Source organism: Kitasatospora sp. NPDC101155 (assembly GCF_044768305.1).
Classification (GTDB): Bacteria; Actinomycetota; Actinomycetes; order Streptomycetales; family Streptomycetaceae; genus Kitasatospora.
The window spans coordinates 1-55,468 of the sequence record NZ_JBIWPN010000038.1 but is presented as its reverse complement, the minus strand read 5'-3'; the positions used below and the strand labels follow the sequence as shown (position 1 = coordinate 55,468).

General features: G+C 72.7%; 50 protein-coding genes and 2 tRNA genes. 24 read left to right on the top strand and 28 right to left on the bottom strand.

Annotated features, from left to right (window positions below; translation table 11 throughout):
* Positions 1-193: 193 nt before the first annotated feature.
* Positions 194-604 (bottom strand): VOC family protein, encoded by a 411-nt coding sequence (locus ACIRYZ_RS35595; protein ID WP_402952348.1) that lies wholly within the window; start codon positions 602-604, stop codon positions 194-196.
* A gap of 317 nt (positions 605-921) precedes the next feature.
* Here ACIRYZ_RS35595 and ACIRYZ_RS35590 point away from each other — a divergent pair, with 317 nt between their 5' ends.
* The gene (locus ACIRYZ_RS35590) at positions 922-1,416 is read left to right on the top strand and encodes an N-acetyltransferase (RefSeq protein ID WP_402952347.1); all 495 of its coding nucleotides are present in this window, start codon (positions 922-924) and stop codon (positions 1,414-1,416) included.
* 452 nt (positions 1,417-1,868) lie between these two features.
* A complete protein-coding gene (locus ACIRYZ_RS35585; RefSeq protein WP_402952345.1) occupies positions 1,869-2,423 on the top strand; it encodes a GNAT family N-acetyltransferase in 555 nt (184 codons plus the stop codon).
* Positions 2,424-2,482: 59 nt separating this feature from the next.
* Here ACIRYZ_RS35585 and ACIRYZ_RS35580 read toward each other — a convergent pair whose 3' ends face one another.
* On the bottom strand, positions 2,483-3,319 hold the full coding sequence (locus tag ACIRYZ_RS35580; protein ID WP_402952344.1) for an NmrA family NAD(P)-binding protein: 837 nt from the start codon (positions 3,317-3,319) through the stop codon (positions 2,483-2,485).
* Between the two features lie 190 nt (positions 3,320-3,509).
* Between ACIRYZ_RS35580 and ACIRYZ_RS35575 the strand changes: the two genes are divergently transcribed.
* Positions 3,510-4,259: an MBL fold metallo-hydrolase gene (locus ACIRYZ_RS35575; RefSeq protein WP_402952342.1), complete on the top strand. Its 750-nt coding sequence runs from the start codon at positions 3,510-3,512 to the stop codon at positions 4,257-4,259.
* 60 nt (positions 4,260-4,319) lie between these two features.
* Here the strand turns inward: ACIRYZ_RS35575 and ACIRYZ_RS35570 are convergent, their stop codons facing one another.
* A complete protein-coding gene (locus ACIRYZ_RS35570) occupies positions 4,320-5,309 on the bottom strand; it encodes a zinc-binding alcohol dehydrogenase family protein (protein ID WP_402952340.1) in 990 nt (329 codons plus the stop codon).
* Between the two features lie 110 nt (positions 5,310-5,419).
* Here ACIRYZ_RS35570 and ACIRYZ_RS35565 point away from each other — a divergent pair, with 110 nt between their 5' ends.
* A complete protein-coding gene (locus tag ACIRYZ_RS35565; protein ID WP_402952339.1) occupies positions 5,420-5,767 on the top strand; it encodes an ArsR/SmtB family transcription factor in 348 nt (115 codons plus the stop codon).
* Here the strand turns inward: ACIRYZ_RS35565 and ACIRYZ_RS35560 are convergent.
* The gene (locus ACIRYZ_RS35560; RefSeq protein ID WP_402952338.1) at positions 5,764-6,291 is read right to left on the bottom strand and encodes a hypothetical protein; all 528 of its coding nucleotides are present in this window, start codon (positions 6,289-6,291) and stop codon (positions 5,764-5,766) included. The genes ACIRYZ_RS35565 and ACIRYZ_RS35560 overlap by 4 nt on opposite strands.
* A gap of 202 nt (positions 6,292-6,493) precedes the next feature.
* Entirely contained in the window at positions 6,494-7,261 is a 768-nt protein-coding gene (locus tag ACIRYZ_RS35555) for a CDP-alcohol phosphatidyltransferase family protein (RefSeq protein ID WP_402952337.1), read from the bottom strand.
* Between the two features lie 304 nt (positions 7,262-7,565).
* On the opposite strand from ACIRYZ_RS35555, the gene ACIRYZ_RS35550 reads away from it, so the two are divergent.
* Positions 7,566-8,132 carry an NUDIX hydrolase gene (locus ACIRYZ_RS35550; protein WP_402952336.1) on the top strand — a complete coding sequence of 189 codons (567 nt, stop codon included), beginning with the start codon at positions 7,566-7,568 and terminating at the stop codon, positions 8,130-8,132.
* 81 nt (positions 8,133-8,213) lie between these two features.
* A complete protein-coding gene (locus tag ACIRYZ_RS35545) occupies positions 8,214-8,903 on the top strand; it encodes an HAD family hydrolase (RefSeq protein ID WP_402952335.1) in 690 nt (229 codons plus the stop codon).
* A 43-nt stretch (positions 8,904-8,946) separates the two neighbouring features.
* Here the strand turns inward: ACIRYZ_RS35545 and ACIRYZ_RS35540 are convergent, their stop codons facing one another.
* Entirely contained in the window at positions 8,947-9,639 is a 693-nt protein-coding gene (locus tag ACIRYZ_RS35540; protein WP_402952334.1) for a YidC/Oxa1 family membrane protein insertase, read from the bottom strand.
* 114 nt (positions 9,640-9,753) lie between these two features.
* Complete coding sequence (locus ACIRYZ_RS35535) at positions 9,754-10,047, bottom strand: DUF6412 domain-containing protein (protein ID WP_393037073.1); 294 nt, start codon at positions 10,045-10,047, stop codon at positions 9,754-9,756.
* A 125-nt stretch (positions 10,048-10,172) separates the two neighbouring features.
* Here ACIRYZ_RS35535 and ACIRYZ_RS35530 point away from each other — a divergent pair, with 125 nt between their 5' ends.
* Both ACIRYZ_RS35530 and ACIRYZ_RS35525 read left to right on the top strand, forming a co-directional pair.
* Complete coding sequence (locus tag ACIRYZ_RS35530; RefSeq protein WP_402952333.1) at positions 10,173-10,457, top strand: type II toxin-antitoxin system Phd/YefM family antitoxin; 285 nt, start codon at positions 10,173-10,175, stop codon at positions 10,455-10,457.
* Positions 10,450-10,872, top strand: a complete 423-nt coding sequence (locus ACIRYZ_RS35525; RefSeq protein ID WP_402952332.1) for a type II toxin-antitoxin system VapC family toxin — start codon at positions 10,450-10,452, stop codon at positions 10,870-10,872. Before ACIRYZ_RS35530 ends, ACIRYZ_RS35525 begins: the two co-directional genes overlap by 8 nt.
* Positions 10,873-10,941: 69 nt before the next feature.
* Here the strand turns inward: ACIRYZ_RS35525 and ACIRYZ_RS35520 are convergent, their stop codons facing one another.
* Positions 10,942-12,033: a Gfo/Idh/MocA family oxidoreductase gene (locus ACIRYZ_RS35520; RefSeq protein ID WP_402952330.1), complete on the bottom strand. Its 1,092-nt coding sequence runs from the start codon at positions 12,031-12,033 to the stop codon at positions 10,942-10,944.
* 162 nt (positions 12,034-12,195) lie between these two features.
* Between ACIRYZ_RS35520 and ACIRYZ_RS35515 the strand changes: the two genes are divergently transcribed.
* The 4 genes from ACIRYZ_RS35515 to ACIRYZ_RS35500 all read left to right on the top strand — a co-directional run bounded on the left by ACIRYZ_RS35515 (position 12,196) and on the right by ACIRYZ_RS35500 (position 16,340).
* Positions 12,196-12,975 (top strand): HAD-IIA family hydrolase, encoded by a 780-nt coding sequence (locus ACIRYZ_RS35515; protein ID WP_402952329.1) that lies wholly within the window; start codon positions 12,196-12,198, stop codon positions 12,973-12,975.
* Between the two features lie 159 nt (positions 12,976-13,134).
* Positions 13,135-14,283, top strand: a complete 1,149-nt coding sequence (locus tag ACIRYZ_RS35510) for a low temperature requirement protein A (RefSeq protein WP_402952327.1) — start codon at positions 13,135-13,137, stop codon at positions 14,281-14,283.
* Between the two features lie 78 nt (positions 14,284-14,361).
* Positions 14,362-15,090, top strand: coding sequence for a uracil-DNA glycosylase (locus ACIRYZ_RS35505; RefSeq protein WP_402952325.1), 729 nt, complete (start codon positions 14,362-14,364; stop codon positions 15,088-15,090).
* Positions 15,091-15,281: 191 nt separating this feature from the next.
* The gene (locus ACIRYZ_RS35500; RefSeq protein ID WP_402952323.1) at positions 15,282-16,340 is read left to right on the top strand and encodes a glycoside hydrolase family 6 protein; all 1,059 of its coding nucleotides are present in this window, start codon (positions 15,282-15,284) and stop codon (positions 16,338-16,340) included.
* 44 nt (positions 16,341-16,384) lie between these two features.
* Here the strand turns inward: ACIRYZ_RS35500 and ACIRYZ_RS35495 are convergent, their stop codons facing one another.
* The 4 genes from ACIRYZ_RS35495 to ACIRYZ_RS35480 all read right to left on the bottom strand — a co-directional run bounded on the left by ACIRYZ_RS35495 (position 16,385) and on the right by ACIRYZ_RS35480 (position 23,166).
* On the bottom strand, positions 16,385-18,316 hold the full coding sequence (locus tag ACIRYZ_RS35495; protein WP_402952320.1) for a galactose oxidase-like domain-containing protein: 1,932 nt from the start codon (positions 18,314-18,316) through the stop codon (positions 16,385-16,387).
* 34 nt (positions 18,317-18,350) lie between these two features.
* Positions 18,351-20,537 (bottom strand): glycosyltransferase family 2 protein, encoded by a 2,187-nt coding sequence (locus ACIRYZ_RS35490; RefSeq protein WP_402952318.1) that lies wholly within the window; start codon positions 20,535-20,537, stop codon positions 18,351-18,353.
* A gap of 506 nt (positions 20,538-21,043) precedes the next feature.
* Complete coding sequence (locus tag ACIRYZ_RS35485) at positions 21,044-22,324, bottom strand: hypothetical protein (RefSeq protein WP_402952316.1); 1,281 nt, start codon at positions 22,322-22,324, stop codon at positions 21,044-21,046.
* A 254-nt stretch (positions 22,325-22,578) separates the two neighbouring features.
* Positions 22,579-23,166, bottom strand: a complete 588-nt coding sequence (locus ACIRYZ_RS35480; protein WP_393037159.1) for a DedA family protein — start codon at positions 23,164-23,166, stop codon at positions 22,579-22,581.
* Between the two features lie 670 nt (positions 23,167-23,836).
* On the opposite strand from ACIRYZ_RS35480, the gene ACIRYZ_RS35475 reads away from it, so the two are divergent.
* Positions 23,837-24,928 (top strand): LLM class flavin-dependent oxidoreductase, encoded by a 1,092-nt coding sequence (locus tag ACIRYZ_RS35475; protein WP_402952315.1) that lies wholly within the window; start codon positions 23,837-23,839, stop codon positions 24,926-24,928.
* A 129-nt stretch (positions 24,929-25,057) separates the two neighbouring features.
* Here ACIRYZ_RS35475 and ACIRYZ_RS35470 read toward each other — a convergent pair whose 3' ends face one another.
* Entirely contained in the window at positions 25,058-27,070 is a 2,013-nt protein-coding gene (locus ACIRYZ_RS35470) for a putative bifunctional diguanylate cyclase/phosphodiesterase (RefSeq protein WP_402952313.1), read from the bottom strand.
* Positions 27,071-27,487: 417 nt separating this feature from the next.
* Positions 27,488-27,913, bottom strand: a complete 426-nt coding sequence (locus ACIRYZ_RS35465; RefSeq protein WP_393037105.1) for an OsmC family protein — start codon at positions 27,911-27,913, stop codon at positions 27,488-27,490.
* Between the two features lie 291 nt (positions 27,914-28,204).
* Between ACIRYZ_RS35465 and ACIRYZ_RS35460 the strand changes: the two genes are divergently transcribed.
* Together ACIRYZ_RS35460 and lepB are read left to right on the top strand one after the other, a co-directional pair.
* Complete coding sequence (locus ACIRYZ_RS35460; protein ID WP_380612786.1) at positions 28,205-28,540, top strand: chorismate mutase; 336 nt, start codon at positions 28,205-28,207, stop codon at positions 28,538-28,540.
* 216 nt (positions 28,541-28,756) lie between these two features.
* Positions 28,757-29,596, top strand: coding sequence for a signal peptidase I (gene lepB, locus ACIRYZ_RS35455; RefSeq protein ID WP_402952311.1), 840 nt, complete (start codon positions 28,757-28,759; stop codon positions 29,594-29,596).
* Here lepB and ACIRYZ_RS35450 read toward each other — a convergent pair.
* The 3 genes from ACIRYZ_RS35450 to ACIRYZ_RS35440 all read right to left on the bottom strand — a co-directional run bounded on the left by ACIRYZ_RS35450 (position 29,559) and on the right by ACIRYZ_RS35440 (position 33,625).
* The gene (locus tag ACIRYZ_RS35450; protein WP_402952309.1) at positions 29,559-30,710 is read right to left on the bottom strand and encodes an EamA family transporter; all 1,152 of its coding nucleotides are present in this window, start codon (positions 30,708-30,710) and stop codon (positions 29,559-29,561) included. The two genes, lepB and ACIRYZ_RS35450, sit on opposite strands and share 38 nt — an antisense overlap.
* Positions 30,711-30,852: 142 nt before the next feature.
* Entirely contained in the window at positions 30,853-33,330 is a 2,478-nt protein-coding gene (locus ACIRYZ_RS35445; protein ID WP_402952307.1) for a transglycosylase domain-containing protein, read from the bottom strand.
* Between the two features lie 221 nt (positions 33,331-33,551).
* Positions 33,552-33,625 (bottom strand) — tRNA-Lys (locus tag ACIRYZ_RS35440).
* 125 nt (positions 33,626-33,750) lie between these two features.
* Between ACIRYZ_RS35440 and ACIRYZ_RS35435 the strand changes: the two genes are divergently transcribed.
* Entirely contained in the window at positions 33,751-34,635 is an 885-nt protein-coding gene (locus tag ACIRYZ_RS35435) for an alpha/beta fold hydrolase (RefSeq protein WP_402952306.1), read from the top strand.
* A 148-nt stretch (positions 34,636-34,783) separates the two neighbouring features.
* Here the strand turns inward: ACIRYZ_RS35435 and ACIRYZ_RS35430 are convergent.
* The 4 genes from ACIRYZ_RS35430 to ACIRYZ_RS35415 form a co-directional block, all read right to left on the bottom strand.
* Positions 34,784-34,857 (bottom strand) — tRNA-Lys (locus ACIRYZ_RS35430).
* A gap of 85 nt (positions 34,858-34,942) precedes the next feature.
* Complete coding sequence (locus tag ACIRYZ_RS35425) at positions 34,943-37,009, bottom strand: dipeptide ABC transporter ATP-binding protein (protein ID WP_402952304.1); 2,067 nt, start codon at positions 37,007-37,009, stop codon at positions 34,943-34,945.
* A complete protein-coding gene (locus ACIRYZ_RS35420; protein ID WP_402952303.1) occupies positions 37,006-38,034 on the bottom strand; it encodes an ABC transporter permease in 1,029 nt (342 codons plus the stop codon). Before ACIRYZ_RS35420 ends, ACIRYZ_RS35425 begins: the two co-directional genes overlap by 4 nt.
* A gap of 18 nt (positions 38,035-38,052) precedes the next feature.
* Positions 38,053-39,033, bottom strand: coding sequence for an ABC transporter permease (locus ACIRYZ_RS35415; RefSeq protein WP_402952301.1), 981 nt, complete (start codon positions 39,031-39,033; stop codon positions 38,053-38,055).
* 347 nt (positions 39,034-39,380) lie between these two features.
* On the opposite strand from ACIRYZ_RS35415, the gene ACIRYZ_RS35410 reads away from it, so the two are divergent.
* Both ACIRYZ_RS35410 and ACIRYZ_RS35405 read left to right on the top strand, forming a co-directional pair.
* Positions 39,381-41,084, top strand: coding sequence for an ABC transporter family substrate-binding protein (locus tag ACIRYZ_RS35410; protein ID WP_402952299.1), 1,704 nt, complete (start codon positions 39,381-39,383; stop codon positions 41,082-41,084).
* 523 nt (positions 41,085-41,607) lie between these two features.
* Complete coding sequence (locus ACIRYZ_RS35405) at positions 41,608-41,916, top strand: hypothetical protein (protein WP_402952298.1); 309 nt, start codon at positions 41,608-41,610, stop codon at positions 41,914-41,916.
* On the opposite strand, the gene ACIRYZ_RS35400 is transcribed toward ACIRYZ_RS35405, so the two are convergent.
* Positions 41,913-42,887, bottom strand: a complete 975-nt coding sequence (locus ACIRYZ_RS35400; protein WP_402952296.1) for a LysR family transcriptional regulator — start codon at positions 42,885-42,887, stop codon at positions 41,913-41,915. The two genes, ACIRYZ_RS35405 and ACIRYZ_RS35400, sit on opposite strands and share 4 nt — an antisense overlap.
* Positions 42,888-43,152: 265 nt before the next feature.
* On the opposite strand from ACIRYZ_RS35400, the gene ACIRYZ_RS35395 reads away from it, so the two are divergent.
* The 4 genes from ACIRYZ_RS35395 (at position 43,153) to ACIRYZ_RS35380 (ending at position 47,758) form a co-directional block, all read left to right on the top strand.
* Positions 43,153-43,779, top strand: coding sequence for a snapalysin family zinc-dependent metalloprotease (locus ACIRYZ_RS35395; protein WP_402952294.1), 627 nt, complete (start codon positions 43,153-43,155; stop codon positions 43,777-43,779).
* A gap of 314 nt (positions 43,780-44,093) precedes the next feature.
* Positions 44,094-44,717, top strand: coding sequence for a snapalysin (snpA, locus tag ACIRYZ_RS35390; RefSeq protein ID WP_402952292.1), 624 nt, complete (start codon positions 44,094-44,096; stop codon positions 44,715-44,717).
* Between the two features lie 119 nt (positions 44,718-44,836).
* Positions 44,837-45,496 carry a pentapeptide repeat-containing protein gene (locus ACIRYZ_RS35385; RefSeq protein WP_402952290.1) on the top strand — a complete coding sequence of 220 codons (660 nt, stop codon included), beginning with the start codon at positions 44,837-44,839 and terminating at the stop codon, positions 45,494-45,496.
* A gap of 192 nt (positions 45,497-45,688) precedes the next feature.
* Positions 45,689-47,758 (top strand): phosphocholine-specific phospholipase C, encoded by a 2,070-nt coding sequence (locus ACIRYZ_RS35380; RefSeq protein WP_402952376.1) that lies wholly within the window; start codon positions 45,689-45,691, stop codon positions 47,756-47,758.
* 65 nt (positions 47,759-47,823) lie between these two features.
* On the opposite strand, the gene ACIRYZ_RS35375 is transcribed toward ACIRYZ_RS35380, so the two are convergent.
* Positions 47,824-48,027, bottom strand: a complete 204-nt coding sequence (locus tag ACIRYZ_RS35375; RefSeq protein WP_402952288.1) for a DUF397 domain-containing protein — start codon at positions 48,025-48,027, stop codon at positions 47,824-47,826.
* A complete protein-coding gene (locus ACIRYZ_RS35370) occupies positions 48,020-48,811 on the bottom strand; it encodes a Scr1 family TA system antitoxin-like transcriptional regulator (protein WP_402952286.1) in 792 nt (263 codons plus the stop codon). The genes ACIRYZ_RS35375 and ACIRYZ_RS35370 overlap by 8 nt, the downstream gene beginning before the upstream one ends.
* Between ACIRYZ_RS35370 and ACIRYZ_RS35365 the strand changes: the two genes are divergently transcribed.
* Entirely contained in the window at positions 48,801-49,016 is a 216-nt protein-coding gene (locus ACIRYZ_RS35365) for a zinc ribbon domain-containing protein (RefSeq protein ID WP_402952284.1), read from the top strand. The genes ACIRYZ_RS35370 and ACIRYZ_RS35365 overlap by 11 nt on opposite strands.
* Before the next feature lie 108 nt (positions 49,017-49,124).
* Here the strand turns inward: ACIRYZ_RS35365 and ACIRYZ_RS35360 are convergent, their stop codons facing one another.
* Complete coding sequence (locus tag ACIRYZ_RS35360) at positions 49,125-49,916, bottom strand: phosphoribosyl-dephospho-CoA transferase MdcG domain-containing protein (RefSeq protein ID WP_402952282.1); 792 nt, start codon at positions 49,914-49,916, stop codon at positions 49,125-49,127.
* Between the two features lie 147 nt (positions 49,917-50,063).
* Here ACIRYZ_RS35360 and ACIRYZ_RS35355 point away from each other — a divergent pair, with 147 nt between their 5' ends.
* Positions 50,064-50,273 carry a hypothetical protein gene (locus ACIRYZ_RS35355; RefSeq protein ID WP_402952280.1) on the top strand — a complete coding sequence of 70 codons (210 nt, stop codon included), beginning with the start codon at positions 50,064-50,066 and terminating at the stop codon, positions 50,271-50,273.
* Positions 50,274-50,313: 40 nt separating this feature from the next.
* Here ACIRYZ_RS35355 and ACIRYZ_RS35350 read toward each other — a convergent pair whose 3' ends face one another.
* The 3 genes from ACIRYZ_RS35350 to ACIRYZ_RS35340 form a co-directional block, all read right to left on the bottom strand.
* Positions 50,314-53,553, bottom strand: coding sequence for a S41 family peptidase (locus ACIRYZ_RS35350; RefSeq protein ID WP_402952279.1), 3,240 nt, complete (start codon positions 53,551-53,553; stop codon positions 50,314-50,316).
* A 122-nt stretch (positions 53,554-53,675) separates the two neighbouring features.
* Positions 53,676-54,311: a DJ-1/PfpI family protein gene (locus ACIRYZ_RS35345; RefSeq protein WP_402952278.1), complete on the bottom strand. Its 636-nt coding sequence runs from the start codon at positions 54,309-54,311 to the stop codon at positions 53,676-53,678.
* Positions 54,311-55,282: a GlxA family transcriptional regulator gene (locus ACIRYZ_RS35340; protein WP_402952276.1), complete on the bottom strand. Its 972-nt coding sequence runs from the start codon at positions 55,280-55,282 to the stop codon at positions 54,311-54,313. Before ACIRYZ_RS35340 ends, ACIRYZ_RS35345 begins: the two co-directional genes overlap by 1 nt.
* Positions 55,283-55,468 lie beyond the last annotated feature (186 nt).

The window sequence follows — 55,468 nt, the reverse complement described above, 5'->3', positions numbered from 1 at the left end:
AAAATCTCAAAGATTCGCCTCCGCATCGGACATGGGAATCGTCGGAGTGCGAACGTCCCGGCACTACCCCTGCCATCGGCGGCGGAAAACCGCCTTCCGCAAGATTCGTTCGGAGGCGATGGGATCAGGCCATGTTCTGGATTTACGGAATTCGTATCGTCGGATCGACAGCTCCGCCGCGCCCGGAGAGGGCCTACACGGTGGACCAGGAGCGGGTGGACAGCACCAGCAGATAGCCGTCCGGGTCCTGAACGGTCACGCCCCAGGTGTCCCAGTAGGGGTTGTGGGCCGGCACCCGCTTCCCGCCGTGCTGCTCCAGCCGCTCGACCAGCGCGTCCGGCACCGGCTCGCCCAGGTAGACGACCAGCAGGTCCTCGGCGGTCGGCCGCGGCTCCAGCGGGGCGGCGGGGTCGTGGACCAGCTCCAGGTGCCAGGCGGCATCGGGCCAACCGGCCATGAGGAGCGAGTGCTCGCCGGGGGTGCCGTCCGTCTCGTGCCGGTACAGGACGTCGAGCCCGAGCCCCGAGACCCAGAAGTCCTCGGCCGCGCGGAGGTCACGCGAGGGGCGGGCGATGCGGATGTGAGCGGTGGCGTCAGCCGGCATGGTCGTACTTTCTGGGACGGGGACGGGGACGGGGACGGGGGCGGGGGCGGGGGCGGGGGCGGGGGCGCGGGTCTGGGATCGGCGATCGCAGCGAGCCTATGGATCACCCGGCCCGGTGCCATCGGGCGCTGGTCCTAGTCCTCCGAGTCGAGGGCCCGGGCCGCCGCCACGCATGCCAGTTCTTCGACGGATGAACCCGGGGAACTCGACCAGCTCCCTCGTCCCCCGCCGGTCCCGCGGATCGCCGGGGCGCCCGGCTGCCAGGACCGAGAAAATGCTGAGTGCCCGCGGCACCGTTGTTGGTTAGCCTCGGCGCCATGACCTGGCTGCCCGATGACTTCGTCCACCCCGTCCACGTCCCCCTGCTCGGCGACGAGTACCACCTGCGGCCGATCGCGGAGGCCGACGCCGTCCTCGACTATCCGGCCGTGATGGGCTCGCGCGAGCGCCTGTGGGGCATCTTCGGCCCGGTCTGGGGCTGGCCCGCCGAGACGATGACCTTCGAGGGGAACCGGATCGACCTGGCGCGGCACGAGCGGGAGATAGCCGCCCACCAGTCCTTCAACTACGTCCTGCTCGACCGCGCCGAGACGGCGATCCTCGGCTGCGTCTACATCGACCCGCCGGAGCGGACCGGCGCCGACGGCGAGGTCTCCTGGTGGGTGGTGGACGAGCTGGTCGACGGCGAGGTGGAGCAGGCGCTGGACGCCCTGGTGCCACAGTGGATCGCCGCCGACTGGCCGTTCCGGAAGCCGCGCTACCTGGGCCGCGACATCTCCTGGCAGGACTGGAAGGCCCTGCCGGCCGCCTGATCCTCCGACACCGGTGCCGGAGGGTGTCGCGGTGCCCTCCGGCGGCGGCCGGCCCGATCGGGGCGGAGGCGGCTCGGCGGGAGGTGGCAGCGAAGCGGGTGAGCGGAAACGCGGACGGGGTCCGGCGCCTGTGAAGGCACCGGACCCCGTCCGACAGTGGAGCGCCAGGCCCGGGTTGCACGGACTCTTCCTACTGAAAGTAGGACGTGCTCTGGTAGCACCGCTGACGCCTGACGAGGAATCATCTCCCTCGCGACGAGATAAATACTAGCAGCTCAGAGCCAGTGCGCCGAACCGGGGAGAGCCGCCCCCGGCGGGGGCCTGCGGTCCTCGCCGGGGGCGGCCCGCCGCCGGGCGACCGGTCGCGCCCGCTGCCGTGTCAGGGGAGGGGCACATGTCGGCGGCCGCAAAAGGGGGTTGCCAGGGCCGTCGGCACTGGTGATCATCGTGCGATGAGCGCCATCATCAGACGCGTACGGACCGAGGAGTGGGAGCGGGTCAAGGAGATCCGACTGGACGCCCTGCGGGATCCGGTCGCGAACGTCGCCTTCCTCGACACCTACGAGAACGCCGCCGCCCAGCCGGACGAGTTCTGGCAGGGCCGCACCCGGGGCGCGGCCGAGGGCGACTCCGTGCGGCAGATCGTCGCGGAGGCCGAGGACGGCCGCTGGCTGGGCAGCATCACCGTGCTGGTCGAGCAGCCCGGCGGGGCGGGGGCCCTCGGCGGCGACGTCATCGAGGTCCCCCAGACCCACCTGGTCGGCTTCTACGTGCGCCCCGAGGCGCGCGGCACCGGCCTGGCGCATGAGCTCATCCGGGCCGGCCAGGAGTGGTCCTGGTCGCTCACCGAGCCCCGGATCGAGCGGGTGCGGCTGTTCGTCCACGAGGACAACGCCCGTGCCCAGGCGATGTACCTGCGGGCCGGCTTCAAGCACTCCGGCGTGTCGGTGCCGGTGCCGGGCGACGGGACGCGCCGGGAGATCGAGCTGGCGGTCCACCGGGGCTGACCACCGCGGCGTGAGGGGCCCGGCCGGAGTGGACGTGACGGGCCGGCCGGGGCGGGCGGCTAGCGGAAGTCCTCCACGTGGTCCCGCACCCACGAGCGGAAGCTGCGTGCCGGGCGCCCGAGCACCTGCTGCACGGTGTCCGTCACCCGCTCCGGCTCGCGCGTGAACGCCTCCCACGCCCGCAGCCGGGAGTCCACGAACGCCGCGTTCCCCCAAACCGCCGTCAGCTGCTCACGGGCCGTCTCGGGCGCGAGTTCCTCCCACCGCACCCCGGTGCCGGTCTCCTCGCCGATGATCCGCGCCAGCTCGGCGTGGGAGATCGACTCGGGCCCGGTGACCACGTACTTGCCGCCGTCGTGCCCGTCCTCGGTGAGCGCCGCCACCGCCACGTCCGCGATGTCCCGCTCGTGGATCAGCGAGCGGCGCGCCTCGCCGTACGGCCAGCGGACGATGCCCTGCCGCACCTGGTCGGCCCAGCCGAGCATGTTGCCCGCGAAGTCGATCGCCCGCACGAAGGTCCAGCCGAGGCCGGATCGGCGGATCAGCCGCTCGATCTCCTGGTGAAAGATCACCGCCGGCTCGTCGTCCGCGAGGTCGGCCACATCCGTCGACAGGTACACGACCCGCTCGGCGTGCCGGGCGATCAGCTCCACCACCCGCGGCTGCACCGGAATCCCGGGCCACATCAGGTAGACGCTCTCCACTCCGCCGCTCAGAGCGCCCACCAGGCTCTCCGGCGCCGCCAGATCACCCTGCACGGCCTCCACCCCCGCGGGCAGCGCGGCCTTGGCGGCGTCCCGCACCAACGCCCGCACCTCGTGCCCGCCTTCCGCCAGCGCGGCCACAACATGCGTGCCCACACTGCCGTTTGCGCCGATCACCAGAATCTTGGTCATGCCGGCTCCGAACGCCGGGCGGGCCCGGACTATGCCCCGGACGATCCGGACGCCGTCCTGAAGGGACGCCGTCCGACGGGCCCGCGCCTTCGCCGACTCGCCGTGGACACCGCCGATCCCGCCGCCTGCCGCCGCCGGCGCTCCTTCGACGGGCTCGTCGCCGAGGCCGCCCGACGGCTAGGCTCGCCCGATGTCCGACGACCGACTCCGGCTCACCGTGCTGGGAAGCGCCACGCCCTACCCGAGCGCCGACAATCCCTGCTCCGGCTACCTGGTCTCCGGCGGGGCCACCCGGGTGTGGGTGGACGCCGGCACCGGCACCCTCGGGCCGCTCCAGCGGTACGTGAGGCTGGACGAGCTGGATGCGATCTGGATCTCGCACCTGCACGCCGACCACTGCGCCGACCTGCTCACCGCCTACTACGGCGCCCTGTACGCCGACATCCGGCTCGCCGCGCCGATCCCGCTCTGCGGCCCGCCCGGCACCGCCGACCGGCTGGCGGACTTCCTGACCAACTCGGCGCAGCGCAGTCCGGTCGAATCCGCCTTCGCCGTCACGGAGTTGTCCGACGGGCACCGGGTGGCGGTCGGCTCGATGGCGCTGACCAGCCGGGCGGTGGAGCACGGCATGCCGGCCTTCGCGCTCCGGGTGGAGGCCGGCGGCCGCTCGCTGGTCTACTCCGGCGACACCGCGCCGTGCGCCGCGCTCACCGAACTGGCTGCGGACTGCGACCTGTTGCTCTGCGAGGCGGAGGGCGACGACCCGGCGCACCACACCCCCGAGCAGGCCGGCGCGACCGCCACCGCGGCCGCCGCGCGCCGCCTGGTCGTCACCCACGTCGGCCGGGCCGTGACCCCCGAGCGGGCGGTCACCCGCGCCGCGGCCCACTTCGCGGGGCCGGTCGCGTACGCCGACCCGGGGGCGACCTTCACCGTCTGAGCCCACCGACCGCCCCGTACGGGAAGTTGATCCGGCCGACTGCCGGTGCGGGCGGCCCGCTCAACCCGCCACGCGCACCACGTACTTGCCGGTCGCCCGTCCCTCCTGCATCGCGTCGTGCGCGGCCGGGACGGCCTCCAGGCCGGGCAGTTCGGTGAGCGGGATGGTCAGGCCGTTGTTCGCCTGCAGGTCGAGGGTGGTGCGGATGGCGCGGGCGAGGTGCTCGGGGGCGGTGGCGGCGAAGGCGCGGTGGCTGAAGCCGGTGATGGAGAGGTTGCCGCCCATCAGGCGCCCGAGCGGGGGCAGGTCGCTGACGGTGCCGCCGCCGGCGTTGCCGAACAGGACGATCCGGCCGCCGGGTGCGGTGACGTCCAGGTCGAGCTCCAGCGCGGCGGTGCCCAGCGGGTCGAGCACCAGGTCGACGCCCCGGCCGTCGGTCGCGGCGCGGACGGCGTCGGCGAGCTTCTCGTCGCGGGCGAAGGCGTGGTCGTAGCCCAGCTCGACCGCGGCCGCGGCCTTCTCCGGACGGCCGACCGTGCCGATCAGCGTGCCGCCGCCGCCGAGCAGCGGGACCAGCTGGGCGATCGCGCTGCCGATGCCGCCGCCGGCCGAGTGGACCAGGACGTTGTCCCCGGCGGTCAGCCGGCCCGCGTCGGTCAGCAGCAGGACGGCGGTGGCGAGGCCCAGCGGGGCGGCCGCGGCGGCGCTGAGCGCCAGTCCGTCCGGGACCGGGACGGTCAGGACGGCCTCCGCGACGACGACCTCGGCCAGCCCGCCGCCGACCGGCGCGGCCACCACCCGGTCGCCCACGGCCAGTCCGGTGACGCCCTCGCCGAGTTCCCGGACCGTACCGGCCACCTCCTTGCCCGGCAGGTGCGGCCACTCGGCGGTGTAGCCGCCGTCGCCGCGGCGGGCCATCACGTCCACGAAGTTCAGTCCGGCCCAGGCGACGTCGATCGCCACCTGGCCGGGGCCGGGGTGCGGTGCCTCCAACTCCTGGACCTCGGAGTTCTCGGCTCCACCGGGTGCGGTCATCACCAGTGCGCGCATGGTCGTGTCCCCCTCGACTACGATGTTCGACGAACGACGAAATTGCCGTGAGTCATTGCTACCACGCTGTTTTGATGGTTGTCGAACATCGCAGATCAGGGAGGTCGTCCATGCCCCGCAGCACCCGCCGCCGACCGGCGCTCGCGCACCCCGCGACCGAGGAGATCGACCTGTACGACATCCTGCACGCGCTCTCCGACCCCACCCGGATGACCATCGTCCGCGTGCTGCGCACCGAACCGGAACGGGCCTGCGGCACCTTCCCGGTGGACGTCGCGCCGTCCACCCTCAGCCACCACTTCAAGGTGCTGCGGGAGTCCGGTGTGATCACCCAGCGCGAGGAGGCCAACCGCCGGTTCTCCGCCCTGCGCACGGTCGACCTGGAGCGGCGCTTCCCCGGCCTGCTCGACACCGTCCTCGCCGCGCTCGCCCGCAACGAGGCGGCCGAAGTGGTCTAGGACCCGGCGTCGGCCGTGCGGTGCCGGCGGTGGTACGAGACGGTGACAGCCGCCAGCAGCGGCCCCCAGACGACCGCCGGCAGGTAGAGGAAGCCGACCAGCAGGTGCCCGCGCGGGGTCATGTTCGGGTGCGGCGTCGCCCACCAGGCGAGGAAGGGCGTCCAGAGCAGCACCAGCCCGGCGGCGCCCAGCGAGGCCGCGATGACGACGGCGCGCGGGTTGACCGGGCGCCCGCCGAGGAACGGGATCCAGCGCGGCGGCACCGTGCCCCACGGCCGGACCAGGCCGAGGGTGAGCAGGGCCAGCGCCTCGGTGAGCACGCTCAGGGTGACCGGCCACACCGCGTCCCAGCCGGTGAAGCCCACCGCGTGGTAGCCCGCGTCGGTGTATCCGCCGTGCCAGCCCGCGACCAGCCCCAGTCGCCACAGCCCGGCCGGCAGGGCGGTGGCCGCGGCGACGTGCGCGGCGTGGACGGCCCAGCGGGGCGGGGCGGGGGCGGCGGTGGTGGGCGGGGGCGTTGTCATGCGTCCACCCTCCCGCCGGGACCGTCCCCGCCGCGTCCGCCCGCCGACGGGCTTGGGTCGACGCCCTCCCCCAGGTGGGGGAGGGGCGCCTCAACCCGTGGGCGGGGCGGGGACCGGCGGTCGTGCGGGGGCCGGAGCCCGTACGGGGGCCAGAGGTCGTGCGGGGACCGGTGGTTGTACGAGGGGCAGCCGCCGTACGGGGTCAGCGCAGCCGCGAGGAGGACAGGATCGACGCCAGGTGCGCCACCACCATCCCCCAGGTGATCACCGTGATCCCGGCGAGCGTCGCCCGGGTCGCGTCCAGGTGGCCGAGCCCGGCGTCCACCGCCGCCGCCGCCAGCAGCACCAGGGAGGCCTCGATGCCGTTCGTCACCCGGTGGATCTTGAAGATCGAGGCGAACCGACGGGCCGTCGCGATGCCCTGGGAGCGCGGCTGGGTGGACTCCTCGTCCGCCGGCGGCTGACCGCTGCGGGCGCGGGCCACGTCCACCAGGTCCGTCGAGGCCTTCAGCAGCACCACGCCCAGCGCGGCCGCCAGGCCCGCCGACACCCACAGCTCCGAGCCGCCGCGCGCCGCCCGGACACCGGCGCCGATCATCAGCGCGGCGTCCGCCAGGTAGGCGCCGAGCCGGTCCACGTACACCCCGGCCATGCTGAACTGGCGCTTCCAACGCGCCACTTCACCGTCCACGCAGTCGAACAGCAGGAACAGCTGGAACAGCACCGCCGCCAGCACCGCGCCGGTCAGGCCCGGGATCAGCAGGGCCGCGCCGCCGCCGACCCCGCACACCACCATCACCCAGGTCAGGGTGTTCGGCGAGACCGAGGTCCGCACCAGCTGCCGGGTGGTGCGCAGCGAGATGGCCCGCATGTACAGCCGGCCCGCCCAGTGCTCACCGTTGCGGCTCTGCAGCTTGGCCTGCGGCTGGCACACCTCGCGCAACTCGGCGAGCGCCGGAGCAGCCACCATGACGACATCCCTCCACCTGTCCCGAAACGATCACCACAGGCTACGGCCTCCGGAGCACTGCTGTGACCAGCCCGTTCGGCGGTGAACGGGAGAGCGGAGAGGGCGGTGCAGAGGAGGTGGAAGGGCAGTGGAGCGGGCGGTGACGAGCCGGTGAGCGGCAGAAAAACGGTGGGCCGGCCGAAGAGCCCCGGGCTAGGCTTCGCGGGTTCACCGGAACCGGAGCACCCGGGCCCGATCGCCCGCTCCCGCAAGCCGGTTGACGCGGTTCGACGCGGCGCCGGGGCGGAACGAGGAGAGCAGAATCATGGTGACCACGGGCGCCGCGCCGCACAGCCCCGACCTGGCCCGACTCCTGGACGACCACCGGCCACAGGGCCCGGTGGAGACCGCCGACCTCGCCCGGGCCCGCGCCCGGGTCGGCGCTCCCGACGCGTGGGACCGCGGCACCCCGCTGCACTTCACCGCCTCCGCGCTGATCGTCCACCCGCCGACCCGCCGGGTCCTGCTGCGCTGGCACGTCCGCCAGCAGGCCTGGTTGCAGGTCGGCGGCCACGGCGACCCGGGGGAGAGCCTGCCGCTGGACATCGCGCTGCGCGAGGGCCTGGAGGAGACCGGCCTGACCGACCTCACCCCCTGGCCGGACGCCGCCCTCGTCCACCTCGCCGTGGTGCCCGTCCCGGCCTCGCCGGTCGAGCCCGCCCACGAGCACGCCGACCTGCGCTTCCTGCTCGCCACCGATACCCCGGACGAGGCCCGGCCGGAGAACCCGGCCTCCCCGCTGGAGTGGTTGGGCATCGAGGAGGCCAAGCGGCGGACCACCGAGGAGAACTTCCGCGAGACCCTCGACCGGGCCGCCCGCCTGCTCGCCTGAACCTCCTTCTCCTGAACCCCCTTCTCCCGTGAACCCCGTCCTTCTCCTGCGAACTCCGTCCCGCCTGTCCGAAGGAATCCGATGCACACCGACCAGACCCTCATCTTCGACGCCGACGACACCCTCTGGGAGAACAACGTCCTCTTCGAGCGAGTCATCGACGGCTTCCTGGACTGGGTCTGCGCCCCGGCCGAGCGGGAGGCCACCCGGGCCCTGCTCGACCGGATCGAGGCCGCCAACGCCGCCGCCCTCGGCTACGGCGCCGCCGTCTTCCGGCAGAGCCTCGCCGACTGCCTGCAGCACCTCAACGCCGACCGCACCCCCACCGCCACCGAGCTGGCCCGGATCGACGAGCTGCTCACCCCGCTCACCGACCGCGGCGCGATCGAGCTGATCCCGGGCGTCGCCGACACCCTGACCGCCCTCGCCGGGCGGCACCACCTGCTGCTCCTCACCAAGGGTGACCAGGACGAACAGCGGGCCAAGGTGGCGGCCTCCACCATCGACCACCACTTCCGCGGCATCCACATCGTGGCCGAGAAGTCGGTGGACACCTACCGGCAGCTCACCGCCGAGCTCGGCCTCGACCCCGAGCGGACCTGGATGATCGGCAACTCGCCCAAGTCCGACATCGCCCCCGCCTGCCGGGCCGGGCTGCGCACCGTGTTCATCCCGCACGAGCACACCTGGGTGCTGGAGCACGAGGAGCTCGGCCCGGACGAGGCGACGCTGCAGCTCACGGCCTTCCCGGAGCTGCTGTGCCACTTCTGAGCCTCTGGGCCTCCGGACTCCCGGGCCCGCGGGCTAGACCGGGCTAGACCGCGAGCGCGGTCGCCGGGACCGGCGCCCCGCCCCGGTACAGCCAGGCCCGCTCGGAGGCCGACCACACGCTCGTGGTCAGCAGGTAGAGCGCGGCCGCCACCGGCACCAGCATCGCGAACAGCACCGAGACGAAGGACAGGTACGGCAGCACCGACGCCCCCGGCTGCGGGGTGGTCTGCGCGGCCGCCGCACGCCGGGCCCGGCGGTAGTTGACGTACCCGACCGCCGCCAGCCCGGCGTACAGCAGCCCGAACACCGCGAACTGCCCGGCGCCGTGCGCGCTCCCGACGTGCAGGCCCAGCGGCACCCCGAACAGGGTGTGGTCCAGCAGGTCGTTCGGGGTGGTGAAGAGCCGGTACATCACCGAGAAGAACGGGATCTGGATCAGCATCGGCAGACAGCCCGCGAACGGCGAGACCTGCTCCTTCCGGTACAGCTCCGCGAGCGCCTCGCGCGCCTTCTCCGGGTTGTTCCTGTGCTTCTTGTTCAGCTCGGCGACCTTCGGCGCGAGCTTCGAACGGGCCTTCTCCCCGCGCGCCGCCGCCCGCGCCAACGGGTGCAGGCAGAGCCGTACGGCGAGGACGAACAGGACGATCGCCAGCGCGGTCGGCAGGACGTGGGCGATGGCGGAGACCACGGCGTGGGCGACGGTGACGGCCGGGTCGAGAACAGACAGAGCGGACATGGTGAAGCGAGCCCTCCGGGGTCTCAGGACATGAGTGATCGGCGGAGGACGGCCGCGAAAAACGTACGAGCCGTACGCAAAACGTACGGGGAGCCGTACGGAGGAACTGCGGATCTACGCGGCCGCCAGGGCCGCCCCCGGCGCCCTGGGGCGTCGCCTGCCCCGGGCGTCCGGATCACGCTGCGGAAGGAACGCCGTACGGAACGCCCGACGTCGCAGCACCCCGCTGCGCACCGCCGCCGGCGCCCGCGCCCCCAACAGCCGCGTCCCGGCCAACGCCCCCGTGACCGCTCCGGCCACCAGGACCATGGCCGCCACGGCGGCGACGGACGCCAGTGCGCCACCGTCGGTCGCCAACTGTCCGGTCAGCACCCGGAGCAGGCCCAGCAGCATCGCGACGACACCCACGGCGTGCCCCCCTTCGGTGTGTTCCCGGCTCCTGACGTTCAGCAGGACGATCCTACGACCTGTCGGGTTCCCGCAGTGCCGTGCGAGGTGTAGCCGCCGGTGCTACGCGGGGCTACCGTGGATGGATGAGGACGATTACCCAGCGGGAGTTCCGGAACAACTCCGCCGCGGTGATGGACGCGGTGGAGGCGGGGGAGACCTTCCACATCACCAGGAACGGGGTCGAGGTCGCGGAGCTGCGGCCGGTGTCCGGACGGCGACGGCTCACGGCGGAGGAGCTGGTGGCGCGGCACGTGAAGCTGCCACGGGTGGACTACCAGCAGCTGCGCAAGGAGGCCGAGGAGTACTTCGGGCCCGAGGAGCTGGTGGGGGACGAGGGCGACGACCCGTTCGAGCGGCGGCGTGGCTGAGCGCCGCCGGGCGCCCCGGCGGCGGCCGGCCGGGGTGCTGGACACCTGTGTGTACATCGACCTGGCGCTGCTGAACCCCGCCAACCTGCCGGCCGTGCCGGAGCTGACCGCGATCACCTTCGCCGAGCTGCAGCAGGGCGTCTCGATGGCGCGGGACCCGGTCAGCCGGGCGGCCCGGCTGGAGGTACTGGGCGCGGCGATGGCCGACTTCGACCCGCTGCCCTTCGACGCGGCCGCCGCCGCCCGCTACGGGACGCTGGTCACCCTCACCATCGCCGCCGGACGGCAGCCGCGCCCGCGTCGGATAGACCTGATGATCGCCGCCATCGCCTCGGCCCACGGGCTGCCGCTGTACACCCGCAACGTGGCGGACTTCCGGGGGCTGGGCTCGGCGGTGGAGGTCATCGGGGTGTGAGCGCGGCCGGTCCGTCGCGCTCGACCTCCTCCGCCAGGGCCGCCGCCCGGGATGTCGTGCGGCTTCCTGTCAGTTCAGCCGGACCGCCGTCCCCGTCGCCGCGGAGGCGCGGGCGGCCTCCAGGACGGTGAGGGTGGCCACCGCGTCGCGCGGGTCGACCGGGGGCGGGGTGCCGGGGACGGTCAGGGCGGCGACGATGCCGGCGTAGAAGGCGGGGTAGTCGCCCGGATCGGTGGGCAGCGAGATCGGGGACTCGTCGCTGCCCAGGGTGCCGTACTGCTCGGGCCGGTCGGCGCCCCACGGGTGGCCGCCGTCGGGGCGCCGGCCCGTCCGGAGGTCGGCCTCCTGGGGGTCCATGCCGTGCTTGACGTACCCGGCGGTGTCGCCGAGCACCCGCAGCCGGGGGCCGATCAGCGGGGTGATGGCGCTGGTCCACAGGTGCGAGCGGGTGCCGGAGGCGTGGGTGAGGGCGAGGAAGGCGTCGTCGTCCACCACCGCGCCGTCGCGGCGCACGTCGATCTCCGCGTACACCGTCTCGACCGGCCCGAACAGCGTCAGCGCCTGGTCGACCAGGTGGCTGCCCAGGTCGTACAGGGTGCCGCCGACCTCGGCCGGATCGGCCAGCTCGCGCCAGCCCGGCTTGGGCTTGGGACGGAAGCGCTCGAAGCGGGACTCGAAGCGGTGCACCCGGCCGAGCGCGCCACCGCGCACCAGTCGGCTCGCGGTGAGGAAGTCGCCGTCCCAGCGCCGGTTCTGGAAGACCGAGAGCAGGACGCCCCGGGCCTCGGCGAGTCGGCACAGCTCCAGCGCCTGGGCGGCGGTGGCGGCCAGCGGCTTGTCCACCACGGTGGCCAGGCCCGCCTGCAGGGCGGCGCGGGCGAGCGGGGCGTGGGTGCGGTTGGGGGAGGCGATGACGACCAGGTCCAGCGTGTCCGGGTCGGCGAGCAGCTGTTCGGGGGTGTCCACGGCGCGGGCGTCGGGGTGCTCGCGGCGCAGCTGCTCGCGGCGCTCGGGGTTGGCGGTGACCACGGCGTCCAGTCGCAGCCCCGGCGTGGTGGCGATGAGCGGGGCGTGGAAGGCGGAGCCGGCCAGGCCGTAGCCGATCAGGCCGACCCGCAGCGTTCGATCGGGCACGCGGTGGGAGGTCGTCTGCGGGTTCATGCGGCCCACTCAATCACGAGCCGCCCGGTTGCTCCCGGTTTCCGCCGTCCGATCGTCGCATCCCGTCCAGCGGGACGTTCTGTCCCCGGCCACCTGCGCGGATTAGGCTGTGCCGCGTCAGGGCCCCACGCAAGACGCTGCAACACTTCGGGAGACACGCACGTGGCAGACCGCAAGCCCATCGAGTCCTGGCTGACCGACATGGACGGTGTCCTCATCCACGAGGGCACGCCGATACCCGGGGCGGAGGAGTTCCTGCGCAGGCTGCGGGAGTCCGGCAAGCCCTTCCTGGTGCTCACCAACAACTCGATCTACACCCCGCGCGACCTCAGCGCCCGGCTGGCCGGGATGGGCCTGGAGGTGCCGGAGGAGTGCATCTGGACCTCCGCCCTGGCCACCGCGAAGTTCCTCAAGAGCCAGCGCCCGAACGGCACCGCGTACGTGATCGGCGAGGCGGGGCTCACCACCGCGCTCTACCAGGCCGGTTACGTCCTGACCGACAACAACCCCGACTACGTGGTCCTCGGCGAGACCCGGACCTACTCCTTCGAGGCGCTCACCAAGGCGATCCGCCTGATCAACCAGGGCGCCCGGTTCATCTGCACCAACCCGGACGAGACCGGCCCCTCCACCGAGGGCGTGCTGCCGGCCACCGGCTCGGTCGCGGCCCTGATCACCAAGGCGACCGGCGTCGAGCCGTACTTCGTCGGCAAGCCCAACCCGCTGATGATGCGCGAGGCGCTGAACACCGCCGGGGCCCACTCGGAGACCGCCGTGATGATCGGCGACCGGATGGACACCGACATCGTCGCGGGCATGGAGGCGGGCATGGAGACCGTCCTGGTGCTCACCGGGCTGACCTCCGCCTCCGACGTGGAGCGCTTCCCGTACCGGCCGACCCGGGTGGTCAAGTCGATCGCGGACCTGGTCGACCTGGTCTAGCCTCTGCGGTGCTGTCGCGAGCCCCGTTCCGGCCGAGCGCCGGGGCGGGGCGGTTTCGTTCGGTGGGGTCGCTTCGCTCGGTGACGCCGCTTCGTTGTGTGGGGCCGCCCCGTTCCGCGGGGCCGGTCGGGTTCGTGGGGTCGGGGAGGCAGGGCGCGGATGAGTACGACGGGGGACCCGGAGGAGCCGGGCGAGAAGCGGGTCACCTGGGCGGAGCTCTACTTCGACCTGGTCTTCGTCTTCGCGATCACCCAGGTCTCCGGGCTGCTGCACCACCAGCACGACGCCGGCGGCCTGATCCGGGCGCTGGTGGTGTTCGTGCCGGTGTACTGGTGCTGGGTCGGCACCACCGTGCAGGCCAACATCCGGGACGTGGACAACCAGCGCGACCGCCTGGGCATCCTGCTGGTCGGCCTGGCCGGGCTGTTCATGGCGCTCGCCATCCCCGGCGCGTACGGGCGGCGGGGCCTGCTGCTCGGCGCCGCGTACTGGCTGGCCCGGGTGGTGCTGCTGCTCCTGCTGGTCCGCCTCCCGGGCGTCTGGAGCGGCCCGTACGGCGCCGGCGTGCTGGTCAGCGGGCCGCTGCTGCTGGCCGGCGGGCTGCTGTCGGACGGGCCGCGGCTCGCGTTGTGGGCGGTGGCCGCGCTCTGCGACCTGGCCGCGCCGCTGGTGTTCCGGCGACAGCTCGCCACGGTGGCGTACCACCCGGCGCACATGCCGGAGCGGTTCGGGCTGTTCCTGCTGGTGGCGCTCGGTGAGTCGATCGTCGGGATCGGCGCCTCGGCGGCCGGGGCCCGGCTGGACGCGGCCGAACTCACCGCGGTGGCCGCCGCGTTCACCATCTCGGCGGGCCTGTGGTGGCAGTACTTCGTGTTCGCGGCGGACGCGATGCGGCACGCCGTGGAGGTCGCCGACTCGCGGCGGGACGTGGTCCGGCGGATCTTCCAGTACGGGCACCTGGCGCTGGCCGCCGGGGTGATCGGGGTCGCGGTCGGCTTCGAGGAGACCGTGGCCCACCCCCGGCAGGCGCTCGGCGCCGGGTCGGTGGCGCTGCTGTACGGCGGGTGCGGGCTGTACCTGCTGACCTTCGGCTACACGCGCTGGATGATGTTCCGTCGGGTCTCGACCACCCGGATCGTCGCCGCGGTGGTGGTGCTGGGCCTGCTGCCCGTGATGGTGCGGCTGCCGGCGTTGGTGGTGCTGGTGGCCCTGGCCGGGCTGCTGGTGCTGCTCAACGCGGTGGAGCACGCCCGGGTGGTGCGGGCGGCCGCCGTTGCCACGGCCGCCGGGGCGGCTCCTGCGGACTGAGTTGTCGGTGGGGCTGTGTAGCGTTCGGGGTGTAAGAGGGCAGGCGGCGCGGCAGCCGCGGTGTGGGAGGTAGATGTCGTGACGGACACGGTCGAGACGGGCGTGGTCGAGGCCGGCGAGGGCGGCGGGCTGGAGCTGCCCGAGTCCTGGCGCGCGGTGCTCGGCGCCGAGACGGAGAAGCCGTACTTCGCGGAGCTGGCGGCCTTCGTGGCGGCCGAGCGCGCGCAGCACCAGGTGTTCCCGCCGAGCGGCCAGGAGTTCGCCGCGCTGGAGGCCACTCCGTACGAGAAGGTCCGGGTGCTCGTCCTCGGTCAGGACCCGTACCACGACGACGGCCAGGCCCACGGCATGAGCTTCTCGGTGCTGCCCGGGACGAAGACGCCGCCCTCGCTGCGCAACATCTTCAAGGAGCTGGACGCCGACCTGGGCGTCCCCGCACCCGACAACGGCTACCTGATGCACTGGGCCGAGCAGGGTGTGCTGCTGCTCAACGCGGTGCTCACGGTCCGCGCCCACGAGGCCAACTCGCACAAGGCGAAGGGCTGGGAGAAGTTCACCGACGCGGTGATCAAGGCGGTGAGCGCGCGCGAGGAGCCGGTGGTCTTCGTGCTGTGGGGCAACTACGCCAAGAAGAAGCTGCCGCTGATCGACACCGAGAAGCACGTGGTGGTGCAGGGCGCGCACCCGTCGCCGCTGTCCGCCAAGCTGTTCTTCGGCAGCCGCCCGTTCTCGCAGATCGACGCGGCGCTGGACGGCTTCGGCGGCGAGCCGATCGACTGGCGGGTGCCGGACCTGAAGCAGGGCTGACGTCCGGCCGGGGCCGGATCGACGCAGGGCCCGGGCTCGGTGGCCGTGGGCGGACGGGATCGGATTCCCGTTCGTCCACGGCCACTTGCCGTTCACCGCTGTCGGCCGTCGGCCGGGGCCGGGTGTGCTTAGCTGGTGCCGACCGGTCGCCGGACCGGTCCAGGGGCGGGGCCGGCTCAAAGGGGCGGTACGTGCGCGGGGTGGGACGGGCGGGAACGATTCGGTGGGCCGCGCTGGGTGCGGGCCTGACGGCGCTCGTGGTCTCCGGCTGCGGTGGCTCGGACGGCGGCGCCCCGAAGGCCGCCCCCGGTGTCGTGGCGCCGAGCGTCGCGGTCCCCAGCGCGACGGCTGAACCCGGCGGCCCGGACCAGCTCCCCGGCCAGGCCTTCTACGTCTCCGACCAGACCAACGCCGCCCGGCAGGTCGCCACGCTGCGCAGCCAGGGCCGCACGGCGGAGGCCGACACCCTGCTGCGGATCGCCGGCCGGCCCTCCTCGCAGTGGCTGGGCGAACAGGGTGCCCAGCAGATCGCCGAGCAGGTCAGCCGCCGGGCCGCCGAGGCGGACCGGACGGCCGTCTTCGTCGCGTACGACATCCCGCACCGCGACTGCGGCCAGTACTCGGCCGGCGGCGCCGCCGACGCGGCCGCCTACCGCTCCTGGATCACCGGCGTCGCCCAGGCCCTCGGTGACCGCAAGGCCTGGGTCGTCCTGGAGCCGGACGCCGTCGCGCACACCCTGGACACCTGCGGGGTCAAGGGCGACCTGGCCACCGAGCGGTACGGCCTGCTGGCCTTCGCCGTCCAGGAGTTGAAGAAGCGTCCGAACGTCCGGGTCTACCTGGACGCGGGCAACCCGGGCTGGGCGCAGGACCCGGACGACCTGGCCGGCGCCCTGCGCAAGTCGGGCATCGCCGCGGCGGACGGCTTCGCGGTGAACGTCGCCAACTTCTACCCCACCGACCGGAACACGGCGTACGGCAACCGGCTCTCCGCCGCCCTGGGCGGGAAGCACTTCGTCATCGACACCAGCCGCAGCGGCAACGGCTCGCTGGGCTCCGACGCCTGGTGCAACCCGCCCGGCCGGGCGCTCGGCGAGCCGCCGACCACCGAGACCGGGCGGCCGAACGTCGACGCCTACCTGTGGATCAAGAACCCGGGGGAGTCCGACGGCGAGTGCGGCCGCGGCGAGCCCCGGGCGGGCGAGTTCTGGCTGCCGTACGCGCTGGGGCTGGCCCGGGCGGCGCGCTGAGCCGCCGCGCCGACCACCCGGGCGACCTCGTACGCGGCGAGCCGCTACCCGGTGACCAGGACCCAGCGGGCGACCGACGGGGTGCCGGCGGCGTCCGTCAGGAACAGCATGTACCAGCCGGGCGGCAGCAGATCGGGGTTGCCCGGGAGGGTGAGCGAGACCCCGTCAGCGGTGCGCCCGGTGATGTCCAGGGCCACCGAGCGCTGCTCGACGTCGGTCACGTGGGTCACCGAACTCGGCCGGATCAGCTTGGCGGTGGTCACCGCGTCCGGTCGGGAGGCGCCGACCCTGAGGGTGCCGCCGAGCTTCGCCGCCCCCGGCGCGGCCGTCACCTCCGGGCGGTCGCCGTGGTAGAGGTACGGCGGGGTGTAGATCTCGATCCGCTGCTCGAAGCCGCCGGGCTGGGTCTCGGCCTTGTCCGCGAAGAGCGGATTGGAGCCCAGCACCGCGACCCGGCCGTCCGGCAGCAGCAGTGCCTCGGAGTGGTAGTCGCGGCCGACGGTGGGCTCGGCGGCGGTCGTGAAGCTTTTGGAATCCGGGTGGTACACCTGCGCCTTGAGCAGGTCGCTCTCGCCCCGGCCGCGGTAGCCGCTGGAGCCGCCGGTGGTGAACACGGTGTCGTCGGGGAGGATCACGCTGTTGAGGTAGCGGGTGCCGCCGGCCGGCAGGTCCGGGCCCGGAGTGAAGGAGGGCTTGGCGGCCGAGAGATCGGCGATGTCGGTGCGGGCCGTGGACAGCGGGGACTCGCCCACCCCGCCGCCGCCCAGCACCATGACCTTCTGCGCCTGCGCGGGCGGCAGCAGCACCGAGGAGGAGGTCTCGGTCAGACCCGGGTCGCGCAGGCCGGGGACGGGCTGGAAGCTGTTGTTCGACAGGTCCCACACGCCGGGCTCGCGACCCTTCTCGGCAGGGCCGTAACCGGCGTTGGAGCCCGAGTAGAAGAGCTTGCCGGAGGCCGTCAGGAAGAGCGACGGGTAGGTCGGGAAGTAGCGGTCGGGGGCCTTGGCCCAGGTCTTGGTCTTCGGGTCGTAGACCTCGTTGTCGTTGCCGTTGAGGATCTCCCCGGTGTCGTCCAGCCCGGAGACGGTGACCACCCGGCCGTCGCCCAGCCCGGTCAGCGTCGGGTACCAGCGGGCGTGCGCCATGTCCGTGACCTGCTCGTAGAGCTCGGTGTCCGGGTTGAACTCGAAGGCGGAGCGGATGCCCTGGTACTCCTGCTTGTCCAGGGTCAGCTTCTCGCTCTGCCCGTACAGGTTGTGCGCGTCGGTGCCGGTCAGGCCCTTGATCCGGTACTGGGCCGGGGAGTTGGTTACGTAGTCCGGGCCCTCTCCGAGTGCCTCGACGAACACGTGCTGCTCGCCCGCGGTGACCACGGTCTGCTTGCCGGAGCCGGTCTTGGTCGCGGCGGGGACGGTCACCGGGACGGTGCTGGCGTACTCGCGGCCGTTCGGGGCGACGAAGACGGTGCCCTTGGGGAAGGTGCGGTCGCGCTCCGGGCTCTCGTTGCGCACCCGCATCACCCCGGCCGCCTTCTTCACGGTGCCGTCCAGCTTCTCGTACCGCTGGGTGCCGCCGGCCACCAGTACCCGGCCGTCCGGGAGGGAGGTGTGGCCGCCGCAGAACATGTCGGCCGGGGTGGGTATCAGCTTGTAGGTGTTCTTGGCCGGGTCCCAGAGCAGGCTCTTGAAGCTGCCCGCGTTGAACTGCTTCTCGTCGTTGCCGGAACCGGCCACGATCAGCACCTTGCCGGTGCGCAGCAGGGTGGCGTGGACGGCGTTGACCCGGAACTCGGCGGGCAGCGTCAGGGTCTGCCAGTGGCCGTACCGGGCCTTGTACTCGGGGCGGTTGATCACGTAGCTGTGGTACTGGTCGCCGGCGAAGCCGAGGACGGCCGGGGCGTTCATCCCGGCGACGGTCAGCGCGACGGTGCTGCCGAGGGCGAAGCGCTTGGCGCGGCCGGTCGTGTGGATCCTCAAGGTGGTGCTCCCCTCGGGAGGCGGGCGGGGTGGTTCAGTGGGCGGGGGTGCCGCTCTCGGCGTGGTCGGGTGCCAGGTCGTCCGGCGGGACGAGGCGGAGCGTGACCGTCGGGGTGTCGGGCGCGGCCAGGCGGAGCGTGAGCGTCGGGCTGTCGAGCGCCGTCGTCGCCTGTGCGGGTACTGCCGGTGCGGGTACTGCCTGCGCGGGTGCGGTGTGGGCGTGGCGCGGGTGGCGCTTCTCCAGGACGACCTTGGGGGTCGCCGCCGGGTCCCCGGTCACGGTGAGGGTGGCGGTGGGCCGGGTCCGGCGTCGGCGGACGGCGTCGCCGACCAGGATCAGGAGCGGCAGCAGGGTCAGGGCCAGGGCGATGCAGGCCCAGGTCCGCATCGCGACGTGGTCGTAGCCGGTGTAGTAGGAGGCGGCGACGGCGCCGCCGAAGACCAGCGTCCAGAACAGGTGGAAGCGGAAGGTGCCGAGTCGGTCGGCGCTGGCCTCACGACCCTTGGGCGTCACCACGAAGCGGCTGCGGCGGCGTACCAGCGCCTGCAGCAGCGAGGCCGCGTAGATCGGGCCGCAGAGCGCCGACATCAGCATGCCCGCGACCCCGGAGGAGCCGGCCGGCTCGTGCGGGCTCACGTTGTGCTTGCGGTTCCAGGTGTAGAGCAGGAGTTGGAGCGCGGCGGCGTCGCTGTAGAGCATCATCCAGATCTCCGAGGAGACGTGGACGCCCGAGGCGCCGAAGCCCAGGTAGAGCACGCTGGACACCCCGCCGAGCAGCCAGGTGAGCGCCGCCATCGGGTAGAAGCCCACCATCAGCGAGTAGTTGAGCAGCCGGCCGGGCGACAGCTGCCACATGACCCGCCAGTACCGGGTGAGCAGGGTCTCGTAGGTGCCGCGGCTCCAGCGCAGTTGCTGGGAGAAGAAGTCGGTCCAGGAGGACGGGCCCTCGCCCACCGCGAGCACGTCCGGGGTGTACACGGACTTCCAGCGGTCCCCGGTCTCCGGGTTCCGGCTCCGGTGGAACTCCAGACCGGTCGCCATGTCCTCGGTGATGGAGTCGTACAACCCGCCGATCGACTGGAGCGCACGGATTCTGACGGCGTTGTTGGTGCCGACGAACATCGGTGCGCCGTAACGGTTTCCGGCGCGTTGGATGAGGGCGTGGAAGAGGTACTGCTGGCTCTCGCTGAATTTGGTGACGGCCGAACCCGAGCTCCGGTAGTTCCCGTACACCTGGGGGCCGACCACGAACGCCACGTCGGGATCGCGGAAGTAGCCGAGCATGCGCTCGCAGAAGTCGGGCAGCGGAACGTGGTCGGTGTCGACGGACACCCAGAAGTCGTAGTCGTCGCCGTGCGCCTGGAGCCAGGCGTTGTAGTTGCCGTGCTTGGTCTTGGCGCGGAAGCGGCCCTTCGGCCGGTTCCAGTGCGGCCGGCCGGCGCGGCTGAAGTGGCGAACGCCCAGCTCCGTGCAGAGGGCGCGCATTGCAGGATCGTTTCCCTCGTCCAGCAGCCAGACGTCGTACGGGCCTTCGTGCCGCACGGCGCGGGCCGCGACCAGCGTGGCCCGGACCATCTCCGGCGGCTCCTTGCCCGGCACGCAGGTGGTGAGGAAGGCGACCCGGGTGCCGGACTCCGGCGTCACGGGTATCGGGTCACGGGCGACCAGGGTCGCGTGGGTGTTGGAGACGACGTTGACCAGCCGGAACACCTCGACCACGGCGATGATCCCGATCATCACCTTGTCGCCGAGCAGCACCAGGGTGCTGGTCTCGTCCGGGCGCTCCGGCCAGTGCTCCGGCAGCAGCAGCCAGACCAGCAGGATCGCCTCCAGCAGCGGGGCGGCCACCAGCAGCAGGGCGGCCCGGATCCGGTGCGGCTCGTGGCGTAACAGGCTGCGGTACTGGATGCGGTAAGGGGCGGCTGTTCCCGCGGGTCGCCCGGTGCTGCCCGGTTCCGGCCGGTAGACACCGCCGCCGAGCTCCCGGTCCTCGCCCGGATCGACCGCCGGGCCGGCGAGGCGGCTGAAGTGGCCGTAGTCGTACGGTGCTTCGGGCGCCGGTACGGCGCGCAGGACCACCTCGTCCAGCTGCTCGGCGGCCCGGTCGTAACCGTTCGGACCGCCGGCGCCTCGATCGCCGGCGCCTCGACTGCTTGCGCCCCGGCTGCGCCCGTGGCGGGCTGTTCCGTCGCCCTTTCGCCGCGAGAACGGCGTGGTCATAACTGCTCCCCCCGGAGTATTGCGCCTTGCTTTGCTGTGCTCGGCGTTGCTGCGCCTCGCCCCGAAGTCACCCGGGAAGAACACGGCCCGGCGAACCGCCGTCCATCCGGCGGTTCCCGGGCCGTCCAGCACGTGACCTCCAGTACCTGGAGTGTGTGCGACCGGTTGAGTTGTGGGGCGGCGTGGCGGCTTCGAATGCTGGATCCCGGTGCACTACCCAGCTTCCCCTCCGGGTATGCGGGATCCTTGGCTCGCTCAACTCTCCCGGAGGGCAACGGTGAACGCAACCGATCGGAGGAATGACCACCGCGCAAGCGTGAAGATACTACGGTTCCCGGCCACTGCGGCTTGCGATGGTGCTAGTGCGGCGAATTCGGCACCGGTGCGGCCCCGCACCCGCTCCCCGGCGGCCCGGCCGGACACCGACGACGACGGCCGGCGGGGCGCGAACACCCGTCGGCCGTACCGGCCTCGGCCCGGCACCGACTGCTCCGCGCTCCGGCGGGTCAGCCCGCCGCGCCCAGGAAGCCGTCCCAGCCACCGGCCGGAGCCTGACCGACGTTGAGGGTGCGCAACTTGCGCAGAGTGGACTGGTCCTGCGCCTCCAGCCACTCGACCAACTGCTTGAAGGAGACCAGCCGGACCTCGGGCTTGCCCGCGACGGCCTTGAGGGTCTCTTCGACGGCGTCCATGTAGATGCCGCCGTTCCACTGCTCGAAGTGGTTGCCGATGAAGAACGGCGCGCGGTTGCTGTTGTACGCGCGCTCGAAGCCCGCCAGATAGGAGTTGGTGGCCTGGGTGCGCCACTCGTCGTACTTACCGGGGTCGCCCTTGGTGCTGCCGGCGGACTGGTTGGCCAGGATGTTGTAGTCCATCGACAGGACCTGGAAGGTGTGCCCGGGGAAGGGTATGGACTGCAGCGGGAAGTCCCAGACCTTTCCGTCCTGCACCTTCTGCGGCCATATCTGCAGACCGCCCGCGGAGCTGGCGTCGTACTTCCAGCCCAGCTTGGCGATGGTCGGCAGCAGCGCCTTCTGGCCCTCCAGACAGGGGGTGCGGCCGCCGATGAGCTCCTTCTTGTAGTCGAAGGGGAGCGGGTCGACGTCGGTGAAGCCGGTGTTGGTCCGCCACTGGGTGACGAAGGCGATCGCCTGGTCGATCTCGCTCTGCCAGTCCTCCGGGGTCCACATGTTGACCCCGTTCTTGTCCGGACGGCTGGAGCAGAAGTGCCCGTTGAAGTGGGTGCCGATCTCGTGCCCGGCCAGCCAGGCCTGGCTGACGAGCTTGAGGGTGCTCTTCACCGCACCGTCCGACAGGTACGGGATGTCGGAGGCGCCGACCGCGTGCTTCGGCGGGTGGTACAGCTGGGACTTGCCCTTGGGCAGGGCGTATATCCCGGAGAGGAAGAAGGTCATGGTGGCCTTGTACTGCTCCGCCAGCTTCAGGAAGCGGGGGAACTGGCCGTCGTCGGTGCCGCCCGCGCCGTCCCAGGAGAACACCACGAACTGCGGCGGCCGCTCGCCCGGCTTGAGCTTCTCGGCCTTGGGCTGGTTCGGCTGCGGGCCGGTGTCCGCGTTGGACCCGTCACCGATCGGGGTGCCCTTGGGGACCACGGCCTGGGTCGGGTCGGAGGTGCCGGTCTTGGCGTCGCCGTTGTTGCTGCCGGAGGAAGGGGAGGAGGAGTTCTGCCCTGACCCGGATCCGCCGCTGGAACAGGCGGCGACCGCGCCGAGGGCTGCGGTCGCGGCGGTAGCACTGAGCACCGTCCTGCGCGAGATGCTGGTCATGGTCTCCCCTGGGTGCCGATGCCGGTGGTGAGGGCGGCCGCGGGCCGCACCGGTCAAATCAGGCAATTGATGAATATTCCGCCGTTAGCATGTCATGTCCCACGGCAGCCACCAAGGGTCGCCGAGCTCCCGACGACAGTCAACACGCCGGGCGCACCCGGCTGGGCTGCAGGGATCGGTCATCTGTTGCGGTCCTGTGACGCATCGCACTGCGCGATGTCAGGGGAGTACGGTACCGCCGCTCCGTCGGCCGGTCAGAGCGCGGCCAGCCGCCGGTTGCGGCGAACTATTCGCGCGATCGCGGTGCTGATGGCGGTGGCCGCCGCGCAGGAGACCGCCAGACTCAGCCAGGCCGTGTTGAACCAGTGGCTGTTCAGCCAACCCAGCGTCACGATGTAGGCGGCCCAGACCAGCGCGGCCAGCGCCGACCAGTGCAGGAAGCGGTGCGGATGAGCGGGGGAGTGACCGATGGCCAGGTCCAGGACGGTCCGCCCGGCCGGAACGAAGCGGGCGACCACCACCATCGCGGCCGCCCCGCCGCGCGGGCGCTCGATCAGGGACTGCTGGACCCGGGCCACGCTGGCCGCCAGCTTCGGGCGCCGGGCGAGCCGGCGCTGAAGCACCGGGGCGCCGCGTCGGGCGAGGTGGAGCAGCAGGACGTCGCCCAGGAACGAGGCCACCGCCACGCCGAGGGCGAGCAGCACCGGGGCGCCGCTGACCTGCTCCGTCTTGAGCACGGCCAGGATGACCAGCGTCCCGCTCGGGATGAAGGGGAGGAGGGCGTCGCCGAGCACGGCGAACAGCGCCAGGGCGCAGATCCACGAGGATCCGATCGCCGCCACGAAGTTCAAGGCCCTTACTCCCTCCACGCCGCCCGGGGGAGCAGGTGGCTGCTTACGGCCAACGCTAGCGCCTCGACTTTTCATGCCATGAAGCACCCCGGTATGCGGAGGATCACGGCAGGTGCTGTCGGCGCGGGCGTCGGCGAAGCGGCGGCGGGCCGTCGTCGGTGTCGAGGCAGTGCTCCCGGGAGAGGGCGGGCCGGGGGCAGAGGCGGCCGGGCGGAGCGGCCGGAAACGGCACGAGCCCCCGGGGCGGGGTGCCGCGCCGGGGGCTCGCAGGGATCGTTCGGCGCTGGTCCAGCCCGGCGATCTTGCTGGCGGAACGCGGATCCCGTTGGGTGACCCGCTCCTGATCACCAGCCTGCCGGATGCCGGTCGCGGATCGCGAGCCCCGGGGCCGGCGGCTTCCGTTCCTGGCGTGAAGTCGCCATCCGTGTCCGATCGCCGGCTCTCTGCCGATCGAGCGGTCGGTCGGCCGTGCGGGGTGGTACCGGGCGGAACGGTCGAACCGCACCCGGATCGGGCGGGCCCGCTGGGAACAGCGAGCCGGGAAGCGTGGTTGACCCCGGTCGGCAGGAGCGACCGCCGGGCCGTCCGCGACCCGTGCGGCCGCCCAGGACGGCCGGCTCGGAGTGCAGCCGGATCAAGAACAGCCAGGAGGGCGGACGGCATGACCACCGAGGACCAGCAGGAGCACGGAACCGAGCCGCCGATCGGCGCGGCGATCCGCGGCAGCGCCCGCGGCACGGCACCCGCCCCGCTCTCGATCCTCGACCTGGCCACCGTCGGCGTCGGCCACACGCCCGCCGAAGCCCTGGCCGCCACCACCGAGTTGGCCCGCCGGGCCGAGCAGTGGGGGTACCACCGCTTCTGGGTGGCCGAGCACCACGGCATGCCCGGGGTGGCCAGCTCGACCCCGGCCGTCCTGCTCGCCCACCTCAGTGCCAACACCACCACGCTGCGGCTCGGCTCGGGCGGGGTCATGCTCCCCAACCACGCCCCGTTGACCATCGCCGAGCAGTTCGGCCTGCTGGAGGCCCTGCACCCCGGACGGATCGACCTCGGGCTCGGCCGTGCCCCCGGCACCGACCCGGCCACCGCCCGGGCGCTGCGCCGTGGCCTCGCCGAGGGCGCGGACGACTTCCCGCAGCAGCTCGCCGAGCTGACCCACTTCCTCGACGGCGACTTCCCGGCCGGCCACCCGTACGCGCGGCTGACCGCCGTCCCCAAGGGCGAGGGCCGCCCGCCGATCTGGCTGCTCGGCTCCTCCGGTTTCAGTGCCCAGCTGGCGGGCCGGCTCGGCCTCCCGTTCGCCTTCGCCCACCACTTCAGCAGCGCCAACACCATCCCGGCCCTGGACCTGTACCGGACGTCCTTCCGCCCCTCCGACGTGCTCACCGAGCCGTACGCGCTGATCGGCGTGGGCGCCGTCGCCGCCGACGACGAGCCCACCGCCCGCCGTCTCGCCCGCTCCGCCGCGCTCGGCATGCTCCGGCTCCGGCGCGGCAACCCCGGCCCGATCCCGACCCCGGAGGAGGCCGAGGAGTACCCGTACAGCCCGGTCGAGGAGGACTTCGTCGACAGCTGGCTCGACAACGTGGTGCTGGGCGACCCGGGGCAGGTCGCGGACGGCCTGGAGGCCCTGCGCAAGCGGACCGGGGTGAACGAGTTGATGGTCACCTCGCACATCCACGGCCACGAGGCCCGGCTCCGCTCCTACGGCCTGATCGCCGAGGCGTACGGCCTGACGGCAACGGCCTGACGGCAACGGCCTGACGGCAGACCGCCTGACGGCAGACCGCCTGATGGCAGCAGCTTGACGGCAGCAGCCTGACGGCAACCTCCTTGCCGCACCCCGCCCCGGCGGAAACCGCCCCGCCCCGCCCGTGCCCTACCGGCCGTGCGGGGTGGGGCGGCCCTCCCGGAGTATCGCCGCGACCAGCTCGGCCTCGCCGGGCCGGGCGAAGTACCAGCCCTGGGCGGTGTCGCAGCCGGTCAGTCGCAGCCGCTCGGCCTGGGCGGCGCTCTCGATGCCCTCGGCGGTGACGGTCAGGCCGAGGGTGTGGGCCAGCTGCACCATCGCGCCGACGATCTGCTCGTCGGCGTCGCTGCGGCGGGAGCGGAGCTCCGGCACGGGCGGGCGGTCCGTCGGGGCCGGGTCGCGGAAGCCTTCGATGAAGGTGCCGTCGAGCTTCAGGACGTGCACCGGCAGCCGGGAGAGGTAGGCGAGGTTGGAGTAACCGGTGCCGAAGTCGTCGATCGCGATCCGCACCCCCATGTCGGCCAGCGCCTGCAGGGCCTGCAGCGGGCGCCCACCGGGGCCGAGCAGGGCGCTCTCGGTGATCTCCAGCTGGAGCAGTCGGGCCGGCAGACCGGTGCGTTCGAGGACCCGGGCGACGTCGGCCACCACGTCGGAGTCCCAGATCTGCCGGGCCGCCAGGTTGACGCTCACGAAGGTCTCGGTGTCGGGGAATTCGGTGAGCCACTGCTTGGCCTGACGGCAGGACTCCTCCAGCACCCAGCTGCCGAGCGGCACGATCGCGCCGGACTCCTCGGCGAGCGGGATGAAGCGGTCCGGGGAGATCGTCCCGTAGCGGGGGTGGCGCCAGCGGACCAGGGCCTCGGCGCCGTGCACCGCGCCGTCGGCCAGGCCGACCAGAGGCTGGTACTCGACGCTGAACTCGCCGCGCTCCAGGGCCGGCCGCAGCGCGGTGGCGAGCAGTTGGCGGGTGAGCTGGTGGGCGCCGCGGTCCGGGTCGTAGAGGGTCCAGCGGGCGCGGCCGTCGGCCTTGGACCAGTACAGGGTGGCGTCGGCGTCCTTGACCAGGTCGGTCGGGGTGGTCTCGTGCACCGAGCGTTCGACGACGCCCACGCTGGCGGTGATCACCAGCCGGTGCCCGGCGACGTCGAAGGGACGTTCCAGTACCTCCAGGATCCGTCCGGCGAGCGCGGTCAGCTGCTCGCTGCCGATGCTGTCGGTGACCAGGACGGCGAACTCGTCGCCCCCCATCCGGGCCACCAGGTGGGCGTCGCGTTCGGCGAGCCCGCCCCGCAGCCTGCCGGCGACGGCGATCAGCAGCTGGTCGCCGATGTGGTGGCCGAGGGTCTCGTTGATCGCCGCGAAGCCGTCGAGGTCCAGGTAGCAGACGCCCACCCGGCGTCCGTCGGCCGCCGGCAGGGGACGGTCGGGGCCCCCGCCGCTTCCGGGGGCCTCGGTGCCGGTGAGGCAGGCCGCGTCGAGCCGTTCGAAGAAGAAGGTCCGGTTGGGTAGCCGGGTCAGCGGGTCGTGCAGGGCCTGGTACTCCAGGCGGTCGCCGAGCCGGCGCTGTTCGGTGATGTCCTCCACCAGCGCGAGGGTGTAGAGCGGCTGCCCGGCGCCGTCCCGGATCAGGGAGACGGTCACCTTGCTCCAGACCGTGTGGCCCTCGCGGTGCTTGAGCTGTTTCTCCACGCGGAACCGTTCCCGCTCACCGTGGACGAGTTCGGTGAAGAGCCGAGGCGGCATGCCCTCCGGGTCGATGATCTCGTGCAGGTGGGTGCGGACCAGTTCGCCGACGCCCCGTCCGATCAGCGCTGCGAAGGCCGGGTTGACCTCGATGATCCGGTCCTCGGGGTCGATCAGGGCCATGCCGATGACGGCGTCGCAGAAGGCGGCCCGGAACCGGGACTCGCTGGCCCGCAGCGCCGCCAGCAGCCGGTCGCTGCCGCCGCCCTCCCGGCCGGGGGCGTCGGCGGCGCCCCGACGGGTGCCGCCGGTCAACGGGGCCGAGCAGGTGGGGCAGAGCAGCACCTCGGGGGCCTCCAGGGTGCCGCAGGCGGTAGCCGACGCAGCCGAGGGCGCGGAAGCCGGATCGAGGACCGGCGCGGTGAGGTGGCGGTGGTGTGACGATTCCTCGTGTCGCACGCCTGGGTGGTGTGCGTCGGCCCCCTCGTTCTGGCCCGGCACGGCATGCTCCCGTCCGCTGCTGACGCTTGACGATGGTTCGCCAGGCCGGTCGGGACTCCGGCGGCCGGCTCCGCGCTCTGTCACGGTCCTCGGAGCCGGTCCGCTGCGGGGCGACCGCCGTGGGGCGCTGTCGCGCGGGGACCCACGTGAAGAACAGGGCGCTTCGGCCGATCATAGGACGCGACGACAACGCGCGGTGACCGCCGCCAGGGTGATTCGTCCCCTTTGTGATCGTGCGTGGCGGAACGTTCGGGCGCCCTTGGTACGCAGCACGTGAGGTGCGCCGGGATCGCGCGCGCCGAGGCCGCGCCCCCGGGCGCCGGTTGCGCGCCGGGGGCGTGGCCGGATGCGCCCCGGACGAGCCGGGGGAGAGGGTCAGGCCAGCTGGGCCGTGAGGGTGATGGTGGTGCCGGTCAGGGCCTGGCTGACCGGGCAGTTGGCCTTGGCGTCCTCGGCGGCCTTCACGAAGCCGGCCTCGTCCAGGCCGGGTACGTCGCCGGTGACGGTCAGGTGGATGCCGGTGATGCCGGTGCCGGGCTGGAAGGTGACGTCGGCCTGGGTGTCGAGCTTGGTGGGCGGGTTGCCGGCCTGGGTCAGGCCGTGCGAGAGGGCCATCGAGAAGCAGGCGGAGTGGGCGGCCGCGATGAGTTCCTCGGGGCTGGTCTTGCCGTTGGGCGTCTCGGCGCGGGCCGGCCAGGAGACGGGGTACTCGCCGATCCCGGAGGAGGCGAAGGTCACCTGCCCCTTGCCGTTGAGGAGGTTGCCCTCCCAGGCGGTACGGGCGGTGCGGATGGTTGCCACGATCGGTTCCTCCACTACTGAGGGACTGCTGAGTCGTCACTTCCGGTCATGCACGCACCAGCCTACGGGCAGCCCCGCCCCGGGGCCGGGCGCCGGGGCAGGGCGTCGGACGGCCCGTCGGCATCCGGACACCCCGGCGGCCCGATGAGGCGGTCCCACCGGGCTGTCCGGATGCCGGACGGTTCCGGCCAACGGTGCGGGTCCGGAGCGGGTGCCCTGTTAGATTTGCCCGGGCCCGAGCCCGGCCGCCGTACAGCCGGGCGCCCACCCCAGACACCGGGAGCCGCCCCGATGACGGACCAGCCCACGACCCCCGACGCCGGCGTGCCCGAGGGGATCGACGACGCGGTGCGGGCGGAGCTGACCAGCCTGCGCGAGAGTATCGACAACATCGACGCCGCGGTGGTCCACATGCTGGCCGAGCGCTTCAAGGCGACCCAGCGGGTCGGCCGCCTCAAGGCCGAGCACAAGCTGCCGCCGGCCGACCCGGCCAGGGAGCGGGACCAGATCGAGCGGCTGCGGGAGCTGGCCGCCGGAGCCAAGCTCGACCCGGTCTTCGCGGAGAAGTTCCTCAACTTCATCATCGCCGAGGTCATCCGTCACCACGAGGCCATCGCCCGCGCCTGAAGGCGCCCCTGGAGGCGACCCCCTGGAGGCGACCCCGAGCGGAGGCTTCCCGCCCGGTGATGTCGGGGGCGGCCACCCGTGATGTCGGGGGCGGCCACCCGTGATGTCGGGGGCGGCCACCCGTGATGTCGGGGGCGGCTAAATGCCGGATTTCGTGAGGCTCCCCGGTTGGCGTAGCGTGCAGGTTTCCCCAGCCGGAGAGGTGGAGCAGCGACGATGGCGGTGAACCTGCCCGAAACGCCCAGCGGAGCCCTCGGTGATCCCGGCGTGCAGGAGGTCGAGGACACCCGGCACACCAGCGGCGCAGCCGGTGCCTCCGATGCCCCGGGCGTAACCGACGCCCCCGGCGGCCGCGCCGAGGCCCGCCGCCGGGCCGGCGGTCCGCGCGGTCGCAAGGCGCGTCGCTCGGCGCGTCGCCCCCGGCCGTGGTGGATCGAGCTGCCGGCGATGGTGGTCATCGGGCTGGTGGTCGCGCTGCTGATCAAGACCTGTCTGTTCCAGGTCTTCACCATCCCGTCCGGCTCGATGGAGAACACCCTGCGGGTCGGCGACCGGGTCGGCGTGAACAAGCTCGCGCCGCTCACCGGCTGGAAGCCGGAGCCGGGGCAGCCGGTGGTGTTCAAGGACCCGGGGAACTGGCTGCCGCCGCAGCCCGTCGACTCGAACCCGTTCACCAACGCCGTGAGCTCGGTGCTCAGTTTCGTCGGGCTGGTGCCTCCGAAGGACGACAACTACCTGGTCAAGCGGGTCATAGCGACCGGTGGCGAGACCGTGCAGTGCACGGGCACCACGCTGACCGTCGACGGGAAGAAGGTCGACGAGCCGTACCTGCACCCGGGCGACGACTCCTGCGCGGGCCTGGACTTCGGTCCGGTGAAGGTGCCCGCGGGCTACATCTGGGTCGAGGGCGACCACCGCAGCGACTCCGCGGACTCCCGCTACCACCGGCAGGGCCCGGGCGGCGGCGCCGTGCCGGTGGACAATGTGGTCGGTCCGGTGTCAGCCGTCGTGTGGCCGCTCAATCACTTCGACTGGTTCGGCTGGACCGGCCGCTGACCCCGCGCTCGGCGGCGGCCACCCGCTCCCGGCCCTCCTGAGCGGTTCCGACGGCCCGGGAGGCGGTGGAACCGGACGGAGCAGTACCCGACGGAGCAGCACCGGAAGCAGCCGAACCCGGGGCGGTGGCACCGGCGACCACCTCGGTCGCACCGCCGCTTCGGCCCGCCGCCCCCGTCTCCACCGCCGCCGGCTTGCTGATCTGCGCGGCGAAGGCGCCCGCCAGGACCAGCAGACCGCCCGCGACCTGCGGCAGCCCCAGGTGCTCGCCGAGCAGGACCCAGGCCAGCACGGTGGCGACCACGGCCTCCAGGTTGGCCACCACCCCGGCGATCGGCGGCGAGAGGTATCCGACGGAGATCACGCCGGTCAGGTAGGCGAGCACGGTCGCGACCAGCACCATCCAGGCGGCCGGGATCAGCGCGGGCAGGGTGTGCCCGTTCATCACCACGGATCCGCCGAGCAGTCTCCAGTCGGCCTGCCAGGGCCGGGTGAGGACGGTGAGCAGGACGGCGCCGATCAGCAGTCCGTAAGCGCTGACGGCCATCGGGTGGACCGGGCGCTCGCCCCGGCGGCCGGCGTCGGCGAGCACGAAGTAGCCGACCTGGCAGCAGGCCGCGCCGAGGGCGAACAGCACGCCCAGGGCGTCGAAGCTCAGGCCGTTCCAGACCTCGACCACGCAGGCCAGTCCGGCCACGGCGACGCCGGCGCCGATGGCCGCGCCCCGGGTGATCGGCTTGCGCTGCACGAACTTGACGTAGCCGATGAGCAGCGGCGGTCCGAGGTACTCGATGAGGAGCGCGACGCCGACCGGGATGCGGGAGATCGCCGCGAAGTAGCAGGCCTGGACGCCGGCCACGGCGAGCAGGCCGAAGCCGAGCAGCAGGCCGGGGCGGCGCAGGACGGCGTCCCGGTGCCGGTAGGCGATCGGCAGCAGGGCCACGGCGGCGCCGGTGACCCGGAGCCACACCACGTGCAGTGGTGAGAGCCCGGCCTCGATCAGCGGCTTGGCCGCAGTGCCGGAGCCGCCGAAGGCGAACGCGGAGACCAGCGCGAGGCCGAGACCGAGGGTTCTGCCCGAAGGGTGGGTGGGCGAGGCCGTTGAGCTTTGCACCGACGCATTGTGACAGTCGGACCGGCGCTTCGGTAAGGCGCCATTTCGTCGTTCGGTCCTGCTGTCCACTGTCCGCAACGGCGCACTCACCCACCCGAGGCCTCCGGGGCCCGAGGACCCCGGAACCCGAGGCCCCCGAACGTCAGCCGCCCGCCCCCGCCCCCGAGAGCGCGTCCGTTCCGCCGGTCGGCTGGCCGGTCGGACCGGTGGTCGGCCCCGTGGTCGGACCGGTGGTCGGCGTCGGCTGGGGGGTCGGCCGACCGGTGGGCCGCGAGGTGGGCTGGGTGGTCGGCTGGCTGGTCGGGGGAGCGGTCGGCCCGGTGGTCGCCCCGCCGGAGCCCGTGTCCGTGCCCGAGCCGGAGCCCGAGCCGGAGCCCGAGCCGGAGCCCGAGCCGGAGCCCGAGCCGGAGCCGGAGCCGGAGCCGTTGCCGCCCGACGTGTTGCCGCCGGAGTTGTCGCTCGACGGGGTGCCCGCGCCGGTGCCCGGGGTGGCGGCGCCGGTCGACGGGGCGGTGGTCGGCGTGCTCGGGGCGGTCGGCAGGTCGGTCGCGCCCGCGGAGCCGTCGCCGTCCGCCGGGGCCGCGAAGTCGCTCACCGGCTGGCCCTTGAGCGCGGCCTTCATGTAGCTGGTCCAGATCTGCGCCGGGTACTGCCCGCCCGCCGCGCCGTCGATCCCGCCGACGCCGCTCAGGCTGACCTGGGCGCCGGTGCCCGGGTCCTGGCCGAACAGCGCCACCGAGGTGACCAGCTCGGGGGTGTAGCCGACGAACCAGACGGACTTCTGGTCATCGGTGGTACCGGTCTTGCCCGCCACCGGACGGCCCAGTGCCTTCGCCCGCCAGCCGGTGCCGCCCGGGTCGCTCACCACGCCCTGGAGCATCGAGGTGACCTCGTTGGCGGTGTCCGCGCTGATCGCCTGGGTGGTCTTGTGCGCGGGCAGCGCCACGGCCTCGCCGCCGTGGTCCACCGACTGCACCAGCCACGGGGTGATCTGCTTGCCGCCGTTGTCCAGCGTGGCGTACACGCCGGCCATGTCGAGCACGCTCGGGGTGGCCGCGCCCAGCGGGATGGACGGCACGGGGTCCAGGCCCGGGGTGTTGCCGGGCAGGCCCAGCGCGACACCGGTGTCCTTGACCTTCTGCAGCCCGGTGTCCTGCGCGAGCTGGGCGAAGGCCGAGTTGACCGACCAGTCGGTGGCCTGCTGCAGGCTGATCTGGCCGTAGCTCTTGTCGCCCTCGTTCGGCGGCGCGTACGGGGTGCCCTTGCCGCCGCGGACCTTGCGGCCGCTGGTGCCGTCGTAGACGGTGTGCGGGGTGACGGTCCGGCCGTCCTGGGTCTTGGCGTTGTTCTCGAAGGCGGCGGCCAGGGCGATCGCCTTGAAGGTCGAACCGGCCTGGTAGTCGCGCCGGGTCGCGTTGTCCACGTAGTGCTTCACGTAGTCGAGGCCGCCGTACAGGGCGACGACCGCGCCGGTCTTCGGGTCCACCGAGACGGCGCCGGCCTGGGCGGCCGCGTCCTTCTTCCGCTTGTCCGGGTTCAGGGTGTCGTGCAGCTGCGCCTGGACGGAGTCCTGCAGGGCCTGCTGGCGGCTCGGGTCGATGCTCAGCTTGATCGTGTAGCCGCCCTTGGCCAGCTCGGTCTCGCTGATGACCCCGTTCGAGGTGAGGTACTGGGTGGCCGCGTCCACCAGGTAGCCGGACTGGCCGGACAGGCCCGGGTTGGGCTGCGGGTCCTTGACGTCGGGGAAGGTGGTCTTGGCCCGCTCGTCGGCGGAGAGCCAGCCCTCCTTGACCATGCCGTCCATCACGTAGTTCCAGCGGTTGACGGCGTTCTGCTTGCCCGCCGGGGTCGTGGTGGCCACGTCGTAGGCGCTCGGGGCGTTCAGCAGGGTGGCCAGGTAGGCGCCCTGGGCCGGGTTGAGCGCGGAGGCGTCGATGCCGAAGTACGCCTGGGAGGCGGCCTGGATGCCGTACGCGCCGCGGCCGTAGTAGGAGGTGTTCAGGTAACCGGAGAGGATCTCGTCCTTGCTCTCGGTGGCGTCCACCTTGATCGCTATGAAGAGTTCCTTCACCTTGCGGGTGATCGACTGCTGCTGGCTCAGGTACGTGTTCTTCACGTACTGCTGGGTGATGGTGGAGCCGCCCTGGGTGCCCTCGCCGCTGGCGGTGTTGAGGGCGGCCCGGACCAGGCCCTGCACGTTGACCGCGCCCTCGTTGTAGAAGTTGCGGTCCTCGGCGGCCAGCGCGGCGTGCTGGGCGGCGGGGGAGACCTTGTCCAGGCCGACGTTCTGCCGGTTCATCTGGCCGGTGCGGGTGATCACCGAGCCGTCCGAGTAGAGCCAGGTGTTGCTCTGCGCGGTCGCGGCGGCGTGCGCGTCCGGGACCTTCACCAGCGCGACGCCCAGCGCGAACAGGCCGACGCCGAGCAGCAGGGACGCGGCGAGACCGAGCAGGGTCATCCGCCAGGTGGGTATGAGTCGGCGCCAGCCGGTGCGCTTGGGCCGGCGCGGCTTTCTGCCGCCCGCCGCACCGCCGGCCGGACCGGTGGAGCGCTTGAACCGCTTGACCGGCCGGAGACTGATCGACGGCGTGCGGCCGCCGCCCTGGGTGTTCTCAGACATGGCGCGGCCTTCCTGCGGGCGGACCAGGCCAGCCTGCACAGACGGGGACATCGGGGGTCGGGGACCTCTGTCCCGATTCCGGTTTACTGCCCAGGACGAGCCGCGCGGGCCGAATGGCTCCGCCGGAACGGCAATCGAGACCGACATCACAGGCAAAACGGACGTCGAGGGCCAAAAAATCGGGGAGCCCCTCGCTGCTGCGAGAGGCTCCCCAATGTCTGTGCGCCGCCAGGGACTCGAACCCCGGACCCGCTGATTAAGAGTCAGCTGCTCTAACCAACTGAGCTAGCGGCGCCTGCTGACCTGGAAAACAATACACGGTCCCGAGGGGTGCCCCGAACCACTCCCGCTCCGCCCGGTGCTCCGGACGTCCGTTTCCTCCTGGTTGGGGCGGAGTTCGCCGCTGGTTAGGCTGGAACCGTGCCCACCGGCCCGACCGCCTCCGACCCGCAGGCGCGCTTCCTGCGCGTCGACGGCGTCGCGCTGCACGTCCGCACCGAGGGCGACGGCCCGGCCTGCCTGCTCACCGGCGGCCTCGGCAGCAGCTGGTTCGACTGGGACCTCGTGGTCCCGTTCCTCACCCCCTACCGCACCGTGGTCCGCTTCGACCGGCCCGGTTACGGGCTGAGCGCCGCCGAGCCCGCCACCGGGCGGCCCGCCCCGACGGCGGCCGGCGAGGCCGGGCGGATCCTGGCGGTGCTGGACGGCCTCGGGCTGGGCGGCCCCTGCACCCTGGTCGGCCACTCGCTCGCGGGCCTCCACGTGGAGGCCTTCGCCCGGCTGCACCCCGAGCGGGCCGCCGGACTGGTGCTGGTCGACGGCAGCGTCGAACCGGCGGCCCGCCCGTACCCGGCACCCGTCGCGCGCGACCTGGCGGCCCGGGCGGTGGCGGGCGCCGCAAGGGCGCTGGCGGTGCCGTACCTGCTCGGCCCGACCGCCCGCCGGGCGATGGCCCGGCGGTCCACCGTCCGCCGCGAGGACCTCGCCCCGGCGCCGCTGGCCCGGCACTGCTACCGCACCGGCCGGGCCCTGCGTGCCCTGCTCCGGGAGTACGGGCGCTACCTCGACATGGCCGCCGAGCTGGACGAACTGCGGCGCACCCGGCCGCTGCCGGAGGACCTGCCGATCACCGTGCTGGCCTCGGACGACGGCTGCCGCAACCGCCGCACCGAGAACTGGCTCGCCGAGCAGCGGGAACTCGCGGCCCTGCTCGGTGCCGACTACCGCACGACCGCCCCGGCCGGGCACCTGGTGATGTTCGACCGCCCGGACGCGGTGGCCTTCGCCGTCCTCGACACCCGCTGAACGTTCAGCGGCCCGCCTCGACGCGCCGCACCGCCAGGGCGATCGGCGGTTCCGTGGCCGGCCGTCGTGTCGCTGGCCGGGCCGGGGTGCCGCGATCCGGAAACGCCGGAAGGCCCTCCGCTTTCGCGAAGGGCCTTCCGGCTGTCTGTGCGCCGCCAGGGACTCGAACCCCGGACCCGCTGATTAAGAGTCAGCTGCTCTAACCAACTGAGCTAGCGGCGCTTGCTGACGTGGAAGACAGTACACGCCGCCGACCCGATCCGCCGAATCGCATTCGAGCGGTTGCGGAGGGTGATCGACTCGGTGATCAGCTCATGGGTTCCTCCGGATAGTGGCAGGCCGCCTGGTGGTCCCCCTCCGCCCGGTCGGCGTCGAGCGAGGGCCGTTCCCGCTCGCACCGGGCCCGGGCCGTCTCCGGGAGCCGGGCGTGGAGCGGGCAGCGGGTGCGGAAGGGGCAGCCGGTGCGGCGCTCGGTGGGGGAGGGCGGGTCCCCGGCGAGCAGGATGCGATCGCGGGCGCGCTCGGCGGTGGGGTCGGGCAGCGGGACGGCGGAGAGCAGCGCCCGGGTGTACGGGTGGCGGGGGTGGTCGAAGACGGCGGAGACCTCGCCCTGCTCGACCGTCCGTCCGAGGTACATCACGCTGACCCGGTCGGCGAGGTGCCGGATCACCGAGAGGTCGTGCGACACGAACAGGTAGGAGAGCCCGAGTTCGGCCTTGAGCGCCTGCAGCAGGTTGAGCACCCCGGCCTGGATGGAGACGTCCAGGGCGGAGACCGGTTCGTCGAGCACCAGCAGCTTCGGCCGGACGGCGAGCGCCCGGGCGATCGAGACACGCTGGCGCTGCCCGCCGGAGAACTCGTGCGGGTAGCGCACGGCGTGGTCCGGGGCGAGGCCGACCTGGCGCAGCAGCTCGGGCACCCGGTCGGCGATCTCCGTGCGCGGGGCGTGCTGGGCGCGCAGCGGTTCGGCGACGATGTCGCCGATCGGCATCCGGGGGTCGAGGCTGGCCATCGGGTCCTGGAAGACGATCTGCAGCTGGGCCCGGAGCCGGTGGGCCTCGGCCCGGGTGAGCCGGGCGGTGTCGCGGCCGAGCAGTTCGATCCGGCCGGTGTCCGGGGCGCCGAGCTTCAGCAGTTCGAACAGGGTGGTGGACTTGCCGGAGCCGGACTCCCCGACCAGGCCGAGGGTCTCGCCCTCCCGCAGGTCCAGGTCGACCCCGTCCACCGCGTAGACCTCGCCGACCTTGCGCTTGAACACCGTGCCCTTGAGGAGCGGAAACGTTTTGCCGAGACCGCTCACCGACAGCACCGGCGCCCGCGACGAGCGGTCCCCGGCCGTGGTCGCGGTCGGCAGCTCCGGCACCGGGTACACCTCGCTCGGCGCGGGCCGCCGCTCGGCCAGCTCCGCCGACCGCACGCACGCGGCCAGGTGCCCCTCGGCGCCCTCCAGGACGGGCTCCGCTGCCGAGCAGCGCTCCTCCGCCAGTGGGCAGCGCGCGGCGAACGGGCAGCCCGGCGGCAGTTCGGCCATCGGTGCGGGGGTGCCCGGGATCGGCACCAGCGGGCCGCCGCGCCCGTCCAGTCGGGGCAGCGCGCCGATCAGGCCGAGCGTGTACGGGTGGCGCGGCGCCGCGAACAGCTCGTCCACCGTCGCGGTTTCGACCACCCGGCCCGCGTACATCACCGCGACCCGGTCGGCCGTCCCGGCGATCACCCCGAGGTCGTGGCTGACCAGGACCAGCGCCGCTCCGGTCTCCCGCTGCGCGGTGCGCAGCACGTCCAGCACCTGGGCCTGGATGGTGACGTCCAGCGCGGTGGTGGGCTCGTCGGCGAGCAGGATGTCGGGCTGGTTGGCGACGGCCATGGCGATCATCGCGCGCTGGCGCATGCCGCCGGAGAACTCGTGCGGGAAGCTGTCCAGGGCCCGGTCGGGCGCCGGGATGCCGACCAGGTCGAGGAGTTCGGCGGCCCGGCGGCGGGCGGTGGCCTTGTCGACCTTCTGGTGGACGCGGACCGCCTCGGCGATCTGGTCGCCGATCCGGTAGACCGGGGTGAAGGCGGACAGCGGGTCCTGGAACACCATGGCGACCCGTCGGCCGCGGATCGCGGTGAGCTCCTTCCCGGGCAGCCCGACCAGCTCCCGGCCGTCGAGGCGCACCGAGCCGCCGACCCGGGCCGTGCCCGGCAGCAGGCCCAGCACGGACAGCGCGGTGACGGACTTCCCGGAACCGGACTCGCCGACGATGCCGAGCGTCTCGCCGCGCCGAAGGGTGAGGTCCACCCCGCGGACGGCGGGGACCGGGCCGCACGGCCCGGCGAAGTCCACCCGCAGGTCCCGGACGGCGAGCAGCGGGGTCTCGACAACAGTGGTCACGGGCTCTTCCTCTGTGAACGACCCGAACGACCCGAACGGCCGGAACGGCTGGAACTGCCGAAACGACGTGAGCGACGTGAACGACCCGAGCGGCCGGCCGCCCCGGCGGTGGGGTCGAGGGCGTCGCGCAGCCCGTCCCCGACCAGGTTGACGGCGAGCACGAACAGCACCAGCAGTCCGGCCGCGAAGTAGAACATCCAGGGGAACACCGGGGCCTCGCTGGTCCCGGCGGCGAGCAGGGTGCCGAGCGAGACGTCGGGCGGGCGGACACCGAAGCCGAAGTAGGAGAGCGCGGTCTCGCTCATCACCGCGCCGCCGACCGCGATGGTGGCGTCGATGATGAGGAAGGAGGCGACGTTCGGCAGGATGTGCCGGCTGATGATCCGCAGCGGCCGGACGCCCATGAACCGTGCGGCGCGCACGAATTCGCGCTCGCGCAGGGAGAGGGTCATCGAGCGGACCACCCGGGCGGTGATCATCCAGTTGAACAGGGCGAGCAGCAGCACGAAGGCGATCCAGCCGCTGCCGCGCAGCCGGGGCGAGACGATGGTGATGATCAGGAAGCTGGGGAAGACCAGCAGCAGGTCCACCAGGAACATCAGCACCCGGTCGGTCCAGCCGCCGAAGTAGCCGGCGCAGGCGCCGACCAGCGAGGCCAGCACGGTGGAGAACAGGGCCACCAGCAGCCCGATGATCAGTGACTTCTGCAGCCCGCGGACGGTCTGCGCGAACACGTCCTGGCCGACCCCGTTGGTGCCGAACCAGTGTGCGCCGGAGGGGGGTTGGTGCAGCGTGGTGAAGTCGGGGGTGGCGTAGTCCCAGGGCGTCAGGAACGGTCCGCCGAAGGCGAGCACGAACAGCAGCAGGATCAGGACGGCTCCGGCCACGGCGCCGCGGGCGGCGAGCAGCCGGGTGAGCACGAGCCGCCCCCGTCCGGCGACCGGGGGCCGCCCGGCATCGCCCGAGGAGCCGGAAGACCCGGCCGGGGAATCGGAGTCGGCCGGCTCGGCAGTGACGACGGTCATCTTGGGGATCACCTCCGGTCAGGACCGCACGCGCGGGTCGAGGGCGGCGTGCAGGGTGTCGGCCAGGAAGCCGGAGGCGAGTACGACGACGGCGGTGAACAGGTTGATCGCCACCACCGAGTTGACGTCCTGTTCGTTGATCGACTGGATCAGCCATTCGCCCATGCCGTGCCAGCCGAAGATGGTCTCGGTGAAGATCGCGCCGGTGAAGATGCTCAGGAAGCTGTAGGCGAACATGGTCGACATCGGGATCACGGCGGTGCGCAGCCCGTGCTTGAGCAGGGCCCGGCGCCGGGTGAGGCCCTTGGCCTCGGCGGTGCGCAGGTAGTCGGAGCCGAGCACGTCGAGCATGGTGCCGCGCTGGTAGCGGCTGTAGGTGGCCAGGCCGCCGAGGGCGAGCGAGACGGTGGGCAGCAGCAGGTGCAGCGCCCAGTCGGCGAGGTGGGCGCCGAGGCCGCCGGCCAGCCCGGGGGTCTCGTAGCCGGTGAACGGGATGACCTCGTGGCCGGCCACGTCCTTGGCGGCGATCGCGCCGTTCTTGAGGAACAGCGCGACCAGGAAGACCGGGGTGGAGAGCAGCACGAAGGACAGCACGGTGAGCAGCCGGTCGGAGATCCGGTACTGGCGCACGGCGCTCCAGGCCCCGGCGGCGACGCCGAGGACGGCGCCGAGCAGGCTGCCGAGCAGCAGCAGCCGCAGCGAGACCCAGACCCGGCGGCCGAAGTCGTCGTTGACCGGGGTGTCGTGGATGGTGCGGCCGAGGTCGCCGTGGAGCAGGCCGTCGGCCCAGTGGCCGAAGCGCTCGACCACCGGGGTGTGGTCGTTCAGGTTGAGCGCGGTGAGCTGGCGCTCGACCGACTCGGCGGACGGGCGGGGGACTTTGGCGTCGAAGTAGGTGCGCGGCTGCAGGGCGCTCGCGGAGATCGCGTACGCCAGGAAGACGGCGGCGAGCAGCAGCGCGGCGTAGTAGCTCAGCCGCTTCGCCAGGTAGCGGAGCATCAACGGCCGCCCGGGGTGGGGGCGGGGTCGACGCGTCTGGTGGGCATCGGGTGGTGGCCTTCGGTCGTGGCCCGGTCAGGGCGTCAGGTGGCGGGGTAGGCGGGGGAGTTGGGGAAAGCGCAGGTCAGAGTGAACCACCCGGGGACGGCAGGGGTGTTGCGGCGGGATTGCCCCCCGTGACTTTTGGATCAGGTGTGCGCTCCTCCCCCTGGTGGCGGATCTGATCCGCTGTTACGTTCCTCTGGCTCGGTGCCGGATTGAGTGCCCACGCTCAAGCCTGGTCATGCCTCGTGCGACCCAACTCCTGCCACGAACCGACTCCTGCCACGAATCTCAGGGGGACCCTCATGGACGCTTCCACCCCGACCCGCCGCCTCTGCCGGGCGGCCGTTCTCGCCGTCGCCGTCGCGCTCGCCGTCACCGCGTGCACCTCGGGCGGGAGCGGCTCGGCCGACAACGTGGCCAAGAGCGAGCCGCCGAGACAGGACTCCCAGGACATCAACGCCAAGCCGCTGGACCAGGTCAAGGACGGCGGCGAGGTGCGCTTCCAGCTGGACCAGTGGATCACCCAGTGGAATCCGCTCCAGGTGGACGGCGGCACCTACACCGACACGGTGGACCTGATCCGCGCGGTGGAGCCGGCGCTGTTCGGCACCGACGCCTCCGGTACCTTCCAGCCGAACCCGGACTACCTGGTGGAGGCCAAGGTCGCCTCGACCTCGCCGCAGGTGATCACGTACAAGCTGAACCCCAAGGCCAAATGGTCGGACGGCAAGCCGCTCAGCTACCTGGACTTCAAGGCGGACTGGCAGACCAGCAACGGCAAGGACCCGGCGTACAACATCAACGACCCGTCCGGCTACGAGCTGATCTCCGCGGTCGAGCAGGGCGCCGACCCGACCGAGGTGAAGGTCACCTTCGCGCAGCCGTACGCGGACTGGCAGAACCTGTTCCGCCCGCTGATCCCGGCGGCGGGCATCTCCACGCCGGACGCCTTCAACAAGGGCTGGCTGGAGAAGATCCCGATCACCGCCGGCCCGTTCAAGATCGGCGTGGCGGACAAGACCGCCCAGACCCTCAGTCTGGTGCCGGACCCGGCCTGGTGGGGGACCAAGGCCAAGCTCGACAAGATCACCTTCCGGGTGATGGACAAGTCGGCGAGCATCCAGGCCTACCTCAACAACGAGATCGACCTCGCCTCGGCGAGCACCGCCGCCGCGTACGGGCAGCTCAAGAACGCCAAGGACACCGTGATCCGCACCGCCAGCCCGTGGGACGAGCAGCACATCTCCTTCGGCGGCAACGGCGCGCTGGCGGATCAGAAGGTCCGCCAGGCGCTTGGCAGGGCGCTCGACCGCTCGGCGCTGATCAAGATCGCCAACAACGGGGTGCCGGTGGAGTTCAAGCCGCTCGGCAACCACATCATCATGCCCAACCAGACCGGTTACCAGGACAACTCGGGGGACTGGGCCAAGTTCGACCTCGCCGCCGCCAAGAAGCTGCTGGACGAGGCGGGTTGGCGGGAGTCCGGCAGTGGGCCGCGCACCAAGGACGGCCAGTCGCTGGAGCTCCACTGGGTGCTCAGCGACGGCACCCCGCAGGCGCAGTTCGACCTCGCGACCGCGGCGGTGGCGATGTGGCAGGCGGCCGGGGTCAAGGTGGACCTGGACAAGGTGCCCGCGAACGACTTCTTCGCCAAGTACGTGACCCCGGGCAAGTTCGACCTCGCGAGCTGGCGCAACACCGACTCCTTCCCGAACTCCAAGAGCCTGGCCAACTTCCGCCTGCCGATCGGCGACAACTCCTTCCAGAACCCGTCTCGCCTGGGCAGCCAGGGGATCGACGACCTGCTGAAGAAGGCGGCCGGAACGGTCGACCCGGTGGAGGCCGCGAAGCTCTACAACCAGGCGGACGCGAAGATCTGGGAGCTCGGCCACACCGTCGAGCTCTACCAGCGGCCGGTCGTGGCGGCGGCGCGCAAGGGACTCGCCAACTACGGCGCCTTCGGCCTCGGCAGTATCGATTACAGCAAGATCGGCTGGGAGAAGTAGCCGGGGCCGCCGTGGCGGCGAGGGCGACCGCACGGCTGGCGCTGGCGAGCAGCGCGGTGATCACGAGGCCGGTGGTGCGGACACGGGTAGGTCGGCACTGCCGCCCCCGCTGTCCTGCCACCGGCCTTGACCTTCCGCGTTGCCCGCAGGCCGCGCCCGTGTCATGGGGCCCCGCAAGGCCCGCGCCCGCTTCCAACCGGGGACGAATCTAGCCGGGCGCCGGGGCCGGTCGCTGGACAGCGCGCGGGGCGCGCCCGGAAACCCGTCGCGCTGTCACCCGGTTCGCGCACCGAAGCGTCAACTACGGCTGACGGCAAGGATAAAGGGGCATGCGAGGGCATCGCGCCCGGGTTCCTAACGGGGTTTCCGTAGGGCGCACATGCCGATGTACGACCCGGCGTGCACACCGGCGTACGCACCGCGCCGGTGCGTGCGCCGGACCCGGGCCGCTGCCAGGATGCGCGGGGACGGCGGGCCCTCCCGGCTCGCTCCCGACCCCGTCCCGATCCCCGGAGCGGCACCGATGGCCAGTGATCCCGCCGCCGCGGCACCCCGCCCGCACCACGTCGACCTCTCCGACACGGCCGCCACCACCGCGACGGTCACCGTGCCCACCGCGGTCTACCTGCTCACGGTCTGGTACCTGCACTCCCGGCACACCAAGCACGGTCCGGTCGCACAGGCGGTGGCGCCGGCCGGGGCGGTGCTGGTGCTGGCCTGCACCGCGTTCGGCCATTCCGGGGTGCTGGCGGCGGGCCTGGTCCGCGCGTTGATGGTCGTGGTGGGCGTGCTGATCCACAGCCGGGAGAGCCGGGCCTCGACGGGGCTCTAGAGACGCCCCAGCAGCATCGGTTCGTGACGGGCCAACCAGGCCAGGTAGGCCGGGTTGACCTTGGCCAGATCCAGGTAGGCGGCGCGCAGCTCGCCGTACAGCGCGTCCAGGGCGGGCGGGCTGAGTGCGTGCGGGCGCCAGGTCAACAGCAGCCGGACGGCGAGCGGGTCCCCGTGCACCGGGCGGACCACGGTGCCGGGCCCGGGCAGCGAGGTCGGCTGGCAGGGGCGGACCGCCTCGCCGGAGGCGACCAGCTCGGCGGCGGTGGCGTTGTCCCGCACCTGCACCACCCGCGGGTTGAGCCCGGCCTCGCCGAACACCCGGCGCATCGCCGCGTACTCGTGGTCGGCGGTCGGGTCCACCATCCAGGTGTCCTCGGCGAGGTCGGCCAGGTGGACGACCGGACGGGCGGCGGCCGGGTGGTCGGCGGCGAGGGCGACGAACTGCGGCTCCCGGGCCATCAGCACCCGGTGCTCGGCGTCCGGTGGAACCCGCAGCGGGAAGCCCTCGCTCTCGTGGACGAAGGCCACGTCCAGCTGGTCGGCGGCGACCATCCGCAGCAACGCGCTGGCGGAGATGTCGACGTGGATGGTGGTGTCGGTCTCCGGCAGCCGCTCGTGCACCCGGCGCAGCCAGGCAGCGACCGCCCGGCTGCCGACGCTGCCGATGCGCAGCCGCCGCTGTCGGCCGGGCCCGGCGGCGTCCCAGGCCTCCTGCCGGGCGGCGGCCACCAGCGCGGCCATCTCGCTGATCACCGGCCGGGCCCGGGACAGCACCGAGTGGCCGAGCGCGGTGGGCCGGCTGCCGGTCTGCTCGCGGGTGAACAGGGTTCCGCCGATGGCCCGTTCGATGCGGTGCAGCTGGGTGGTGAGGGAGGGCTGGGTCATGCCGAGCTGGAGCGCGGCCTTGCGGAGGCTGCCAGTGTCGGCGATCGCGCACAGCACCCGGAGGTGTCTCACGTCGAGCTCCACGACGGGAGCATAGACGTCGCTGCGCCGCCTCGCCAAGGACATGACAGGAAATCAAGGGCGGGGCGACCGGCCGCACGACGGACCCCCGCCGGTATGCGGCCGGGCTATCGCCGGTTGACATCATCCGCGACCGGCCCGGGTGGGTCGAAGCTCGGGGCACCACACCGCCCCGGTCCGGCCGGGGCGGCCCCCACCGTGCGCCGCCGCCGTCGGGTCCGGCCCCCACCGGTCCGGCGAGCCGGCGCACCGCGAACTCGGAGCCCCCATGAAGCGATCCGTGCTGTCCACGACCCTGGGCCTGGCCCTCGCCGCCGGCCTCGCGACCCTGCCCGCCACCGCCGTCGCCGCACCGGCGGTCCATGGCAACACCGTCTCGACGTACGCCGGTTCGGCCGAGAGGGCCGCGAACAACCAGGCGTTCTTCCGGGCCGTGATGGCCTCCGCCAAGGCCAGGCAGGCCGCCGACCCGTGGCTGCAGACCGTCACCGTCACCTACGACACCACCAATGCCCCCTCCTTCGCCGGCGACATCGCCAACGCCGCGCAGATCTGGAACGGCTCGGTGCACAACGTCCAGCTCCAGGAGACCGGCGGCACCGGCGACTTCTCGTACACCGAGGGCGACGGCAGTGGCTCGTACGCCAGCACCGACGGGCACGGACACGGCTACATCTTCATCGATCACCAGCAGGCCCAGGAGTACTACTCGCTCCGGATCGTCGCCCACGAGACCGGGCACGTGCTCGGTCTGCCCGACGACTACTCCGGCCCGTGCAGTGAGCTGATGTCCGGCCACGGCCCCGGCCCGTCCTGCACCAACTCGCACCCCGACGCCAACGAGAGCGCCCAGGTCGACGCGCTCTGGGTGAACGGTGTGGCGCCCGCGAACTGACCGTACTGCCAGGCGAATCAGGGCGCGGCGGGCCGCCCGGCCGGAAACGGGCGGCCCGCCGCAGTGGGTACTTCCCCGCCCCGGAGCCTAGCCGCCGGCGGAACGGAATGCCAGGGGCATGGGCAAGTCAAGACAAGGAAAAGTCGACTCAAATCCCCGGGGTGGCCGGGGTATTGGGCGGGGCTATCGCGGGTTGACATCATCCGCCCGCCTGCCGGGCTGCCCGAAGCTCTGGGGACATCACCCGTTCGCCAGGTGTCCCCCAGGGCCGGCCCCCAACCGGCCACGGCACCGCAGGAATCGGAGACCCCCACATGAAGCGATCTTTGCTGTCCGCCACCCTCGGCCTGGCCCTCGCGGCCGGCCTCGCCGTGCTGCCCGCGACCGCGGCGTCCGCCGCCCCGGCCGCCCCGGCGGTACAGGGCTACACCGCCTCGACGTACGCCGGTTCGGCCGCCGAGGCCGCGGACAACCAGGCGTTCTTCCAGGCCGTGATGGCCTCCGCCAAGGCCAAGCAGGCCGCCAACCCGGGCCTGGCCACCGTCGTGGTCACCTACGACGCCAGCTCGGCCCCGTCCTTCCGCACCCAGATCGCCAACGCCGCGCAGATCTGGAACAGTTCGGTCAGCAACGTGCAGTTGCGATCCGGCTCGGCCGCCGACTTCCGCTACTACGAAGGCAACGACAGCCGCGGCTCCTACGCCAGCACCGACGGGCACGGACGCGGCTACATCTTCCTCGACTACCAGCAGAACCGGCAGTACAACCCGGTCCGGGTGACGGCCCACGAGACCGGGCACGTGCTCGGCCTGCCGGACCACTACTCCGGTCCGTGCAGCGAGCTGATGTCGGGCGGCGGCCCCGGTCCGTCCTGCACCAACCCGTACCCGAACGGCACCGAGCGCAGTCGGGTCAACTCGCTCTGGGCGCGCGGCTGATCCGCTGAGCACCCCTCGGGCCGGCCGCACGCCACCGCGGTCGGTCCGGGGCCTTGTCGGTGCCGCGTGCGAGCATGCGGACGAGAACCGTCCGCCCCCGATCGCAAGGTGCCGCCGCCATGTCCCGTTCCGTCCCCGACCGCCTCGCCGACCTCCCGTACGCCGAGCTGCTGCGCCCGCACACCGGGCCGCTGCGCGCCGACGCGCGGTACGACACCGCGCACTTCGACGGCGGTGAGCGCACCGACGAGTCGGGTGCCGGCGCGGCCTTCCTGGAGTGCGCCTTCACCGGGGTCTCGCTCAGCGGGGTCAAGCTGCGCCAGGCCCGGTTCAACGAGGTCTGGGTGCAGGCCGGTCGCTGGGTGGCCTGCGACCTGAGCGACACCGAGTGGCAGGACAGCGCCTTCGTCGGCGGGGTGCTGGCCGGGATCGCCGGGTACGGCTCGGCGCTGCGCCGGGTGGTGTTCCGCGGCTGCAAGCTGGAGGCGGTCAATCTGCGGTCGGCCGTGCTGCGGGACGTGGTGTTCGAGGACTGCCTGCTGCGCGACGTGGACTTCGGCGAGGCGAAGCTGACCGGGGTCTCCTTCCCCGGCTCGACGCTGGAGGAGGTCCGGCTGCGTGGGGCCACGCTGAGCAAGACGGACCTGCGCGGTGCCGCCCGGCTCGGGCTCGCGGACGGCCACCAGGGGCTGCGCGGAGCGGTCATCAGCTCCAGCCAACTGCTGGAACTGGCCCCGCAGTTCGCCCATGCACTGGGCATCGAGGTCAAGGACCGCTGACCGGCCTCATTTCCTCCTCGACGGATCAGCCGGGCGTTCAGCCCGGCGTCGCTCGGTGACACCCGGACGAACAGTCCGACAAACCTGGCGCACGCATCTGGTGGGCCGCTCCGGCCGCGGTGGAGACTGCTCCGCGATCGATGGCCTCGAGTTGTGCACACAACATCGCCAGTGAAGGGACGGACCGGGCTGATGGCCGAGTTGAGTCGTAGGAAGTTCGTCACGCTGTCCGGAGCGGCCGCGGCCGGTCTCGCGGCGGTCGGCACCGGCGCCGCGGAGGCCACCCCGAGCGCCGCCGCCGCGACCGCCTCCACCACCGCGCTCACCACGACAGGCACCATCACCGACGTCCAGCACGTCGTGATCCTGATGCAGGAGAACCGGAGCTTCGACCACTACTTCGGCACCCTCAAGGGCGTCCGCGGCTTCGCCGACAAGGCCACCATCCAGATATCCGGCGGCTACAGCGTCTTCAACCAGCCGAACGGCCTGTTCTTCCGCCAGTACCCGTGGGCCTTCAACCCCTCGGGCAGCAGCGGCTCCCCGGAGACCACGGCGCAGTGCAACGGTGACCTCTCGCACGCCTGGTCCGACCAGCACAAGGCCTGGAACGGCGGCAAGATGGACTCCTGGGTGTCCGCCAAGGGCACCGTCCGCACCCTCGGCCACCTGCAGCGCGCCGACATCCCGTTCCACTACGCGCTGGCCGACAACTGGACCATCTGCGACGCCTACCACTGCTCGGTGCTGAGCGCGACCGGCCCCAACCGCACCTACCACTGGAGCGGGATGATCGACCCCGCCGGCACCGCGGGCGGCCCCGCCTACGACGGCGGCTCCGAGTCCAACCTGCGCTGGCAGACCTACGCCGAGGCACTGGAGAACGCCGGCGTCAGCTGGAAGGTCTACCAGAACGCCGGCGACAACTTCGGCGACAACGCCCTCGCCTACTTCAGCCAGTTCACCGGCGCCGCGGCCGGCAGCCCGCTCGCCGTCAAGGGCATGGGCTCGGTGCCCAAGGTCACCGGCCGTACCCCGGACGACATCGCCGCCGCGATCAGGGCCGACGTGCTGAACGGCACCCTGCCGCAGGTCTCCTGGATCGTCGCCGACCAGCAGTCCTCCGAGCACCCCTACGCCACCCCCGAGGACGGCGCGCACTTCGTCCACATGGTGATGGACGCCCTGAACGCGGACGCCAACGTGTTCAACTCCACCGTTCTGCTGATCAACTACGACGAGAACGACGGTTTCTTCGACCACGTCCCGCCGCCGGCGGCGCCCGCCGGCACCGCGGGCGAGTTCTACAACTCCACCAACATCGGCCTCGGCTTCCGCGTCCCGCTGATCGCCGTCTCCCCGTGGAGCCGCGGCGGCTGGGTCAACTCCGAGACCTTCGACCACACCTCGGTGCTGCGCTTCCTGGAGGTGTGGACCGCCGCCCTCGGCACGCCCGCCACCAGCCCCAACATCAGCGCCTGGCGCCGCCAGGTCTGCGGCGACCTCACCTCGATCTTCGACTTCGCCAATCCGGTGTACGGCATGCCCTCGCTGCCCGACACCTCGCAGACCATCGGTCTGTCCACCTGCGGCCCGATGCTCAACCCCTCGCCCGGCAACAACGCGCTGCCCGCGCAGGAGCCCGGCACCCGTCCGGCCCGTGCCCTGCCGTACCAGCCCAACGCCAACCTGGACCACTGGGACACCAACGCCAGCGGCATCATGCACGTCTGGGTGAAGATGTCCAACGACGGAGCCGCCCGGGCCGCGCACTTCGCCGCCTACGCCAATGCCTACCGCAGCGGCGGCCCGTGGCAGTACACCGTCGATTCCGGCAGCCCCGTCACCGACTTCTTCAACTGCGGCACCAACGGCTTCGGCAACGGCAAGTACGACCTGACCGTGGTCGGCCCGAACCGGTTCCTGCGCCGCTTCACCGGCGACCTCACCCAGCAGGGCAAGAACGCCGCCGTCACCGCCTCGTACGCGGTCGAGCCGGGCACCGGCAAGCTGGCGGTCTACTTCGCGATGGCCAACTCCGGCAGCACGCCGATCACGTTCACCATCACCTCCAACAACTACCGGACGGACGGCCCCTGGACGTACCAGGTGCCGGCCGGCGGCAACGTCAGCGACTTCTTCAACGCGGTGGCTTACACCAACGGTTGGTACGACTTCACCGTCACGGTGGACGTCGACGGCAGCTGGTCGCAGCGCTTCACCGGCCACCTGGAGACGGGCACGCCCAGCGTCAGCGGCTGAGAGAGAACGGAGGCCCCAACTACCCGCCCTGGGTAGTTGGGGCCTCGTGCGTTCTGTGAGTTGCGTCAGACCGTGCCGAACTCGCCAGCGCGGACAGCGGAGACGAAGGACTGCCAGGCCTCGGCTGGGAAGACGAGGGCCGGGCCTTCGGGGTCCTTGGAGTCCCGCACAGGCATCTGGCCGGGGAAGCCGTCTGCCACCTCCACGCACTGCCCTTCCTGGGCGCTGTAGGTGCTCTTCCGCCAAGCGATGCCTGCCACGTCATCCATCCTCAAAACCCCTCCGAACCTGCCGGATGAACTCTCGACTCGCTGCCCGGGACAACGCCTCGACCTGCAGCTGATCGTACTCACCGGCCCACTCGGCAAGAGCCTCCGGTTCGCGTTGGAGAAAGCCTCGCCCCTGCATTTCACCGTATCCGACACTGGCTCGGTTCGGCATGGTCAGCAGGGTGATCGGATGCGCAAACGGTCGGTCCTCCCCGAGTGAGAACGGGCTGACCTGGACGACGATCTGAGGTTGAACGGCCAGTTCCTCCAGGTGCCGGAGCTGCTCCACCATTACGTCGCGGCCCCCGATGACGCGGCGCAGGCATCCCTCATCTATGACTGCGTGGACTCGGGGCGTCGGCTGCCGGTCGAGACGCTGCTGCCGATGCAGCAGCAGCGAGAGTCGTTCCTCGGCCTGCTGCTGAGTTGCCCGACCTCGGCGAACTCGCGCTTCCTGATATGCCCTCGCGTAGGCGGGAGTTTGGAAGAGACTCGGAATGATGTTGATCTCGAACAGCCGCATCGCCGCCGCGTCGGCCTCGTTGCGCAGGTACTCGGCGAACCCTTCGAACAGAAGACTTCTCCCCGCCCTGCGCCACTCCTGTTCGAATCGCTCCCGGATCTCGAACGCAACATCAAGGCGCTTCGCGAAACGTTGAGTTGAAGGCTTGCGGCCAGTTTCGACGGCGGACACGTGTACGGCCGAGTACCCAGTGAGTGTCGCCAGGTGATCCTGTGTCCAGCGTCGCGCTTCTCTGAACTCGCGACGGCAGTTGGAATACAAGGCCGACTGGTACGGCTCCCGCGTCTGGAAAGCCGACCGCTGGTTCCCATCCTCCAAGCAGTGCGGGCACTGCCACCGCGTCAACCGCGCCCTGACCCTCGCCGACCGCGCATGGGTGTGCACCGGCTGCGGCACCGTCCACGACCGGGACGACAACGCGGCCCGGAACCTGCTTGAGGCGATGCTCGCCGAACCGACCGCTTGACATCGGAACCCTCGCCGGGAAGTTCCCCGGAGAGGAGAAACGCCTGGTGGAGACCTTGTAAGACCTCACTCTCAGGAGTTGGCTGCGGCCGATGAAGCAGGAAGAGACTCAGCGAGGGAATCGCCGAGGATCATGTGACAGGAACCACGGGTCGTGGACCTCGCGGGGCCCGTAGGGCGTCAGCAACGTGAAGGTGTGCACCCCCGCCGCGTACTCGGCCAGCTGCACCGCGCCGTAACGCGTCTCCAGCTCCGCCTGCACCGGCACCGGCAGCTTGCTCAGCGCCCGGCGCAGCTGCAGCGCGTCCCTCCGGCTGATCGGGTGCGGGGCGCGCAGTACCAGCCGCAGCGGGCTGAGCGGCCCGGCGACCGGGATGCCGGTGCCCAGCTCGTAGCCGACCGCGCCGATCGGGCCCCAGGTGAGGCGGTGGTCCGCCACCAGCCGGCCGACCTCCGGCAGCAGGGCCAGTGCCGGGATCTCGGCGACCCTCCCCGGATCAAGCCGCTCCCGCCGTTCGGCCAGCCGCTCGGGCCGCAGCGTCCGGGCCACCGCCGCCCAGGGGGCGAGCGCGTCCAGCCGCTGTCCGGGGCGCGGGCCGCGCGCGGTCACCGGGATCCAGTGCTCGGGCGCCGCCTCCGGGGCCCGGGTGCAGCGCTGCGGGTACGGCACGTCCACCGGGGTGCCGACCACCGAGGGCGCCCGGCCGACCGTCACCCACGGGTGCGCCCGCAGCACCGCCCGCGCCCACTGCGGCAGCTCGCCGCCGCTCAGCGGGCGCAGCGAGCTGGGGCACTGCATCAGCAGCAGGTCGTGGGTGCCGGGCAGCCGCCCGTCCAGCGCGGCCAGCGGACCGACCCGCCGGCGCGGCCCGTCGTGCAGTTCCTCGGTCGAGTTCCTCACACCGCCACCCTCCGCCCGCCGAACGTCCCCGGCTACGGCCCTTCGGCGCGTTCCGCCGGGACCAAAGGCTCAAGGTGCGTCCGCGCGGACCCGGTGTGAGAGTGGGGGCAGCCCGGTATTCCGACATTTCCCTCCGAAGGAGGAGCCATGGGCATTTTCGACATGTTCCGACACAAGGCGCACGAGGCCGCCGGGCAGGCTGCCGCCCAGCGGGCCGCGCTCGCGCACGACGAGGCCGCCGACGCGTTCAGCAACGACGTCGAGCGCACCCGGGAGACGCAGGAGAAGCTCGCCCAGGACGAGGCCGACCGGCGCGCTGCCGCCGACATGACCGCCGAGGGCGACCCCTGGGGATGAGCCCCGGGTGACGCCGCCCCTCACCGGGTGACGCCACCCGTCACCCCGCCCGTGGCGGCAGCGGCGGCCGCCGCAGGTCCGGCCGGGGTGTGGTCTCCGGCGGGGGCGCCGCGGCGGGCGCGTCCTCCAGCAGCTCCAGGGCCAGCTGGACGGCGGTCATCAGCTCCGGGTGGCGCCCGCGTGCCCAGTCCTGCGGGGTGCGCAGCACGTGCACGTCAGGCTCGACGCCCCGGTTCTCCACCGACCAGCCGAGCCCGCCGTTGAACCAGGAGGCGTTCTTCGGCACCGAGATCTGGGTGCCGTCGCCCAGGGTGTGCCGTCCGGTCATCCCGACCACCCCGCCCCAGGTGCGGTTGCCGATCACCGGGCCGAGGCCGAGCAGTTCGATCGCCGCGATGATCACGTCCCCGTCCGAGCTGGTCGCCTCGTCGGCCAGCGCCACCAGCGGGCCGCGCAGGGCGTGGCGGGGCCAGCGGACCGGTTGGCGGTCCCGGGTGAAGTCCCAGGCGAGGACCTGCCGGGTGAGCTTCTCCAGTACCAGTTCGGAGACGTTGCCGCCGGCGTTGCCGCGGACGTCCAGCACCAGCGCGGGCTTGTCCAGCTCCCGCCGCAGGTCCCGGTTGAACTGCGCCCAGCCGGAGCCGCCCAGGTCCGGGATGTGCAGGTAGCCGCACCGTCCGTCGCTGAACTCCCGTACCAGGGAACGGCGTTTGACCACCCAGTCCTGGTAGCGGATGGCCCGTTCATCGGTCAGCGGGGTGACCGTGATCCGCCGCACCGGGCCGTCCGGGCCACTGCGCAGGGCGAGTTCCACGGTGGTGCCGCCGGTGCCGGCCAGCTGCGGGAGCGGGCCGCGCAGCCGGTCCACCGGGCGGCCGCCGATCTCCAGCAGTTCGTCGCCGTCCCGGACGCCCTGGGCGGCCAGCGGCGCGCGGGCGCGCGGGTCGGAGGACTCGCCGGGCAGCACCCGCTCGATCAGCCAGCGGCCGTCGGGGGAGCGGTGGGCGCTGGCGCCGAGCAGGCCGAGCGGCTGCTGGGCGAGCGAGGGGCCCTCGGCGCGCCGGGAGGGGGTGACGTAGGCGTGGGAGGTGCCGAGTTCGCCGAGGAGTTCGCGCAGCAGGTCGGCGAAGTCGTCGGGTGAGCAGACCCGTTCCAGCAGCGGTTCGTACTGGGCGACCAGCGCGGGCCAGTCCAGGCCGGACATCCGCTCGTCCCAGAACTGGTCCCGGACGATCCGGGCCGCCTCGTGGTACGCCTGGCGCCACTCGGCGGCCGGGTGCACGGTGTGGGTGATCCGGCGCAGGTCGACGGTGGTCCCGGCGGAGGGGGCGCCGACCGGGATCACCCGCAGCGCCCCGGCCGAGTAGACCGCGATGGACCCGCCGTCGCCGGAGACCGCGTAGCCGTCCAGCTTGTCGACCAGCGTGCTGCGGCTGCCCCGAACCAGGTCGTAGTGCTCAAGCGAGGGGCGGCCGGAGGTGTCCTCGGGGCTGGCGAAGGTCTGCCCGAGGGTGCCGGAGATCGGCCAGCGCAGCCAGACCAGGCCGCCGCGCACCGCGTCGGTGGCCGAGTACTTGGAGGCGATCACCGGGAACTGCAGCAGCCGGTCGCCGATGCCCTGGGGGTCCACCCGGACGGTGCCGTCCCCGCCGCCGTCCCCGCGCGGGGCGCCGTCCTCGGCGGGCGCGGCGAACGGGGAGGGCGTGTCGGCGGCGAGCGGGACGAGGTACGGGCGGCAGCCGAGCGGGAAGGAGAGGTCGCCGGTGTGCACGTCGTGGACGGGGTCGAAGCCGCGCCAGGAGAGGAAGGCCAGGTAGCGGCCGTCCCGGGTGAACACCGGATGCTCGTCCTCGAACCGCCCGTCGGTGACGTCGACGATCGGCGCGGGCGCGTCGGTGCGGGTGAGCCGGATCCGGCGCAGCGAGCGCCCGGCGGCCGGCTGGGACCAGGCGATCCAGTGCGAGTCGGGGGAGAACCGGGCGCTGGAGACCGGCCCGTAGTCGGAGGCGGCCAGCTCGCGCACTTCGCCGTCGGCGGCCGAGACCAGCAGCAGCCGCCCGTCCGAGGCGGCGGCGGCGAGGTGGGCGCCGTCGGGGGAGGCGGTGAGCTCCAGGACCCGGCCGAGCCGGCCCGCCGCCAGCACCCGGTGGTGGTGCCTCTCCCCGCCCGTGATCCCGGAGGGGCCCTCGTGGCCGGGCAGCGGCATCACCTCGATCGCGTCGGCGCCCTGCGCGTCGGTGATCCAGGCCGCCTCGCCGGTGTGCCCGAGTACTACCGGCAGCCGGGTCCGCACCCCCGGGGTGTCGGCGAGCGCGCGGGCCGGGCCGTCCTTGTGGGTGAGCCAGTACTGGCTGCCGCGCACGGTGATCACCCCGGCCCGCCCGGTCTGGTCGCAGGCGAGGTCCTTGACCTGGGAGGCGGCGTTGACCTGGTACGGGCGGCGGCCGGCCCGGGCGCCGCCGAGCGGGACGTGCAGCCGGCGCGGGGCGGGGGCGTCCAGGTCGTCGAGCAGCCAGAGGTCGCCGGCGTGCTGGTAGACGATCCGGGTGCCGTCGGTGGCGGCCTCGCGGGCGTAGTAGGAGGCGTGGTCGGTGTGCCGGCGCAGGTCGCTGCCGTCGGGGCGGCAGGAGTAGACGTTGCCGATGCCTTCGTGGTCGGAGAGGAAGGCGATCCGGTCGTCGGGGGGCTCGCCGACCGGCATCGGGGAGGCGAGGTGGCCGGTGTGCCCGGGCAGGATCAGCTCGCCGTCCACCCAGAGCCGGCCGGTCGCGCCGCCCCGGTAGCGCTTCCAGGAGGCGGGTTCGTGCGGGGCGGAGCCGGTGAGCAGCACGGTCCGTCGGCGGGCCATCTGGGCGTCGCGGACCGGGCCCCAGGGCATCCGGTGGGCGGGGGAGCCGTCCGGCGGGAGGGCGTGCGCCCAGGTGTAGTGGCTGAAGGGCTCGTGGAAGGAGGTGACGGCCAGCACCTCGCCGTCCGGCAGCCAGCCGCGCACCCGGGTGTCCTGGCTGCCCCAGAAGCTGAGCCGCCGGGTCTCGCCGCCCTCGACCGGGGCGGTCCACACCTCGGGGGTCAGGCTGAGCCAGCTGGTCCAGGCCAGGGTGGTGCCGTCGGGGGAGAAGCGGGGGTTGCTGACGCGGGTGCGGTCGCAGCCGACCCGCCAGGCCCGTCCGGTCCCGCCGCCGTCCGCGTCCAGCGGGGCGATCCAGACGTCGTCCTCGGCGGTGAAGGTGAGCAGGTCGCCGTGCAGGTGGGGGTGGCGGAGGTAGCCGGGCGGGGTCACCCCTCCATCCTTCGACGGGGTGTCACCCCTGGCAACCGGGGCGGTCCCGCCGGGGGCGTCCCGAAGCGCGCGGGAGCAGCGGCACCGCGACGCGGCCCCGGCGAGGATCCGCCGGACAGGCCCTAGCTCAGCAGCAGCCGGTTCGCCCGCAGGTCGTCGGCCAGCCCGGCCGGGGCGGTCGAGATGTGGCCCGCCGAGTACGGGGGCTGCGGGTCGTACTCGATGAGCAGCTGGATCGCCTCCGCGGTCCGGTCCCCGGCGATCAGTCCGGTCAGCGTGAGCGCGAGGTCGATCCCGGCCGAGACCCCGGCCGCGGTGGCGTACTTGCCGTCGACCACGATCCGGTCGGTCCCGGTCGGCTCGGCCCCGAACCGCGGCAGCTGGTCCAGGCAGACCCAGTGCGAGGTGGCCCGGCGGCCCCGGAGCAGCCCGGCGGCGCCCAGCAGCAGTGAGCCGGAGCAGACCGAGGTGGTCCAGGTGGTGGTGGCGTCGATCGCGCGCACCCACTCCACCACGGCCGGGTCGGTCAGCTGGGCCTCCGTCCCGGGCCCGCCGGGCACCAGCAGCACGTCGGCGGAGTCCACCTCGTCCAGGGCGGCGTCCGCGGTGAGCGCCAGGCTCCTCATGTCGGTGCGGACCGGGCCGGGCCGGGCGGCGGTGAACACCACCTCGGCGCCGGGGATGCGGGACAGCACCTCGTACGGGCCGACGGCGTCCAGGGCGGTGAAGTCGTCGTAGAGCAGGAAGGCGATGCGCATCAGTGTCCTCCAGCGGGACTCGGTCGGAAACGGCGCCGGTATTCCGTGGGCGGGGCGGCCAGGGTCCGGACGAAGGCGCGCCGCATCGCCTCCGGGGTGCCGTAGCCGCAGGAGCGGGCGATCTCCTCGATGCCGTCGTCGGTGTCCTCCAGCAGCCGCCGGGCGGCCTCCAGCCGGACGCCCTCCACGTACCGGCCCGGGGTCACCCCCACCTCGGCGGCGAAGGCCCGGGCGAAGTGCCGTGGCGACAGCGCGGAACGGTCGGCCAGCGCCTCGACCGAGAGGTCGGCCTCCGGGTGTTCGACGATCCACCGCTGCACCTCGCGCAGCGGCTGCCGGGCCGCCACCTGGGCGGCCAGCTGGGTGCTGAACTGGGCCTGGTTGCCCGGCCGGCGCAGGAAGACCACCAGGTGACGGGCGATCAGCAGCGCGGCGTCCCGGCCGAGGTCCTCCTCGACCAGGGCCAGTGCCAGGTCGATCCCGGCGGTGACCCCGGCAGAGGTGGCGATGTGCCCGTCCCGGACGTGGATCGGGTCCGGGGCCACCTCGACGTCCGGGAACCGCCGGGCCAGTGCCTCGCAGTACGCCCAGTGCGTGGTCGCCCGGCGGCCGGCCAGCAGTCCGGCCTCGGCGAGCAGGAAGGCGCCGGTGCAGACCGACACCACCCGCTCGGCCCGACCGGCCAGCTCCCGGATCCGCGCCACCAGCGCGCCGTCCGGCCGCCCGGTGCCCTCCCCGCCGGGGACCAGCAGGGTGTGCACCGAACCGACGTCGGCCAGGTCGGCGTCCGGCAGCAGCCGCAGCCCGCTGCAGCCGCGCACCGGTCCGCCGCCGAGGGAGGCGGTGGTCACCCGGTACGCGCCCGGCTGCCCGGCGGCCGCGCCCGCTCCCGCGAACACCTCCACGGGGCCGGTCACGTCGAGGCTCTGCACGCCCTCGTAGAGGACGACGACCACGCTGCGCGCTCTCATGCGGCCAGCCTGTCAAAGGGCCGGGGTGGCAGCAATGACCTGCTTCCCACCTTTCCTGCCACCGCCGGCGCAGCTGATCCCGCCCCGAGCTGAAGGGGCGCGCCGGTGCCGAAAGGGAGAAGCGACAAGCGAGGCACGAGCGCCGGAGCGCCGACCGTCGGCACCGGGTCAGAGCGCCCCGGAGGC

Excerpts from the sequence above, each read along its gene's own strand:
- ACIRYZ_RS35550 (WP_402952336.1), top strand. The coding sequence starts at position 7,566 with ATGGTGACCACGGGCGCCGCGCCGCACAGCCCCGACCTGGCCCGACTC.
- ACIRYZ_RS35545 (WP_402952335.1), top strand. The coding sequence starts at position 8,214 with ATGCACACCGACCAGACCCTCATCTTCGACGCCGACGACACCCTCTGG.
- ACIRYZ_RS35485 (WP_402952316.1), bottom strand. The coding sequence starts at position 22,324 with ATGACCAGCATCTCGCGCAGGACGGTGCTCAGTGCTACCGCCGCGACC.
- ACIRYZ_RS35375 (WP_402952288.1), bottom strand. The coding sequence starts at position 48,027 with ATGGATGACGTGGCAGGCATCGCTTGGCGGAAGAGCACCTACAGCGCC.
- ACIRYZ_RS35560 (WP_402952338.1), bottom strand. The coding sequence starts at position 6,291 with ATGACAACGCCCCCGCCCACCACCGCCGCCCCCGCCCCGCCCCGCTGG.
- ACIRYZ_RS35490 (WP_402952318.1), bottom strand. The coding sequence starts at position 20,537 with ATGACCACGCCGTTCTCGCGGCGAAAGGGCGACGGAACAGCCCGCCAC.
- ACIRYZ_RS35595 (WP_402952348.1), bottom strand. The coding sequence starts at position 604 with ATGCCGGCTGACGCCACCGCTCACATCCGCATCGCCCGCCCCTCGCGT.
- ACIRYZ_RS35555 (WP_402952337.1), bottom strand. The coding sequence starts at position 7,261 with ATGGTGGCTGCTCCGGCGCTCGCCGAGTTGCGCGAGGTGTGCCAGCCG.
- ACIRYZ_RS35570 (WP_402952340.1), bottom strand. The coding sequence starts at position 5,309 with ATGCGCGCACTGGTGATGACCGCACCCGGTGGAGCCGAGAACTCCGAG.
- ACIRYZ_RS35415 (WP_402952301.1), bottom strand. The coding sequence starts at position 39,033 with ATGCTCCGCTACCTGGCGAAGCGGCTGAGCTACTACGCCGCGCTGCTG.
- lepB (WP_402952311.1), top strand. The coding sequence starts at position 28,757 with ATGGCGGTGAACCTGCCCGAAACGCCCAGCGGAGCCCTCGGTGATCCC.
- ACIRYZ_RS35355 (WP_402952280.1), top strand. The coding sequence starts at position 50,064 with ATGGGCATTTTCGACATGTTCCGACACAAGGCGCACGAGGCCGCCGGG.
- ACIRYZ_RS35340 (WP_402952276.1), bottom strand. The coding sequence starts at position 55,282 with ATGAGAGCGCGCAGCGTGGTCGTCGTCCTCTACGAGGGCGTGCAGAGC.
- ACIRYZ_RS35460 (WP_380612786.1), top strand. The coding sequence starts at position 28,205 with ATGACGGACCAGCCCACGACCCCCGACGCCGGCGTGCCCGAGGGGATC.
- ACIRYZ_RS35510 (WP_402952327.1), top strand. The coding sequence starts at position 13,135 with ATGAGTACGACGGGGGACCCGGAGGAGCCGGGCGAGAAGCGGGTCACC.
- ACIRYZ_RS35345 (WP_402952278.1), bottom strand. The coding sequence starts at position 54,311 with ATGCGCATCGCCTTCCTGCTCTACGACGACTTCACCGCCCTGGACGCC.
- ACIRYZ_RS35420 (WP_402952303.1), bottom strand. The coding sequence starts at position 38,034 with ATGACCGTCGTCACTGCCGAGCCGGCCGACTCCGATTCCCCGGCCGGG.
- ACIRYZ_RS35575 (WP_402952342.1), top strand. The coding sequence starts at position 3,510 with ATGTCCGACGACCGACTCCGGCTCACCGTGCTGGGAAGCGCCACGCCC.
- ACIRYZ_RS35445 (WP_402952307.1), bottom strand. The coding sequence starts at position 33,330 with ATGTCTGAGAACACCCAGGGCGGCGGCCGCACGCCGTCGATCAGTCTC.
- ACIRYZ_RS35410 (WP_402952299.1), top strand. The coding sequence starts at position 39,381 with ATGGACGCTTCCACCCCGACCCGCCGCCTCTGCCGGGCGGCCGTTCTC.
- ACIRYZ_RS35590 (WP_402952347.1), top strand. The coding sequence starts at position 922 with ATGACCTGGCTGCCCGATGACTTCGTCCACCCCGTCCACGTCCCCCTG.
- ACIRYZ_RS35540 (WP_402952334.1), bottom strand. The coding sequence starts at position 9,639 with ATGTCCGCTCTGTCTGTTCTCGACCCGGCCGTCACCGTCGCCCACGCC.
- snpA (WP_402952292.1), top strand. The coding sequence starts at position 44,094 with ATGAAGCGATCTTTGCTGTCCGCCACCCTCGGCCTGGCCCTCGCGGCC.
- ACIRYZ_RS35380 (WP_402952376.1), top strand. The coding sequence starts at position 45,689 with ATGGCCGAGTTGAGTCGTAGGAAGTTCGTCACGCTGTCCGGAGCGGCC.
- ACIRYZ_RS35520 (WP_402952330.1), bottom strand. The coding sequence starts at position 12,033 with ATGAACCCGCAGACGACCTCCCACCGCGTGCCCGATCGAACGCTGCGG.
- ACIRYZ_RS35580 (WP_402952344.1), bottom strand. The coding sequence starts at position 3,319 with ATGACCAAGATTCTGGTGATCGGCGCAAACGGCAGTGTGGGCACGCAT.
- ACIRYZ_RS35395 (WP_402952294.1), top strand. The coding sequence starts at position 43,153 with ATGAAGCGATCCGTGCTGTCCACGACCCTGGGCCTGGCCCTCGCCGCC.
- ACIRYZ_RS35405 (WP_402952298.1), top strand. The coding sequence starts at position 41,608 with ATGGCCAGTGATCCCGCCGCCGCGGCACCCCGCCCGCACCACGTCGAC.
- ACIRYZ_RS35530 (WP_402952333.1), top strand. The coding sequence starts at position 10,173 with ATGAGGACGATTACCCAGCGGGAGTTCCGGAACAACTCCGCCGCGGTG.
- ACIRYZ_RS35475 (WP_402952315.1), top strand. The coding sequence starts at position 23,837 with ATGACCACCGAGGACCAGCAGGAGCACGGAACCGAGCCGCCGATCGGC.
- ACIRYZ_RS35585 (WP_402952345.1), top strand. The coding sequence starts at position 1,869 with ATGAGCGCCATCATCAGACGCGTACGGACCGAGGAGTGGGAGCGGGTC.
- ACIRYZ_RS35385 (WP_402952290.1), top strand. The coding sequence starts at position 44,837 with ATGTCCCGTTCCGTCCCCGACCGCCTCGCCGACCTCCCGTACGCCGAG.
- ACIRYZ_RS35565 (WP_402952339.1), top strand. The coding sequence starts at position 5,420 with ATGCCCCGCAGCACCCGCCGCCGACCGGCGCTCGCGCACCCCGCGACC.